The organism is Necropsobacter massiliensis (genome assembly GCF_000827595.2).
GTDB classification, from domain to species: Bacteria; Pseudomonadota; Gammaproteobacteria; order Enterobacterales; family Pasteurellaceae; genus Necropsobacter; species Necropsobacter massiliensis.
This window is the reverse complement of the sequence record NZ_LN776180.1, coordinates 172,368-230,038: the sequence shown is the minus strand read 5'-3', so window position 1 is coordinate 230,038 and position 57,671 is coordinate 172,368. Positions and strand designations below refer to the sequence as shown.

General features: G+C 46.8%; 55 protein-coding genes (1 of these 55 only partly in view). 38 read left to right on the top strand and 17 right to left on the bottom strand.

Annotation, left to right across the window (positions count from 1 at the left end; translation table 11 throughout):
• Positions 1-175: 175 nt before the first annotated feature.
• The 4 genes from lon (at position 176) to tsf (ending at position 6,598) form a co-directional block, all read left to right on the top strand.
• A complete protein-coding gene (lon, locus tag BN3349_RS03745; RefSeq protein ID WP_040976004.1) occupies positions 176-2,593 on the top strand; it encodes an endopeptidase La in 2,418 nt (805 codons plus the stop codon).
• 142 nt (positions 2,594-2,735) lie between these two features.
• Positions 2,736-4,589 carry a peptidylprolyl isomerase gene (gene ppiD / locus BN3349_RS03740; RefSeq protein WP_040976002.1) on the top strand — a complete coding sequence of 618 codons (1,854 nt, stop codon included), beginning with the start codon at positions 2,736-2,738 and terminating at the stop codon, positions 4,587-4,589.
• 287 nt (positions 4,590-4,876) lie between these two features.
• A complete protein-coding gene (gene rpsB / locus BN3349_RS03735) occupies positions 4,877-5,614 on the top strand; it encodes a 30S ribosomal protein S2 (RefSeq protein ID WP_040976001.1) in 738 nt (245 codons plus the stop codon).
• Between the two features lie 135 nt (positions 5,615-5,749).
• Positions 5,750-6,598, top strand: coding sequence for a translation elongation factor Ts (gene tsf, locus BN3349_RS03730; protein WP_040976000.1), 849 nt, complete (start codon positions 5,750-5,752; stop codon positions 6,596-6,598).
• A gap of 49 nt (positions 6,599-6,647) precedes the next feature.
• Here the strand turns inward: tsf and BN3349_RS03725 are convergent, their stop codons facing one another.
• On the bottom strand, positions 6,648-8,177 hold the full coding sequence (locus BN3349_RS03725) for a phosphoethanolamine transferase (protein ID WP_040975999.1): 1,530 nt from the start codon (positions 8,175-8,177) through the stop codon (positions 6,648-6,650).
• Positions 8,178-8,379: 202 nt separating this feature from the next.
• Here BN3349_RS03725 and pyrH point away from each other — a divergent pair, with 202 nt between their 5' ends.
• The 24 genes from pyrH (at position 8,380) to BN3349_RS03600 (ending at position 32,058) form a co-directional block, all read left to right on the top strand.
• The gene (pyrH, locus tag BN3349_RS03720; RefSeq protein WP_040975998.1) at positions 8,380-9,096 is read left to right on the top strand and encodes a UMP kinase; all 717 of its coding nucleotides are present in this window, start codon (positions 8,380-8,382) and stop codon (positions 9,094-9,096) included.
• Positions 9,097-9,149: 53 nt separating this feature from the next.
• The gene (gene frr, locus BN3349_RS03715) at positions 9,150-9,707 is read left to right on the top strand and encodes a ribosome recycling factor (RefSeq protein WP_040975997.1); all 558 of its coding nucleotides are present in this window, start codon (positions 9,150-9,152) and stop codon (positions 9,705-9,707) included.
• A 121-nt stretch (positions 9,708-9,828) separates the two neighbouring features.
• Positions 9,829-11,028 carry a 1-deoxy-D-xylulose-5-phosphate reductoisomerase gene (ispC, locus tag BN3349_RS03710; RefSeq protein WP_040976031.1) on the top strand — a complete coding sequence of 400 codons (1,200 nt, stop codon included), beginning with the start codon at positions 9,829-9,831 and terminating at the stop codon, positions 11,026-11,028.
• A gap of 62 nt (positions 11,029-11,090) precedes the next feature.
• Positions 11,091-11,810, top strand: a complete 720-nt coding sequence (uppS, locus tag BN3349_RS03705) for a polyprenyl diphosphate synthase (RefSeq protein ID WP_040975996.1) — start codon at positions 11,091-11,093, stop codon at positions 11,808-11,810.
• A 13-nt stretch (positions 11,811-11,823) separates the two neighbouring features.
• Positions 11,824-12,684, top strand: a complete 861-nt coding sequence (locus tag BN3349_RS03700) for a phosphatidate cytidylyltransferase (protein WP_040975995.1) — start codon at positions 11,824-11,826, stop codon at positions 12,682-12,684.
• A 12-nt stretch (positions 12,685-12,696) separates the two neighbouring features.
• Positions 12,697-14,028 carry a sigma E protease regulator RseP gene (gene rseP / locus BN3349_RS03695; RefSeq protein ID WP_040975994.1) on the top strand — a complete coding sequence of 444 codons (1,332 nt, stop codon included), beginning with the start codon at positions 12,697-12,699 and terminating at the stop codon, positions 14,026-14,028.
• A 33-nt stretch (positions 14,029-14,061) separates the two neighbouring features.
• Complete coding sequence (gene bamA / locus BN3349_RS03690) at positions 14,062-16,440, top strand: outer membrane protein assembly factor BamA (RefSeq protein ID WP_040975993.1); 2,379 nt, start codon at positions 14,062-14,064, stop codon at positions 16,438-16,440.
• A 97-nt stretch (positions 16,441-16,537) separates the two neighbouring features.
• On the top strand, positions 16,538-17,119 hold the full coding sequence (locus tag BN3349_RS03685; RefSeq protein WP_040975992.1) for an OmpH/Skp family outer membrane protein: 582 nt from the start codon (positions 16,538-16,540) through the stop codon (positions 17,117-17,119).
• A gap of 2 nt (positions 17,120-17,121) precedes the next feature.
• Positions 17,122-18,144, top strand: coding sequence for a UDP-3-O-(3-hydroxymyristoyl)glucosamine N-acyltransferase (gene lpxD / locus BN3349_RS03680; RefSeq protein WP_040975991.1), 1,023 nt, complete (start codon positions 17,122-17,124; stop codon positions 18,142-18,144).
• Between the two features lie 127 nt (positions 18,145-18,271).
• Positions 18,272-18,724 (top strand): 3-hydroxyacyl-ACP dehydratase FabZ, encoded by a 453-nt coding sequence (fabZ, locus tag BN3349_RS03675; protein ID WP_040975990.1) that lies wholly within the window; start codon positions 18,272-18,274, stop codon positions 18,722-18,724.
• Positions 18,725-18,733: 9 nt separating this feature from the next.
• Positions 18,734-19,522 carry an acyl-ACP--UDP-N-acetylglucosamine O-acyltransferase gene (gene lpxA, locus BN3349_RS03670; protein WP_040975989.1) on the top strand — a complete coding sequence of 263 codons (789 nt, stop codon included), beginning with the start codon at positions 18,734-18,736 and terminating at the stop codon, positions 19,520-19,522.
• Positions 19,523-19,596: 74 nt separating this feature from the next.
• Positions 19,597-20,763 (top strand): lipid-A-disaccharide synthase, encoded by a 1,167-nt coding sequence (gene lpxB / locus BN3349_RS03665; RefSeq protein WP_040975988.1) that lies wholly within the window; start codon positions 19,597-19,599, stop codon positions 20,761-20,763.
• 3 nt (positions 20,764-20,766) lie between these two features.
• The gene (rnhB, locus tag BN3349_RS03660) at positions 20,767-21,360 is read left to right on the top strand and encodes a ribonuclease HII (RefSeq protein ID WP_040975987.1); all 594 of its coding nucleotides are present in this window, start codon (positions 20,767-20,769) and stop codon (positions 21,358-21,360) included.
• 50 nt (positions 21,361-21,410) lie between these two features.
• Positions 21,411-23,270 (top strand): SLC13 family permease, encoded by a 1,860-nt coding sequence (locus tag BN3349_RS03655; protein ID WP_370738130.1) that lies wholly within the window; start codon positions 21,411-21,413, stop codon positions 23,268-23,270.
• A gap of 76 nt (positions 23,271-23,346) precedes the next feature.
• Positions 23,347-23,925 carry a molybdopterin adenylyltransferase gene (gene mog, locus BN3349_RS03650; RefSeq protein ID WP_040975986.1) on the top strand — a complete coding sequence of 193 codons (579 nt, stop codon included), beginning with the start codon at positions 23,347-23,349 and terminating at the stop codon, positions 23,923-23,925.
• Positions 23,926-23,973: 48 nt separating this feature from the next.
• Entirely contained in the window at positions 23,974-24,312 is a 339-nt protein-coding gene (glnB, locus tag BN3349_RS03645) for a nitrogen regulatory protein P-II (RefSeq protein WP_040975985.1), read from the top strand.
• Positions 24,313-24,315: 3 nt separating this feature from the next.
• Positions 24,316-25,383, top strand: a complete 1,068-nt coding sequence (locus BN3349_RS03640) for an AI-2E family transporter (protein WP_040975984.1) — start codon at positions 24,316-24,318, stop codon at positions 25,381-25,383.
• A 245-nt stretch (positions 25,384-25,628) separates the two neighbouring features.
• Positions 25,629-26,747: a dual-specificity RNA methyltransferase RlmN gene (gene rlmN, locus BN3349_RS03630; protein ID WP_040975983.1), complete on the top strand. Its 1,119-nt coding sequence runs from the start codon at positions 25,629-25,631 to the stop codon at positions 26,745-26,747.
• A 30-nt stretch (positions 26,748-26,777) separates the two neighbouring features.
• A complete protein-coding gene (pilW, locus tag BN3349_RS03625; protein ID WP_040975982.1) occupies positions 26,778-27,329 on the top strand; it encodes a type IV pilus biogenesis/stability protein PilW in 552 nt (183 codons plus the stop codon).
• A gap of 141 nt (positions 27,330-27,470) precedes the next feature.
• Positions 27,471-28,499 carry a RodZ domain-containing protein gene (locus BN3349_RS03620; RefSeq protein WP_040975981.1) on the top strand — a complete coding sequence of 343 codons (1,029 nt, stop codon included), beginning with the start codon at positions 27,471-27,473 and terminating at the stop codon, positions 28,497-28,499.
• A 16-nt stretch (positions 28,500-28,515) separates the two neighbouring features.
• Positions 28,516-29,619, top strand: coding sequence for a flavodoxin-dependent (E)-4-hydroxy-3-methylbut-2-enyl-diphosphate synthase (gene ispG, locus BN3349_RS03615; RefSeq protein WP_032109434.1), 1,104 nt, complete (start codon positions 28,516-28,518; stop codon positions 29,617-29,619).
• A 10-nt stretch (positions 29,620-29,629) separates the two neighbouring features.
• Positions 29,630-30,904: a histidine--tRNA ligase gene (hisS, locus tag BN3349_RS03610; RefSeq protein ID WP_040975980.1), complete on the top strand. Its 1,275-nt coding sequence runs from the start codon at positions 29,630-29,632 to the stop codon at positions 30,902-30,904.
• Positions 30,905-30,917: 13 nt separating this feature from the next.
• Complete coding sequence (locus BN3349_RS03605) at positions 30,918-31,532, top strand: YfgM family protein (protein WP_040975978.1); 615 nt, start codon at positions 30,918-30,920, stop codon at positions 31,530-31,532.
• Between the two features lie 85 nt (positions 31,533-31,617).
• On the top strand, positions 31,618-32,058 hold the full coding sequence (locus BN3349_RS03600) for a methyltransferase family protein (RefSeq protein ID WP_245853735.1): 441 nt from the start codon (positions 31,618-31,620) through the stop codon (positions 32,056-32,058).
• Positions 32,059-32,064: 6 nt separating this feature from the next.
• On the opposite strand, the gene BN3349_RS03595 is transcribed toward BN3349_RS03600, so the two are convergent.
• The 6 genes from BN3349_RS03595 to BN3349_RS03570 form a co-directional block, all read right to left on the bottom strand.
• On the bottom strand, positions 32,065-32,943 hold the full coding sequence (locus tag BN3349_RS03595) for a DMT family transporter (protein WP_040975975.1): 879 nt from the start codon (positions 32,941-32,943) through the stop codon (positions 32,065-32,067).
• An 86-nt stretch (positions 32,944-33,029) separates the two neighbouring features.
• Complete coding sequence (gene uxuA / locus BN3349_RS03590) at positions 33,030-34,211, bottom strand: mannonate dehydratase (RefSeq protein ID WP_040975973.1); 1,182 nt, start codon at positions 34,209-34,211, stop codon at positions 33,030-33,032.
• 23 nt (positions 34,212-34,234) lie between these two features.
• Positions 34,235-34,984: an FCD domain-containing protein gene (locus tag BN3349_RS03585; protein ID WP_040975972.1), complete on the bottom strand. Its 750-nt coding sequence runs from the start codon at positions 34,982-34,984 to the stop codon at positions 34,235-34,237.
• 3 nt (positions 34,985-34,987) lie between these two features.
• On the bottom strand, positions 34,988-37,381 hold the full coding sequence (locus BN3349_RS03580) for a glycoside hydrolase family 31 protein (protein ID WP_040975971.1): 2,394 nt from the start codon (positions 37,379-37,381) through the stop codon (positions 34,988-34,990).
• Positions 37,382-37,397: 16 nt separating this feature from the next.
• Entirely contained in the window at positions 37,398-38,699 is a 1,302-nt protein-coding gene (locus BN3349_RS03575; protein WP_040975970.1) for a TRAP transporter large permease, read from the bottom strand.
• 21 nt (positions 38,700-38,720) lie between these two features.
• Complete coding sequence (locus BN3349_RS03570) at positions 38,721-39,209, bottom strand: TRAP transporter small permease (RefSeq protein ID WP_040975969.1); 489 nt, start codon at positions 39,207-39,209, stop codon at positions 38,721-38,723.
• A gap of 234 nt (positions 39,210-39,443) precedes the next feature.
• Here BN3349_RS03570 and BN3349_RS03565 point away from each other — a divergent pair, with 234 nt between their 5' ends.
• Genes BN3349_RS03565 through BN3349_RS03545 form a run of 5 tightly spaced genes read left to right on the top strand, consistent with a single transcriptional unit; the run spans position 39,444 to position 44,350 of the window.
• Entirely contained in the window at positions 39,444-40,433 is a 990-nt protein-coding gene (locus BN3349_RS03565; protein ID WP_040975967.1) for a TRAP transporter substrate-binding protein, read from the top strand.
• A gap of 54 nt (positions 40,434-40,487) precedes the next feature.
• The gene (locus BN3349_RS03560; protein ID WP_040975966.1) at positions 40,488-41,333 is read left to right on the top strand and encodes an SDR family oxidoreductase; all 846 of its coding nucleotides are present in this window, start codon (positions 40,488-40,490) and stop codon (positions 41,331-41,333) included.
• A 12-nt stretch (positions 41,334-41,345) separates the two neighbouring features.
• A complete protein-coding gene (gene uxaC / locus BN3349_RS03555; RefSeq protein WP_040975964.1) occupies positions 41,346-42,746 on the top strand; it encodes a glucuronate isomerase in 1,401 nt (466 codons plus the stop codon).
• Between the two features lie 9 nt (positions 42,747-42,755).
• A complete protein-coding gene (locus BN3349_RS03550) occupies positions 42,756-43,706 on the top strand; it encodes a sugar kinase (protein WP_082024874.1) in 951 nt (316 codons plus the stop codon).
• Positions 43,703-44,350, top strand: coding sequence for a bifunctional 4-hydroxy-2-oxoglutarate aldolase/2-dehydro-3-deoxy-phosphogluconate aldolase (locus BN3349_RS03545; protein WP_040975962.1), 648 nt, complete (start codon positions 43,703-43,705; stop codon positions 44,348-44,350). Before BN3349_RS03550 ends, BN3349_RS03545 begins: the two co-directional genes overlap by 4 nt.
• A 22-nt stretch (positions 44,351-44,372) precedes the next feature.
• Here BN3349_RS03545 and rimI read toward each other — a convergent pair whose 3' ends face one another.
• Both rimI and BN3349_RS03535 read right to left on the bottom strand, forming a co-directional pair.
• On the bottom strand, positions 44,373-44,819 hold the full coding sequence (gene rimI / locus BN3349_RS03540) for a ribosomal protein S18-alanine N-acetyltransferase (RefSeq protein ID WP_040975960.1): 447 nt from the start codon (positions 44,817-44,819) through the stop codon (positions 44,373-44,375).
• 2 nt (positions 44,820-44,821) lie between these two features.
• Entirely contained in the window at positions 44,822-45,235 is a 414-nt protein-coding gene (locus BN3349_RS03535; RefSeq protein ID WP_040975959.1) for a DNA polymerase III subunit psi, read from the bottom strand.
• Positions 45,236-45,297: 62 nt separating this feature from the next.
• On the opposite strand from BN3349_RS03535, the gene rsmC reads away from it, so the two are divergent.
• Positions 45,298-46,284, top strand: coding sequence for a 16S rRNA (guanine(1207)-N(2))-methyltransferase RsmC (gene rsmC / locus BN3349_RS03530; RefSeq protein ID WP_040975958.1), 987 nt, complete (start codon positions 45,298-45,300; stop codon positions 46,282-46,284).
• A 59-nt stretch (positions 46,285-46,343) separates the two neighbouring features.
• Here rsmC and BN3349_RS03525 read toward each other — a convergent pair whose 3' ends face one another.
• A complete protein-coding gene (locus BN3349_RS03525) occupies positions 46,344-46,679 on the bottom strand; it encodes a DUF496 family protein (RefSeq protein ID WP_032093574.1) in 336 nt (111 codons plus the stop codon).
• 205 nt (positions 46,680-46,884) lie between these two features.
• Between BN3349_RS03525 and serC the strand changes: the two genes are divergently transcribed.
• The 3 genes from serC (at position 46,885) to aroA (ending at position 50,500) form a co-directional block, all read left to right on the top strand.
• Positions 46,885-47,967 (top strand): 3-phosphoserine/phosphohydroxythreonine transaminase, encoded by a 1,083-nt coding sequence (gene serC / locus BN3349_RS03520; RefSeq protein ID WP_040975957.1) that lies wholly within the window; start codon positions 46,885-46,887, stop codon positions 47,965-47,967.
• 64 nt (positions 47,968-48,031) lie between these two features.
• Complete coding sequence (gene hisC / locus BN3349_RS03515) at positions 48,032-49,132, top strand: histidinol-phosphate transaminase (protein WP_040975956.1); 1,101 nt, start codon at positions 48,032-48,034, stop codon at positions 49,130-49,132.
• A 75-nt stretch (positions 49,133-49,207) separates the two neighbouring features.
• Entirely contained in the window at positions 49,208-50,500 is a 1,293-nt protein-coding gene (gene aroA, locus BN3349_RS03510) for a 3-phosphoshikimate 1-carboxyvinyltransferase (RefSeq protein WP_040975955.1), read from the top strand.
• Between the two features lie 298 nt (positions 50,501-50,798).
• On the opposite strand, the gene recN is transcribed toward aroA, so the two are convergent.
• Complete coding sequence (gene recN, locus BN3349_RS03505) at positions 50,799-52,475, bottom strand: DNA repair protein RecN (protein WP_040975954.1); 1,677 nt, start codon at positions 52,473-52,475, stop codon at positions 50,799-50,801.
• 76 nt (positions 52,476-52,551) lie between these two features.
• The gene (locus tag BN3349_RS03500; protein WP_040975953.1) at positions 52,552-53,469 is read right to left on the bottom strand and encodes an NAD(+) kinase; all 918 of its coding nucleotides are present in this window, start codon (positions 53,467-53,469) and stop codon (positions 52,552-52,554) included.
• Positions 53,470-53,630: 161 nt separating this feature from the next.
• Between BN3349_RS03500 and grpE the strand changes: the two genes are divergently transcribed.
• Positions 53,631-54,233 carry a nucleotide exchange factor GrpE gene (grpE, locus tag BN3349_RS03495; protein WP_040975951.1) on the top strand — a complete coding sequence of 201 codons (603 nt, stop codon included), beginning with the start codon at positions 53,631-53,633 and terminating at the stop codon, positions 54,231-54,233.
• A gap of 46 nt (positions 54,234-54,279) precedes the next feature.
• On the opposite strand, the gene tadA is transcribed toward grpE, so the two are convergent.
• The 5 genes in view from tadA to BN3349_RS03470 are tightly spaced (at most 26 nt apart) and all read right to left on the bottom strand, a layout consistent with a single transcriptional unit that may run on beyond the window.
• The gene (gene tadA / locus BN3349_RS03490) at positions 54,280-54,750 is read right to left on the bottom strand and encodes a tRNA adenosine(34) deaminase TadA (protein WP_048736516.1); all 471 of its coding nucleotides are present in this window, start codon (positions 54,748-54,750) and stop codon (positions 54,280-54,282) included.
• A 26-nt stretch (positions 54,751-54,776) separates the two neighbouring features.
• Complete coding sequence (locus BN3349_RS03485) at positions 54,777-55,586, bottom strand: tetratricopeptide repeat protein (RefSeq protein ID WP_040975947.1); 810 nt, start codon at positions 55,584-55,586, stop codon at positions 54,777-54,779.
• Between the two features lie 3 nt (positions 55,587-55,589).
• Complete coding sequence (locus tag BN3349_RS03480) at positions 55,590-56,441, bottom strand: thymidylate synthase (RefSeq protein ID WP_040975946.1); 852 nt, start codon at positions 56,439-56,441, stop codon at positions 55,590-55,592.
• Between the two features lie 4 nt (positions 56,442-56,445).
• A complete protein-coding gene (lgt, locus tag BN3349_RS03475; protein ID WP_040975945.1) occupies positions 56,446-57,249 on the bottom strand; it encodes a prolipoprotein diacylglyceryl transferase in 804 nt (267 codons plus the stop codon).
• A gap of 13 nt (positions 57,250-57,262) precedes the next feature.
• On the bottom strand, positions 57,263-57,671 hold the 3' portion of the coding sequence (locus BN3349_RS03470; protein ID WP_040975944.1) for a sulfite exporter TauE/SafE family protein. 380 nt of this gene lie beyond the right edge of the window; only the last 409 of its 789 coding nucleotides appear in the window; its start codon lies beyond the right edge, outside the window; it ends in the stop codon at positions 57,263-57,265.

Sequence of the window (57,671 nt, the reverse complement as noted above, 5' to 3'; positions counted from 1 at the left end):
ATCTTGCTGTGAGCAGCGAAAAATAAAAGACATTTCTTATAAAAAAGTATTGTTGTCGGCATACACAACAGCATAATCGCGGTAAAAAACGACCGCACTTTTGACAAGCCTTGATCTTTATCAAACCGCCCCAATATCAGAGCGTAATCCCGCATTTTGACATAAGAGAGTAGATATGAACGCAAAACGAACTAAACAACAGATTATCCCGGTTCTGCCGTTGCGTGACGTGGTAGTGTTTCCTTATATGGTGATGCCGCTGTTCGTCGGCAGAGCGAAGTCTATCCGCAGCCTTGACCAAGCGATGGAAAGCGGCAAGCAATTATTGCTGGTTTCGCAAAAACAGGCGGATCTGGAAGAACCGACCGTAGACGATGTCTATGACGTCGGGACTATCGCCAATATCATTCAGCTGCTGAAATTGCCGGATGGTACGGTGAAAGTGCTGGTTGAAGGGCAGCAGCGGGCAAAAATCTGGCATTTGGAGGATAACGGCGAGTTTTTCGCTGCCACTGTTGATCCGATCGAGACCCAATTCGGCGATGAGAAAGAGCTTGAAGTAGTAAAAAACGCAGTATTAAGTGAATTTGAAAAATATGCCAATCTGAATAAAAAATTGCAACCGGATGTGCTGTCGGCGCTACAGCGCATCGGTGATGCCGAGCGTTTAAGCGATACTATGGCTGCTCACATGCCGGTTTCCGTGCGCCAGAAGCAAGAAGTGCTGGAGCTGGCCAATGTGGAGGCGCGTCTGGAATACTTGCTCGGCTTAATGGAAAGCGAAGCGGATTTATTGCAGGTGGAAAAACGCATTCGCGGCAGAGTGAAAAAACAGATGGAAAAAAGCCAGCGCGATTATTATCTGAATGAACAAATGAAAGCCATTCAGAAAGAACTCGGTGAGGGTGAAAACGCCATTGACGAAGTGGAACAGTTGCGGCAGAAAATCGAAGAAGCGAAAATGCCGCAGGAAGCGCGCGAAAAAACACTGGCGGAACTGCAAAAGTTGAAGATGATGTCACCGATGTCCGCCGAGGCAACCGTGGTGCGCAGCTATATCGACTGGATGCTACAATTGCCTTGGTATAAGCGCAGTAAAGTGAAAAAAGACATTGCCAAAGCACAGGAAATCTTGGATGCCGACCATTATGGTTTGGAGAGAGTGAAAGAGCGTATTCTGGAATATTTAGCGGTACAAAGCCGTTTAAATCAGATCAAAGGACCGATTTTGTGTCTGGTCGGTCCGCCGGGAGTGGGAAAAACTTCACTGGGACAGTCTATTGCTAATGCCACCGGACGTAAATATGTGCGTATGGCGCTCGGCGGCGTGCGGGATGAAGCGGAAATTCGCGGGCACCGTAAAACCTATATCGGTTCTCTGCCGGGTAAACTGATTCAAAAAATGGCGAAAGCTGGCGTGAAAAATCCGCTGTTTTTGCTCGACGAGATCGATAAAATGACTTCCGATATGCGCGGTGATCCCGCCTCAGCTTTGCTTGAAGTGCTTGATCCGGAACAGAATTCGCATTTTAATGATCATTATTTGGAAGTAGATTATGACTTGTCGGACGTGATGTTTGTAGCGACCTCCAATTCAATGCACATTCCGGGACCACTGTTGGATCGTATGGAAGTCATTCGCCTGTCCGGCTATACGGAAGATGAAAAACTGAATATCGCCACCCGTCACTTACTGGCGAAACAGATCGCGCGCAACGGTTTGAAAGCCGGCGAGCTGACGATTGAAGACAATGCGATTATTGACATTATTCGCTATTACACCCGTGAAGCGGGGGTGCGTAATCTGGAACGCGAGATTTCAAAAATCTGTCGTAAGGCGGTGAAAAAACTGCTGCTTGACCCTACCTTGAAATCCATTACCGTCAACGCGGATAATCTGCATGACTATCTTGGCGTGAAACGTTTTGAGTTCGGGCGTGCCGATACGCAAAATCGAGTAGGAGAAGTTACTGGTCTGGCGTGGACTGAGGTAGGCGGCGATTTGCTGACCATTGAGACCGCATCTGTGCTCGGCAAAGGTAAGCTGACGTTCACCGGTTCGCTCGGCGATGTGATGAAAGAGTCCATTCAGGCGGCGATGACCGTAGTTCGCGCACGGGCGGAAAAATTGGGGATTGCCTCGGATTTTTATGAAAAACGCGATATTCATATTCACGTGCCGGACGGCGCAACACCGAAAGACGGTCCGAGTGCTGGGATCGCCATGTGTACCGCATTGGTTTCCTGTCTGACCGGCAATCCGGTTAAATCGGAAGTGGCGATGACCGGTGAGATCAGTCTGCGCGGTAAAGTTCTGCCGATTGGTGGTCTAAAAGAAAAACTGCTGGCGGCGCATCGCGGCGGTATTAAAACCGTGATTATTCCGAAAGAAAACGTAAAAGATCTGGAAGAGATTCCGGATAATGCGAAGAATAATCTGACTATTCATGCGGTGGAAAATATCGACGAAGTGCTGACTATCGCACTGGAGAATCCGCCAGAAGGCGTTGAGTTCGTCAAGCTCACCCCGGTGAATAAAGTCAAACCCCGCCGAGGTCGCAAAACGGCACCGCGCTTAAGTGCGGTCAATTAATTCGCCGTTTTTAGGTTTTACAGCATATAACGTTTAATAAGCCGGATTGTTCGATCCGGCTTATTTTATCGTGCCAATAACCTGAGTTTCGATTATAATCTGTCAGATTTCATTTAAATATAACATTTATAGGATAACTTCAATGTTAATGGAAAAACTCAACGGTGCGTCAAACAGCATCCTGTGGAAAATTGTGTTTAGTCTTATCGGAGTTTCGTTCGTATTGAGCGGTGTTGCCGGTTATGTGTTTACTCAGGTGGACAGTTCGGCGGCGAAAGTGAACGGACAGGAAATTTCCCAGCAAACTTTTTTGCAGCAATATAATGATGAATATCAGAAAATGAGTCAGCAGTTGGGCGCGCAGTTTGCCGCAGTGGCGGATTCGCCGGAATTTACCAACGGACTGAGACAGACGATTTTAAACCGGCTGATTGATCAGGAATTGCTACGTCAGTATGCCACGGAATTAAAACTGGATGCGGCCGACAGCCAGATTACGCAGGCAATCGTCACCACCCCGGCATTTCAGAGCGAAGGCAAATTCGATAACCGCCTGTATCAGCAAATGCTGGCAGCAAACGGGCTTAACGGCGATACCTATGCGCAATACGTGCGGGAAGGATTACGCTTTGAACAACTGCAAAGCGGCTTAGTCGGTTCGGATTTTATTGTACCGGCGCAGGCGGACAGTCTGGCGAAGTTGTTTTTTCAGCAGCGTGACGTTCGTTTCGCGGTTTTTCCCTTAGCGGATGAAGTGGCGAAACAACAGGTAACAGAACAGGAAATCAAATCCTATTATGAATCGAACCGCGCCGCATTTGCCGTACCGGAATCGGTTAAAGTGCAGTTCATTGATTTGACCCGTGCGGTTGCGGAAAAAAGCGTCAAGGTCGGCGATGTGGAAGTGGCACAGTATTATCAGGATAACAAAGCGCAGTATATGACCCAGCGTTTGGCGCATATTCAATTGCCGACTGAACAGGAAGCTAAAACGGTTTATGATAGCTTACAAAAAGGCGAAGATTTCGCTGCGCTAGCGAAACTGTATTCGGCGGATAAAATTTCTGGCGCACAGGGCGGCGATCTGGATTGGGTAGTCGCCGGCATGATGCCTCCGGCATTCGAAGAGGCAGCGGCTAAACTGGAAGTCGGTCAGTACAGCCAGCCGGTAAAAGTGGATAACGCCTATCATATTATTAAACTTGAAGACGAAAAAGTGCGCCCGCTGGAGCAGGTGAAAGATGATATTGCAGCGAAAATCCGTAATGATCTGGCGGTGAACGAGTTTTATGCGCTGGAAAAACGCGTGAATGAGAAAGCCTTTGAAAATCCGGAAAATTTAAATGCGGCGGCACAAGCGGCGAATGTGAAAGTAGAAGAAACCGGTTATTTTTCTCGTAAGGATATTCCGGCGGAGCTGAATTATTCCAATTTGGTATCGGCGATGTTTGATTCCGATATCGCTCAGGGCGGGGCGAATTCCGAAGCTATCAATGTGGGGGATCAGCATTCCATTGTAGTGCGGGTAGTAGAACACAAACCGGAAGGGGTGAAAACACTGGAGGAAGCGCGGGCGGACATCGCCAGCTACCTGAAACAGCAAAAAGCGGAGAAAATTGTACTTGCCGAAGCGGAGAAAACCGTACAGGCATTGTCTGCCGACAGCACAGCGGCATTGCCTGAACAGGTGAGATTCGGTGAAGCGGAAAAATGGGTATATGCCGAAAATAAAGACCCAGCATTAAACAATGTGATTTTCTCCATGACGAAACCGTCCGACAAACCAGTGTATGCGGCGACGAAAACCGCAGATAACCATGTCGTGGTGATTGAATTAAGTCGGGTTCAGGACGGCAAACTGAATGCTGAACAATTGCAGCAGTTCCATCGTCAGTTAGAGCAAGTGCGTCAAACGGAATTACAGTCATCATTGTTAGCGGCTTTACGCAGCAAAGCCAAGATTGAAATTAACGAGGACTTCATGCGGCAGGAATAATATTTCGCCACACTTTATTGCAAATATACTCTCGTTTTGATGCGGGAGTATTTTTTTAGCTAAAAATCGCGGTGCGACAGCTGATATTTTGTATTTTCGCTAAAATTCGCTAGTTTTTGACCGCACTTTATGGTATAAAGCACGCCGTTGTTTTGAGTTTCTCAAAATAATCGTTAAATAAACATGTTATTTTAAATCACACACATATCGTTCAGGTAAATCGGGGTGCCAAACGGTCGATTTACTGGGTATGTGGAGGCTAAACCCCAAACAAAAGGAAAATTATCATGGCACAAGTTTCAATGCGCGAAATGCTACAGGCAGGCGTTCACTTCGGTCACCAAACCCGTTACTGGAATCCAAAAATGAAACCATTCATTTTCGGACCACGCAACGGCGTTCATATCATCAATCTGGAAAAAACCGTTCCGATGTTCAACGACGCACTGGCCGAGTTAACCCGTATTGCAAGCAACAACGGTAAAATTCTGTTCGTCGGTACCAAACGTGCGGCGACCGAAGCGGTTCAGGCAGCGGCATTAGACTGTCAGCAGTACTATGTCAATCACCGCTGGTTAGGTGGTATGCTGACTAACTGGAAAACCGTTCGTCAGTCCATTAAACGCTTGAAAGATTTAGAAACTCAGTCTCAGGACGGCACTTTCGAAAAATTAACCAAGAAAGAAGCGTTAATGCGCAGCCGTGAGATGGAAAAACTTGAATTAAGCCTGGGCGGTATCAAAGATATGGCGGGTTTGCCGGATGCGGTTTTCGTTATCGGTGCGGATCATGAACATATCGCGATCAAAGAAGCGAACAATCTGGGTATTCCGGTATTTGCCATCGTTGATACCAACTCTGATCCTGACGGTATTGATTTCGTCGTTCCGGGTAATGATGATGCGGCGCGTGCAATTCAGTTGTACCTTTCCGCAGCGGCGGCAGCAGTGAAAGAAGGTCGCGGTCAGGAAGCGGTAACGGAAGAAAATTTCGTTGAAGCCGAAAAAGCTGAAGCGGCGGAATAATTCAGGTGAGTAAGGCGCAAGCCCTTATTAATCACAACGATTAATTGGTTGGCAGGGGGCTTTCGGTTCCCTGCTTTTTTCATATAAAAGTGCGGTAAAAAATCGTACTAAATTGTGTGAACAGAGGATTTTAACATGGCTGAAATTACAGCATCATTAGTAAAAGAACTTCGTGATCGTACCGGTGCAGGTATGATGGAATGTAAAAAAGCATTAGTTGAAGCGAATGGCGATATCGAATTGGCCATCGACAACATGCGTAAATCTGGTCAGGCTAAAGCGGCGAAAAAAGCAGGTCGCGTAGCGGCTGAAGGTGTAATTATCGCACGTGTTGAAAATGGTCGCGGCGTATTGGTAGAAATGAACTGTGAAACCGATTTCGTCGCCAAAGATGCCGGTTTCCAAGCATTAGCTAATGAAATTGCGGATTATGCGTTGGCGCATCCGGGCATTAAAATTGAAGAATTACAGGCACAGTTTGAAGAGCAGCGCGCCGCATTAGTGGCGAAAATCGGCGAAAATATGACTATTCGTCGTGTGGCTGAAATTGCCGGTGATGTGATTGGCTCATACCTGCACGGTGCGAAAATCGGTGTGTTGGTGGCAGCCTCCAATGCGGATGATGAATTGGTTAAACATGTTGCGATGCACGTAGCGGCAAGCCGTCCGGATTATGTCAATCCAAGCGATGTGCCGGCCGATGTGGTTGAACATGAGCGCAACATTCAAGTGGATATTGCAATGCAGTCCGGTAAACCGCGTGAAATCGCAGAAAAAATGGTTGAAGGTCGCATGAAAAAATTCACCGGTGAAGTGTCTCTGACTGGTCAGCCGTTTGTTATGGACCCGTCTAAATCTGTCGGTGATTTATTGAAAGAAAAAGGTGCGCAGGTTAGCGGATTCTTACGCTTTGAAGTGGGCGAAGGGATCGAAAAAGTGGAAAGCGATTTTGCTGCCGAAGTAGCGGCTATGTCAAAAGCGTAATCGCTCGCCTCAATACACTGAAAAGCAAGTCGGACGACTTGCTTTTTTGTTATCTTTTTGACCGCGGTATGTGGACAGCCGGATCATCGGGCGCGTGAATAGTTTCGATGATATGTTTTAAGCCATAATCGTCCGTATCGGGTTGATCATCAAATAAATTCGCGGCTTTATTCAGTTGTGGATTATCAATGCCAATCCAGTTGGCAATGCCATCTGTAAAATTCAAACCGGATTTAAATACGTTGCTAACCTTTCGGTGTGTATCGTCGCTGGAAATTTTGAACAACGGAATATCGTAGTGACGTTTGCTTTTGCCGCTGCTGTTATGAATAACAATGCTGTCCGCACTAACATGCTGCGCTAGTCCGTGATCGGAAAAATAGAGCATGGAAAAAGTGCGGTGATTTTTTTGTTCGTTTTCACGCAGGCTGGTGTAAACCCGTCGTAGCAGTTCGTCGGTTTTTTTAATGGAAGAAATATAACAGTTTACGTTGAAATATTTTTGGCTGATCTGGTTGTCGGCAAAGATTTTAGGATAGTCTTCCAGCCGATCGCAACTAATCGGGTGTGAACCGTACAGGTGTAGCACGATAAAACGTTTGCCCGGATAAGGCTGGTTAATCGTTTGTGTAAATTTCGGCAGCAATGCAAAGTCGCTGACATTGGTATTCAGCGAATCACCACTTTTCAGAAAAAAGCGTTCGTCCGCCTTTTTGGCGATGGCAGAAACCGGCGTGTCGAATTGTCCGAGATAGCCCTGATTGGACAGCCAATAGGTTCTGATGCCGGCGGATTTGACCAGATCAATTAGGTTCAGGGCGTAATTACCCTCCCAGTTTTGCGTATCGGGCTTGGTCAGCATCAGTTTTAATGAAGCGATAGTATTGGTGCCGCCGGCGGTCAATCCATCCACTAAAATGCCGTTGGCAGAAGACATAAACGGCGTATTTTCTATTGGATAACCATACGCGTGATGATAATCTTTGCGTGCGCTTTCACCGATAATCAGCACATAATCGTCATAACGGGACGCGGCATTTAACTGCGAGCCGCCCCATTGACTGTCGAGGCTGAGATTGTTCAGCATATCCAGTTCAAGAGCAACTTTTAGACCGGCGTGATAAATATCTTGCAACGGTCTAAAGGGAATATTGTCAAACAGAGCAAAGATGATTACGGCAGCAAGAAATAGCTTATTTTTGTGCAAATAAAGGCGGAATTTCTGTGTACAGTAACGAAACAACAGCACGAAACCGATAATCAGAAACGGCAGTAAATAGTTAAACAGCGGCAGCTGGGCGAGGAATTCCCGTCCTTCCATCAGATCGGTGGCGAATACCGACGCGATATATTGGTAAGAGGGCGCGCCGAAAGTCAGCCCGACCGGCGAATAGAGGGCATAAACCGACAGTAAAGGTAGCAGAACGAAATAAAATAATGTTTTCGAGGCATTAAGAATAATAATCAGCGAAGAGAATAATAAAATATCGCGTAAAGAGGGTTCGGGAAAATACCCGGAGCCAATTAACGCCAGCCGAACGGCAAGATATAGCGATATCAGCGCAATAATTGCCATCATTAACTGGATTGAATTCGGTATTCGGGGATATTTGTTTGAGGTGGACGACACGATAGATTCCTTGCTGAGTGTCTGATTTTTTGCGTATTTTACTGAATTTCACAAGGCGCTTCCACGGCTATTTTTGGCTGTGGCTATTTTCAGTGAGCGGATGTTGCTCTATAATAAGCGGAATTTTATGTCCAAGTTCTGTGAGGAAACAATGAGCAAACCTGTGTATAAACGTATTTTACTCAAACTCAGCGGAGAAGCCCTGCAAGGCGCTGAAGGATTCGGCATTGATCCGTCGATTTTAGATCGAATGGCGATTGAGATTAAAGAATTGCTGGCAATGGGCGTAGAAGTCGGTGTGGTGCTGGGCGGCGGCAATTTGTTCCGCGGGGCGAAACTGGCAAAAGCCGGTATGAACCGCGTGGTCGGTGACCATATGGGGATGTTGGCGACGGTGATGAACGGACTGGCAATGCGTGATGCGTTGCACCGTGCGGACGTCAATGCCAAACTGATGTCGGCTTTCCAGTTAAACGGGATTTGTGATACTTATAACTGGTCCGAAGCGATCAAAATGCTGCGTGAGAAACGGGTAGTCATTTTTTCTGGCGGTACCGGCAGCCCGTTTTTCACGACCGATTCCGCCGCCTGTTTGCGCGGTATCGAAATTGAAGCGGACGTTGTACTGAAAGCCACCAAAGTGGCGGGTGTGTATGATTGCGATCCGACCAAAAACCCGCAGGCGGTATTGTTTGACAAATTAACTTACGCGCAGGTAATTGAAAAAGAATTGCAGGTAATGGACTTGGCGGCATTTACTCTGGCGCGCGATCACGGTATGCCGATTCGCGTGTTTAACATGGGTAAACCGGGGGCTCTGCGTAATGTGATTTTAGGTGAAAAAGAAGGTACCTTAATCTGCGATTAAGTTGCCAAGTGATGTTTATTGATTGATTATTCTCATTTTATAAAGGAATTGCTGTGATTAACGAAATTAAAAAAGATACGCAGGCGCGTATGGAAAAAAGTCTTGAAACTTTCAAAGGACATATTGCTAAAGTCAGAACCGGTCGCGCTCAGCCAAGTTTGCTGGACGGCATTCAAGTGGAATATTACGGTGCGGCGACACCGTTGCGCCAGTTAGCTAATGTGGTGGCGGAAGATGCGCGTACGCTGGCGGTGACGGTGTTTGACCGTAGCCTGATTAGCGCGGTGGAAAAAGCGATCTTAACCTCGGATTTAGGTTTGAACCCAGCATCAGCCGGTACCACAATCCGCGTACCGTTACCGCCATTGACGGAAGAACGTCGCCGTGATCTGATTAAAATCGTTAGAGGCGAGGCGGAACAGGGCAAAATTGCGGTGCGTAATGTGCGTCGCGACGCTAATGATCAAATCAAAGCCTTACTGAAAGAGAAAGAAATCAGCGAAGATGAAGAACGCAAAGCACAGGATGAAATCCAGAAAATCACCGACACTTTCGTGAAAAAAGTGGATGACGTGCTGGCGGAAAAAGAAAAAGAACTGATGGATTTCTAATTTTCCTCGTTTTCGGCAAAGGACGCGCTCAGCGTCCTTTTTACTATTTTTAGCGGCGGGCGGCACGTCCGGCAAGCGGCATAAAAACTAATAATCACCTTAAAAGTGCGGTCAAAATATGATGCAAAATACACAAAATATTGTCATTCTCGGGTCAACCGGTTCAATCGGGCGCAGTACTCTGTCGGTTATCGAACATAATCCGGAACGCTATCGCGCCTTTGCACTGGCAGGCGGGCGCAATGTCGATTTAATGTTGCAGCAATGTGTGAAATTCCGACCGCACTTCGCCGCACTGAATGATGGACAAGCTGCGCAGGATTTGCGTGAAAAATTGACCGCACTTGGTTTGCAAACCCGCGTATTATCCGGGCCGCAGGCGATTTGTGAACTGGCGGCGCATCCCGAGGCGGATCAGGTGATGGCTGCGATTGTCGGCGCAGCGGGATTGCTGCCTACGCTGGCGGCGGTGAAAGCGGGCAAGCGGGTGCTGCTGGCAAACAAAGAGGCGCTGGTCACTTGCGGTCGGCTGTTTATTGATGAAGTGAAAAAAAACCATGCGCAGTTGTTGCCGGTGGACAGCGAGCATAATGCCATTTTTCAGTCTCTGCCGCCGCAGGCACAGCAGCAGATTGGCTTTTGTCCGCTACGCGAGTTAGGCATTGATAAAATTGTGCTGACCGGTTCGGGCGGTCCTTTTCGTTACACGGATTTAACTCAATTCGACAGCATTACGCCGGAGCAGGCGGTGGCACATCCGAATTGGTCGATGGGCAGAAAAATCTCGGTGGATTCCGCCACAATGATGAACAAAGGACTGGAATATATTGAGGCGCGCTGGTTGTTTAATGCTACGGCGGAGGAAATGGAGGTGATTATTCACCCGCAATCCATCATTCATTCCATGGTGCGTTATGCTGACGGCTCGGTGATCGCACAAATGGGCAACCCAGATATGCGCACGCCGATTGCGCAAACCATGGCGTATCCGAACCGCACTGTTGCCGGCGTTGATGCCTTGGATTTCTATCAGCTGAGCGGGCTGACTTTTATGCCGCCGGATTATCGGCGCTATCCTTGCCTGAAATTGGCGATTGATGCCTTTGCCGCTGGGCAATACGCCACCACCGCAGTCAATGCCGCAAATGAAATTGCCGTAGAAGCGTTTTTAAACCGTCGTATTCGCTTTACGGATATTGCCAGCGTTAATGCCGCCGTGATGGACAAAATCACACCGCAACCGATTGACAATATTGATGATGTGCTGCAATTGGATCAAAATGCACGACTTTTGGCAAAACAGATGATTTTGGCTTTTTAACCGCCTTATCCCTGTGGTATAGTGGCGGGCAAAATCGCACTTGATAAACCAAGTAAATTAAAATGATAGAACTTGATCCGAATAATATTCCTCAACATGTCGCCATTATTATGGACGGTAACGGTCGTTGGGCGAAACAGAAAGGGAAAATGCGCATTTTCGGGCATAAAAACGGTGTTTCCGCCGTGCGCGAAGCGGTGACCTATGCGCGCAAAATCGGGGTCAAAGTGTTAACCCTGTATGCGTTTAGCAGTGAAAACTGGAATCGCCCGGCGCAAGAAGTCAATGCCCTGATGACATTGTTTATGCAGGCGTTGGAAAAAGAAGTCAAAAAACTGCATAAAAACGATATTCGTTTGAAAATTGTCGGCGATACGGCACGTTTTAGCGCCGGGTTGCGGGAGAAAATTGCCGATGCGGAACATTTAACTGAAAAAAACACCGCACTTACCCTGAATATTGCCGCAAATTACGGCGGCTGCTGGGATATTGTGCAGGCAGCACAGAAAATCGCAACGCAGGTACAGAACAGATGTCTGACCGTCGATGAAATTAATGAAGCGGTTTTTCAGCGTTATCTGGTGACCGAAGAGCAGCCGATGGTGGATTTGTTAATTCGCACTAGCGGCGAGCAGCGGATCAGCAACTTTTTATTGTGGCAGATAGCCTATGCGGAGCTGTATTTTTCCGATGTGTTGTGGCCGGATTTTAATCAACAAGAATTTAACCGGGCTGTTGCGGCTTATCAGCAGCGTAACCGTCGTTTCGGCGGCACCGAATAAGGGGAACCATACTGTGCTTAAACAACGCGTGTTATCGGCGATTGTATTAATCGCCATTGTATTTGCCGTTCTATTTTTGTTTTCACCGTTTTATTTTGCGTTGGCAGTGGCTGCGGTGGTGACGCTGGGCATTTGGGAGTGGACGCAGTTTGCCCGAGTGAAGATCGGTTTCTGGCGGTTATTGATTAGCGGGCTTGCCGGCGCGTTTTTATTTCTCTGGATGTTCGGCGAAGCAGATTATCTTAATGTCGGGCGCGTCTTTACCGGTTATGCGCAACCGTTATTGTTGCTGTCTGTACTCTGGTGGCTGGTAGCGCTAGGATTTGTGCTGAGTTATCCGAACAGTGCGAAAATTTGGGGCAAATCGGCTCTGTTGCAGTTCGTATTTGCGTTGCTGACATTAATTCCTTTTTTGGTCGGCGTGTTGCGCTTGCGTTTGGATGAATATATTACCAATCCTTATCACGGCGTGATGCTGTTGTTATATGTCTTTGTTTTGGTGTGGGCGGCGGATTCCGGTGCGTATTTCGCCGGTCGTCGCTTCGGCAAGCATAAACTGGCGCCGAAAGTTTCGCCGAATAAAAGCTGGCAGGGCGTGCTCGGCGGGCTGATTACCGCGGCGTTGCTGGCGGCGGTGTTTATCGGCTTGACGCCGAATAATCTGTTTTCCATGGCTACCGCGCCGTTTATTGTGCTGTCGGTGTTCACTGTTGCGGTATCGATTCTCGGTGATTTAACCGAAAGCATGTTTAAACGCGAAAGCGGAATCAAAGACAGCAGCAATCTGATCCCCGGTCACGGTGGCATTTTAGATCGCATTGACAGTTTGACTGCGGCGGTACCGTTTTTCACCTATTTTTATTTTTACCTGTAGGCGCGGTGTTTCATGTCATTTCTGTGGTCGTTAGTTTCCTTTATTATTGTTATTGGCGTACTGATTTCCGTACACGAATACGGTCATTTTTGGGCGGCAAGAAAGTGCGGTATAAAAGTACATCGTTTTTCTATCGGGTTCGGTAAAGTGCTTTGGTCGCGGGTTGATAAGCAGGGAACCGAATTTGCGCTGTCGGCGATTCCGCTCGGCGGTTATGTCAAAATGCTGGATGAACGCAATGAAGAAGTGCCGGCTCATCTGCAATCTCAATCCTTTAACGGCAAGCCCGTATTGCAGCGAGCATTCGTTATCGCAGCGGGACCGGTGGCCAATTTTATTTTCGCCGTGCTGGCTTACTGGCTGGTGTATGCGGTGGGGATCCCGAGTGTAAAACCGGTGATTGCGGAGATCCGATCGGATTCCATCGCCGCTCGTGCCGATATCCAGCCCGATAGCCAGATTCTTGCCGTTGACGGCACCGCCACGCCCGATTGGGAAACCGTCAATATGTTGCTGGCTACTAAGACCGGCAGTGCAAAGGTTGACATTACGGTATCGCCTTTCGGTTCGAATATTGAACGGCATAAAGTATTAAACTTGAGCGATTGGCGTTTTGATCCGGAAAAAGAAAGCGCTTTCGGTGCGTTGGGGATTGTGCCGGTGCGAACTAAAGTCGAGATGACCTTGTCTAAGGTTGCGGAAAATTCACCGGCCGAAAAAGCAGGGCTGCTCATCGGCGATAAGCTGTATCACGCGCAGGGCCTACCGCTTGAGTGGCAGGATTTTATTGATCTTGTTGCGAAGGGAGAACCGATTGCGCTAAAAGTTGAGCGTAACGGCGAGCGGCTGACGAAAACCTTGATACCTGAGCTGAACGGAAAGGGCAAATGGTATGTCGGCGTGTCCCCGACCGTGCATCCCATTGCCGATGCCTATCGCAGTGAATTAAAATACGGTATTTTTGAAGCATTGCAAAAAGGTGTCGAAAAGACGGTTCAGCTCTCCGTACTGACGGTAAAAGTGATCGGCAAATTATTCAGCGGCGATCTTTCTCTGAATAATTTAAGTGGTCCGATTTCTATTGCCAAGGGCGCCGGCATGTCTTCCGAAATCGGTTTGGTTTATTACTTAAGTTTTATGGCGCTGATCAGTGTCAATTTGGGTATTATGAATTTGTTTCCGTTGCCGGTATTGGATGGTGGGCATTTGTTGTTTCTGGCGGCGGAAGCGGTGAAAGGCAAGCCGCTGTCGGAACGGGTACAGAATTTTGCGTATAAAATCGGTGCGCTTTTATTGTTAATGCTGACAGCTTTTGCGCTGTTTAACGATATTTTACGTTTATAATAATTTATTTCTTTTTACAGGATCAAAGTCACAATGAAAAAACTTTTAATTGCAAGTTTACTTTTCGGATCAACAACGGTTGTTGCCGCGCCTTTTGTTGTGCAGGATATTCGGGTTGACGGCGTACAATCCGGAGCGGAAGCCAATGTGCTGGCGGGCTTGCCGGTGCGTGTTGGACAACGGGCGACGGACAGCGATATTGCCAATGTGGTGAGAACGCTGTTTTTACGCGGTTATGAAGATGTGCGCGCGGTGCGCGAAGGCAATACACTGGTGATCTCGGTACAGCAAAAGCCGATTATTGCCGATGTGGTGTTAGACGGCAATGAATCCATTCCCGATGAAGCGCTGAAAGAAAATCTGAATGCGAACGGTTTTGCCGCCGGCGATGTCCTGAACCGGGAAAAACTGGAGGCGTTTCGTCAGAGTCTGCTGGAACATTATAAAAGCGTCGGTCGCTATAACGCCAAAGTGGAGACGCTGGTCAATACGCTGCCGAATAACCGGGCGGAAGTGAAAATTCAGATCAAAGAAAATGACGTTGCGTTATTAAAAGGAGTGACTTTCGAGGGCAATAATGCGTTCAGCAGCAGTAAATTACAGGAACAAATGGAATTGCAGCCCGATGCTTGGTGGAAATTATTCGGTAATAAATTCGACGGCACCCAATTTGGCAAGGATCTGGAAACCCTTCGTTCGTATTATTTGGATAACGGTTATGCTAAATTCCAGATTGCCGATGCGGATGTACAATTGAATGACGAACAAACCGAAGCGCGAGTGCTGATTAAAGTGAATGAAGGTGATAAATACACCGTGAAAAGCGCGCGTATTATCGGTAATGTTGGCGGTATGTCGGAACGTTTATCGCCGTTGTTGCAAAACATCCATGTGAATGACACTTTCCGTCGCAGCGATGTGAGCGCTGTTGAAGAAGGGATCAAATCCGTTCTGGGCGAGCAGGGCTATGCCAGCGCGCAGGTGAACGTCAGTCCGGAATTTGATGATGTCAATAAAACCGTAGCGCTAACCTTTATCGTTGATGCGGGACGCCGTTATTCTGTGCGTCAGATCCGTTTCGAAGGCAATACGATCAGCGCTGACAGCACCCTGCGTCAGGAAATGCGCCAGCAAGAAGGCACTTGGCTGTCTTCTAAGCTGGTGGAGCTGGGTAAAGTGCGGTTGGAACGTACCGGGTTTTTTGAAACCGTGGATTCCAGAACGGAAAACGTGAACGGTACGGATGATGAACTGGATGTGATTTATAAGGTAAAAGAACGTAATACCGGCAGCATCAATTTTGGTATCGGTTACGGTACCGAAAGCGGTCTGAGTTATCAGGCGAGTATCAAACAAGACAACTTCCTCGGCATGGGTTCCACCATCAGTTTGGGCGGTTCGCGCAACGATTACGGTACCAGCGTGAATTTGGGCTATACCGAACCCTATTTCACTAAAGACGGTGTTAGCTTAGGCGGTAATATCTTCTTTGAAGATTATGATAACTCGAAAAGCAGCACGTCGGCGTCATACAGCCGTACCACTTACGGCATCAACGGTACCCTCGGTTTCCCGGTTAATGAAAATAACTCTTATTATATCGGCTTGGGTTATGTCTATAACAAATTAAAAGATATCGTGCCGGAATTCACCCGTAATCTGTATCGGCAGTCCATGAATTACGACGGTTGGAAATTTAAAGCCCATGATTTCGAATTGTCTTTCGGCTGGAATTATAACAATTTGAACCGCGGCTATTTCCCAACATCCGGGGTGAAAGCCTCGCTGGGTGGTAAAGTCACCATTCCGGGGTCCGATAATAAATACTATAAACTGAGTGCCGACGTACAGGGTTTCTACCCGCTTGACCGCGATCAAACTTGGGTGATGTCTGCCCGTGCCGGCGCCTCTTATGCCAACGGTTTCGGCGGCAAACGCCTGCCGTTTTATCAGAACTATACCGCCGGCGGCATCGGCAGCTTACGCGGTTTTGCTTATGGCGCGGTCGGTCCGCAGGCGATTTATTGGAAAGAGAGCAGCTGTAAAGGCGGCGCCGACGGTTATTGTTATGTGAATAACGATATTATCGGCGGGAATGCGATGGTCACCGCCAGCGCGGAACTGATTGTGCCGACACCATTTGTGGCGGATAAAAATCAGCGTTCGGTGAGAACCTCGCTGTTTGTAGATGCCGCCAGCGTCTGGAATACCAAATGGAAATCCGACGGCAAATCACTGTATCCGAATTTGCCGGATTACGGCGATCCTTCTCGAGTGAGAGCGGCTGCCGGTATAGCGTTCCAATGGCAATCGCCGATTGGACCGTTAGTGTTCTCTTATGCCAAACCGATTAAGAAATATGACGGCGATGAAATTGAACAGTTCCAGTTCAGTATCGGCGGCACTTTCTAAACGGAACTTATTTTATATCGCATAGTCTAAATGAGAGTCTGTACCGCGCCAAGCGGTACAGAATTAGTTAACAAATCGTTATTTTAAGGAAAATAAAATGAAAAAAGCAGTAAAATTGACCGCACTTTCTTTGGCGTTAGCATTCAGCACCGCGGCGATGGCCGAAGATAATATCGCATTTATCAATGTGGATTATTTATTTGCCAACCATCCAGCACGTAAAATTGAATTACAGAAATTAGATGATGAATTTAAAGCGCCGGCCGAAAAACTGCAAGCGGTAGAAAAATCATTGCAGGAAAAGAAAGCCGCATTCGAAAAAGAAATTGACGGTAAAGTGAAAGCGTTGGAAAAAGATGCGCCGAAACTACGTCAAGCCGATATTAAAAAACGTCAGGACGAAATTTCCAAATTGGCGGCAAAACGTGACGGTGAATTTAAAGCTTTAGTAGATGAGCATCAGAAAAACGTCGCCAAATTCCGTGAAGACGGTCAGAAAAAAGAAATGGCAATTCAGCAAAAATTGTTGAGCGATATCCAAACCGCAGCGACTGAAGTGGCGAAAGCGAAAAACTATACCGCAGTGCTTGATGAAAAAGCGGCGATTTATACCGCAGACGGTAAAAATATTACTGAAGAAGTGCTTAAAGCGATTCCAGCTCCGGCACAGGCTAAATAATAATGCGCGCATATTCTCTTAAGGAATTGGCGGAACAAATCGGCGCTACCATTCGTGGTAACGCCGATGTCGTTGTTGACAGCATTGCGCCGCTGGATAAGGCTGGCGAAAGACAACTGACGTTTATTTCCAATGTGAAATTCCGCGCGCTGTTATCTCAATCGCAGGCGGGTATTTTGATTGTCAGCGAAAACGACGTCGCCTTTTGTGCCGAACACAGCAATCTGCTGATTGTGAAAGACCCTTATGTGGCGTATGCCGTTTTAGCGCAATATATGGACACGACTCCAAAAGCCGCAACGGACATTGCGCCGAGCGCGGTGATTTCACCCGCCGCAAGACTGGGTAAAAATGTCTGCGTGGGCGCCAACGCGGTGATTGAAGATGGCGTCGTGCTGGAAGACGATGTGGTTATCGGTGCGGGTTGTTTTATCGGCAAACATGCCAGAATCGGCAGCGGTACGCAGCTTTGGGCGAATGTCAGCGTGTATCATGATGTGCAAATCGGGCAGCATTGTCTGATTCAATCCGGTGCGGTGATCGGCAGTGATGGTTTCGGTTATGCCAATGATCGCGGACGTTGGATTAAAATCCCGCAGACCGGCACGGTAATTATTGGCAATCATGTGGAAATCGGCGCCTGTACCTGTATCGATCGCGGTGCGCTGGACGCTACCGTGATTGAAGATAACGTGATTATTGATAACCTGTGTCAAATCGCGCATAACGTGCATATCGGAACGGGAACCGCAGTCGCCGGCGGCGTGATTATGGCGGGCAGCCTAAAAGTCGGTCGTTATTGTCTGATCGGCGGCGCCAGCGTGATCAACGGACACATGGAAATCTGCGATAAAGTCACGGTGACAGGCATGGGCATGGTGATGCGTCCGATTACCGAACCGGGGGTGTATTCTTCCGGTATTCCATTGCAGCCGAATAAAGCATGGCGCAAAACCGCGGCGTTAACGCTGGATATCGATAAAATGAATAAACGGCTCAAAGCGCTGGAGAAAAAACTGAGCTGACGGAAAAAACCTTCTAGTTTGTCAACGGAAGGTTTTTTGTTTCCGTGCTATCTTTTGTATTAATGCCCTAATTATCGTATAATTCACCCGATTTATTCTCTCATTATTTTTTAAGAAAGGTGCTAGTGTGACAACTGAAAATACTGCAAGCAGAATTATTGAAGCAAAAGAGATTATGACATTGCTTCCGCATCGTTACCCGTTCTTATTGGTTGACCGTGTAATGGATTTTGAAGAAGGGAAATGGCTTAAAGCAGTAAAAAATATAAGTGTGAACGAGCCTTGTTTTACCGGGCATTTTCCGGCGGAACCGATTTTACCCGGTGTGTTGATCCTCGAGGCGCTGGCGCAAGCAATGGGCATTTTAGCGTTTAAAACTCATGAACTGAAAGGCGGCGAGTTATTCTATTTTGCCGGTATCGATGAAGCGCGCTTTAAACGCCCCGTATTACCGGGCGATCAAATGGAGTTGAATGTCACAGTGATTAAAGAGCGTCGTGGCGTGACCGCATTTACCGGCGTTGCGACGGTAAACGGCGAAGTTGCCTGTGAAGCGAAATTAATGTGTGCCCGCAGATAAGGAGCGATTATGATCCACCCAAGTGCGAAAATTCATCCCACTTCCATTGTAGAAGATGGGGCTAAAATCGGTGAAAATGTGGTCATCGGACCTTTCTGTATTATCGGCCCGGAGGTTGAAATCGGCAAGGGAACGATACTGCATTCTCATGTCGTTGTGAAAGGCGTGACCAAAATCGGTGAAGACAATCAGATTTTTCAGTTCGCCAGTATTGGTGAAGTCAATCAGGATTTGAAATATCAGGGCGAACCGACCAAAACCTTTATCGGCAACCGTAACCGTATTCGCGAAAGTGTCACCATTCATCGCGGTACCGTACAGGGCGGCGGGGTTACCCGTGTAGGCGATGACAATCTGTTTATGATTAATGCGCATATCGCCCATGATTGCCAAATTAAAAACCGCTGTATTCTAGCGAATAACGCAACACTGGCAGGTCATGTAGAACTGGACGATTTTGTGGTTGTCGGCGGCATGTCGGCGATCCACCAATTTGTTATCATCGGTGCGCATGTTATGCTGGGCGGTGGTTCCATGGTAAGCCAGGACGTGCCGCCTTACGTGATGGCGCAGGGCAATCACGCACAGCCTTTCGGCGTGAATATTGAAGGGCTGAAACGTCGCGGTTTTGATAAACCGGCGCTGCATGCGATCCGTAATGTTTATAAGTTGATTTACCGCAGCGGAAAAACGTTAGAGGAAGCCATGCCACAGATTGAACAATATGCGCAGACTGAGGCCTCGATCAGTTTCTTTCTGGATTTCTTTAAACGCTCGACCCGCGGTATTATCCGTTAAGGCTGTAAAAACGTTTAATTTTTTGACCGCACTTTTGTCATATGAAGTGCGGTTATTTTTTATGGAATTTAGCTATGCAACAAGCAAATAAGCAACCGTTAATCGCGCTTGTCGCCGGTGAGGTTTCCGGTGACATTCTCGGTGCAGGTTTGATCCGTAGCCTGAAGCTTCGCTATCCGAATGCGCGTTTTATCGGTATTGCCGGTCGGCAAATGCAGGAAGCGGGCTGTCAAACGCTGGTGGATATGGAGGAGATCGCCGTTATGGGATTGGCGGAAGTGGTGAAGCATTTGCCCCGCTTGCTGAAAATCCGCCGAATGGTGATTGAGACGATGTTGGCGCGCAAACCCGATATTTTTATCGGTATCGACGCGCCGGATTTTAATCTGGATATTGAGTTGAAGCTGAAAGCACAAGGCATTCGCACCGTGCATTATGTTAGCCCGTCGGTATGGGCATGGCGTCAGCAACGGATTCATAAGATCGCAAAAGCCACCAATCTGGTGCTGGCGTTTCTGCCGTTTGAAAAAGCCTTTTACGACCGCTTTAACGTGCCCTGCCGTTTTATCGGGCATACCATGGCAGATGCGATTGCGCTGAAGCCGAATCGTGCCGAAGCCTGTCAGGCTTTGGGGTTGGATCCGCAGCAACGTTATGTTGCGATACTGGTCGGCAGCCGTCGTGCCGAAGTGGAATTTCTGAGCGAACCGTTTTTGCGTGCGGCACAATTGCTTAAACAGCAATATTCGGAGCTACGCTTTTTAGTGCCGCTGATTAACGATAAACGCCGTCGCCAGTTTGAACGGATTAAAGCGCAGCTGGCGCCGACGCTGGAGGTTATGTTGCTGGACGGCAACGCGCGCCAAGCGATGATTGCGGCTGAAGCGACAATGTTGGCATCCGGCACCGCGGCGCTGGAATGTATGCTGTGCAAATCGCCGATGGTGGTGGGTTATCGCATGAAGCCGCTAACCTATTTTCTGGCAAAACGGCTGGTGAAAAGCAAGTATATTTCTCTGCCGAATCTGTTGGCGGATGAAATGCTGGTGCCCGAGTTGATCCAGCAGGATTGCAGTGCGGAAAAATTAGCGGCAGCGCTGTCGCCTTATCTGGAAAGCACGGAAAGTGCGGTGCAAAAACGGCAGCATTTGATCGAGCGCTTTACCGCACTGCATCGGTTAATTCAGTGCGATGCCGATAAACAAGCGGCACAGGCCGTAATTGATTTATTAGAGACATAGAATATGGCAGCATTTATTTATCCCGCTTATGATTTCATCGCCGGCGTCGATGAAGTAGGGCGCGGACCGTTAGTCGGCGCGGTGGTGACCGCGGCGGTTATTTTAGATCCGCATCGACCGATTGCAGGATTATCCGACAGTAAAACGCTGTCGGAGAAAAAACGCTTGCTGTTGGAGGTCGAAATCAAACAAAACGCGCTGGCATGGGCGTTAGGGCGTGCTGAGCCGGAGGAAATCGATCGCTTGAATATTTTGCAGGCGACCATGCTTGCCATGCAACGGGCGGTAAAACGGCTGAAAATTCAACCGCACTTTGTGCTGGTGGACGGCAACCGCGCGCCGCAATTTGATATGCCAGCGCAGGCGGTGGTGAAAGGCGATAGTCTGGTGGCGGAAATCAGTGCCGCCTCAATTTTGGCGAAGGTAGCAAGAGATCGAGAAATGCAGGAGCTGGATCGATTATATCCGCAGTATGCCTTTGCCCGCCATAAAGGGTATCCGACCAAACTGCATTTAGAAAAATTGGCGCAATTCGGTCCTTTAGCGCAGCATCGGCGCAGTTTTTCTCCTGTTAGAAAACTGTTGGAACACGTATAATCAAACACGGAACGCAATTTTAAGTTAAAAAGGAGGACAGCGTGACAGAACTGTTGGCACAGTGGCGGGAGACGGTATTTTCAGACCCTTTATTCTGGGTGGTGACATTTCTTGTCGTTGCGATAGTTTTATTTGTACGCAATAAAATCCGCATGGACGTGATCGCCTTATTGGTGATGCTGGCGTTTAGTCTGAGCGGTATTTTAACCGTACAGGAAGTTTTGGCGGGGTTCAGTGATCCCAATATTATTCTGATTGCGTTGCTGTTTATTGTCGGGGAAGGATTGGTGCGTACCGGGATTGCCTATCAGGTCAGCGAATGGCTGTTGCGAATGTCGAAAAACAGCGAAACCCGCGTACTGGTTTTATTGATGCTGGCGGTGGCGGGCTTGGGCGCATTTATGAGCTCCACTGGGGTGGTGGCGATTTTTATTCCGGTGGTGTTGGTGATTTGCCAGAAAATGAATATTTCGGCACGGCGTTTAATGATGCCGCTCAGTTTCGCCGGGCTTATCAGCGGCATGATGACGTTAATTGCCACGCCGCCGAATTTGGTGGTGAATGCGGAATTAATCCGGGCGGCGGGCGAGCGTTTGAGTTTCTTTTCGTTTACCCCGATCGGTTTGGTGGTGCTGATCATCGGCATTGTATATATGCTGATCGCACGCAACTGGTTAGGCGGTGCCGAGGATGAGCGCAACCAATCTGCCGGTCGGCGTTCTATCCGTGAGTTGATCGATGAATATAACCTGCAAGAACGGACTAAGCGTTTTGTTGTGCGAGCCGGTTCGGATTTTATCGGTCAGCCGCTGGAAGAGCTGCACCTGCGTTCCAATTATGCGTTAAACGTGTTGGCGATTGAGCGCTGGAAGCGTTTTCGCCCGGTTTTTTTATCTTCTTCGTTAGGAAAAGAAGAAATCAAAGAAAAAGATATTTTATTAATTGATATAGGTAATCCCGAGCTGGATTTGGACGAATTCTGTCGTCAGCATGAGCTGGAACCGGCAGAAATTCGTGGCTATGATTTCAGTCAGCAATCGAAATCCATGGGCATGGTCGAAGTTACCCCGATTCCCGACAGCGATTATCTGACGCGCAGCGTAGCAGAAGTGCGGTTTCGTTCCCGTTACGGATTAAATGTGGTGGGGATCAAACGCAATAACGAAATTTTAACCGGCAATTTAGTAGAAGAACCGTTAAAAGCCGGCGATTTGCTGCTGGTGATCGGGTCATGGAAATTGATCCGAGATATGCGCAATAAGACTAAAAGTTTCTTTGTGCTGGATTATCCGGCGGAAATTGAGCGGGCGGTACCGGCGCAAAGTCAGGCGCCGCACGCCTTATTTTCCATTTTTGTGATGGTGGTATTGATGGTCAGCGGCATTGTGCCGAATGTGGTGGCGGCACTGATCGCTTGTTTGCTGCTGGCGAAATTTCGTTGCGTGGATGCCAAAAGTGCCTACGGTTCGATCCATTGGTCGAGTTTGATTTTGATTGTCGGTATGATGCCTTTTTCCATTGCATTACAGAAAACTGGCGGGATCGCCCTAATTGTGGATTTTATGATCAATACCGTCGGTGAAATGGGGAAACACTGGATTCTCATCAGCTTGTTTATGTTATCGGCGGTTATCGGATTGTTTATTTCCAATACTGCAACGGCGATTCTAATGGCACCGATTGCAATCACTATGGCGCAGCATCTGAATCTTTCGCCGGTGCCTTTTGCGATGACCGTTGCGGTTGCCGCTTCCGCCGCTTTTATGACACCGATTTCCTCACCGGTCAATACCATGGTGCTGGGGCCGGCAAATTATAAATTCAGTGATTTCGTCAAGGTCGGCGTACCGTTTACGATTTTAGTGATGTTGGTCACTATTTTCCTCGTACCGGTATTATTCCCGTTTTGATGTCGCGGCATGTATGGGTAACGATTGCAAGCATAACACTGACAATGAAGTTTAGGTTGAAGAAATAAGGAAAAATATGACCGCACTTTTAAAAATCGGCTTAGTCTCCGTCTCTGATCGCGCCTCGCAAGGCGTTTATCAGGATCAGGGCATTCCTGAGTTACAAACTTGGCTGGAACAGGCGCTGAGCGCCCCGTTTATGCTGGAAACCCGCCTGATTCCCGACGAACAGGCTATTATTGAACAAACCTTATGCGAGTTGGTGGATGTGCATCATTGTCATTTGGTACTGACCACTGGCGGCACCGGGCCGGCTAAACGCGATGTGACGCCGGATGCCACTTTGGCGGTGGCGGACCGTGAAATGCCAGGTTTTGGCGAACAAATGCGTCAGGTCAGCCTGCATTTTGTGCCGACCGCGATATTATCCCGTCAAGTCGGCGTCATTCGTAAAAACAGCTTGATTTTGAATTTGCCGGGACAGCCGAAAGCGATTAGAGAAACACTGGAAGGCGTGAAGGATGCAGACGGCAAAGTGCTGGTTCGCGGCATATTTGCCGCTGTGCCCTATTGTCTACAGTTGATCGACGGCATCTATATTGACACCAACGCTGCAGTGATTGAAAGTTTCAGACCGAAATCTGCCAGACGTTAACCGCAGCGGCAAGCGCAAAAGTGCGGTAAAAAATTGAGGAGTTTTATGATGAAAAAAATCGAAGCCATAATCAAACCGTTCAAACTGGACGATGTTCGGGAAGCATTGTCGGATATCGGCATTACCGGCATGACCGTAACCGAAGTGCGCGGTTTTGGACGCCAGAAAGGGCATACTGAATTATATCGCGGTGCGGAATATATGGTGGATTTTCTGCCGAAAGTTAAAATGGAAATAGTGGTTCCCGATGAGTTGGCGGAGCAATGTATTGAAGCGATTATTGATACCGCGCAAACTGGCAAAATCGGTGACGGCAAGATTTTTGTTTACGATGTGGAACGGGTGATCCGGATTCGTACCGGCGAAGAAAATGAGGAAGCGATTTAAGCGATGGAAAAAACACATTCAACCTTACTGCGATTGCTGGTCGGCATTGCCGCGTTGGTGATTATTTTAGCTGGCGTAAAGTCTGCCAGTGAAATTGCCGTGCCGTTTCTACTGTCATTGTTTATTGCCATTATCTGTTCACCGATCATCAATTTCATGACCGCGCGCAAAATGCCGCACTGGTTAGCAATCGGTGTGTTGTTTGTGATGATTTTAGTCATCTTCTTCTTTCTGATCGGCTTAATTAACAGTACGGCGCAGGAATTTACTCGTTCCATACCGCAGTATCAGCACTTGTTATCGCAACGCCTTAGTGATATTACCGCGCTGGCAGGACGTTTTCATTTGTCTTTCGGGATCTCCCGTGAACAGGTCATGGAAAACTTTGATCCGAGTGTGATCATGAATTTTGTCAGTAACTTTTTATTGAGTTTTTCCGGCGTGGTCACCAACGTATTCATCCTGTTTTTGGTGGTTGTGTTTATGCTGCTGGAAGCCCCGATGGCAAAACGCAAACTGGCATTAGTGTTCAGCCAAGACAATCAGGATGTTCAGCACGATGTATATATCGACCGCATTTTACAAGGCGTGATCACTTATTTAGGGGTCAAAACTGTTGTCAGCCTAATCACCGGAATTCTGGTGTTTGTGCTGTTGAAAATTATGGGAGTGCAATATGCCGTGCTGTGGGCGACGTTAAGTTTTCTTCTGAATTATATTCCGAATATCGGCTCGATCATTGCCGCTGTCCCGATTATCGTACAGGCGTTTTTGCTGAACGGTTTTGTGACCGGTTTTAGCGTTTCCGCCGGTGTGATTGCGATCAACATGGTGATGGGCAATATGGTGGAACCGAAAATGATGGGGCGCACGCTGGGGCTTTCCACGCTGGTGGTGTTTTTGTCCCTGTTATTCTGGGGTTGGCTACTCGGCACGGTCGGCATGTTTTTATCGGTGCCGCTAACGATGGTATTGAAAATTGCGTTGGAGGCCAGCCCGACTACGATTAAATATGCGTTACTGTTGGGTGATGTCAAGCAGTTTTCGGTACAAAACAAGCCAGCGGAATAAGATAAAACGCGGTTTTGCGACAGCGGAATAATGTCGAATGTCGCGCAGATTAGCGCAGAATAACGAAAAAATCGAAAAATACACCGCACTTTTTATGCTTCCTGCGATCGGGATCGCAAAAAAGTGCGGTGCTTTTTTCTTTTGTTTTGCATGGCGGCGCAAAATTGCTAGATTAATCGCACTGAAATCAGTACAATCGCTGCCTGTTTTTTAGATTGCCGCAAGGTGTAATAACGAGGCACAGTATGTCAGAAAAAATCAATTTAATGAATTTAACCCGCCGCCAGATGCGCGAGTTTTTTAAAGAACTGGGCGAAAAGCCGTTCCGCGCCGATCAATTGGTGAAATGGATTTACCATTTCGGCGAAGACAACTTTGATAATATGACCAATATTAACAAACCGTTGCGTGAGAAACTGAAAGCGGTGGCGGAGATTAAAGCGCCGCAAGTGGCGGTGGAACAACGCTCGGCAGACGGCACGATTAAATGGGCGATGCAGGTGGGCGATCAGCAGGTGGAAACCGTGTATATTCCGGAGGCGGATCGCGCGACGCTGTGTGTGTCGTCACAGGTGGGTTGCGCGCTGGCATGTACCTTTTGTTCTACCGCCCAGCAAGGCTTTAACCGCAATCTGACTGTATCCGAAATTATCGGACAGGTTTGGCGGGCGTCGAAAATTATCGGCAATTTCGGCGTGACCGGTGTACGACCGATTACCAATGTGGTGATGATGGGCATGGGCGAACCGCTGCTGAATGTAGCGAATGTAGTGCCAGCGATGGAAATTATGCTGGACGATTTCGCCTATGGGCTGTCCAAACGCCGCGTGACTTTATCCACATCCGGTGTGGTACCGGCGCTGGATAAACTGCATGAAATGATTGATGTGGCGCTAGCGATTTCTCTGCACGCCCCGAATGATGAGCTGCGTGATGAGATCGTGCCGCTTAATAAAAAATACAATATTAATATGCTGATCGAGGCGGTTAACCGTTATTTGAGCGTGTCCAACGCCAACCACGGTAAAGTTACGATTGAATATGTGATGTTGGATCATGTGAATGACGGTATCGAGCATGCCCATCAGCTGGCGGCCGTGCTAAAAAATACCCCTTGTAAAATCAATCTGATTCCATGGAACCCATTTCCACAGGCGCCTTATGCCAAAAGTTCCAATACGCGTATCGACCGTTTCCAAAAAACGCTGATGGAATACGGTTTTACCGTGATTGTACGCAAAACCCGCGGTGACGATATTGACGCGGCGTGCGGTCAGCTGGCGGGCGATGTGATTGATAGAACCAAAAGAACGGCGCAGAAAAAACGTTTCGGGCAGGCAATTAGCGCAGTGCAGGTGCACTAGCCTGTCATCGCAGAATAGGAGAGCATCACGATGTCGGCATTAAAGTTGTTATTTCCCGTTGTTTTCGCTCTGATATTGTCGGCTTGTACCGTTCGGTCGGACACGCCAGCAGATTTTGACACGCAGCAGGCGGCAAAAGCACGCGTCGAATTGGGACTGGGCTATCTGAACCGGCAGAATCCCGTTCAGGCGAAACTGAATTTTGATAAAGCCTTGTCTTATGCGCCAGATTATTATCTGGTGCATGCCGCATTGGCGTATTTTTATCAATTGCAAGGTGATGCAGTGCAAGCGGAAAACGCCTATGCCAGTGCGCTTAAATTGGATAAAAAACAAGGCGATGTGTATAACAATTACGGCGCTTTTTTATGTGCGCAGGGGCGATTTGACAGCGCCTATGAGCAGTTTCAGCATGCCTTGAACACGCCGAATTATTATCATCAGGCGGACACTTACGAGAATATCGCATTGTGCGCTTTATCGGAAAATAACACCGCACTTTTTCAGCGTTATTTGGATTTATTACACAAACTGTCGCCAGCGCGGGCACAGGCGCTGCGCGTTTTAGCACACAAAAAATAGCGCCGGTTAGGTGTTTCGTTTGACAGATTCGCGCACCGTTTTTATTGGCGATCCTGACAATAACTGTTGCAAAATACGCCTTGCGACTTTAAACTTTACCTCTTGAATTTTAACTGAAATCAGATACCAAGAAGAACCGATATGACCGCGCCAACTCACAGTCAGGAACACCCGGAGTTAACTTTAGGCGAACGTTTTCGCCGGGCAAGAGAGGAGCTAAACCTTTCTTTGGAAGATGTCTCCGGAAAAATTAATTTACGCCCTTCCATTTTACAACGTCTTGAAAACAATGAATTTACGCATAAATCGATCCCGTCCACCTTTATGAAAGGTTATGTGAAAAATTATGCTAAATTTCTGCGTGTGCCGGAAGCATATTGGCTGAGCGTCGTGACCTCGCTGAGCGAAACCACGCATAACGATTTAGGTAAAAATGCGCGTGCGACCCGTGCCGTCAACCAGTATTCCTCGCATAATCATTGGATCGGTTATATTACGGTGATTGTGATCTTGATTTTAGCCGGCATGACGGCAATGTGGTGGTGGGAAAACTATCAGAAATCCAACGCCGAGCGCGATCATCTGGTGCAGCATTATGTGGAGAATACTGCCGCTGCACCGGTCGGTGAAATAGCGGATTCCGGTAGTGCGATCAGTCTCGGTGCTGATAAACAGGAAGCGCAAACCGTCAACGCACCGAGCGTGGCAGCGCCGGTCTCTGCCGAGCCGGTTGCAGTGCCGGCGACGAATGTTGCGGATACAGACGCTAATGCGAATGCGCTTTCCTCGGCGGTGGAAGCGCCATCAAGCAATCATGCGACCTCGGTCCAGACCCTGCAATCGGAAATGAATAAAATCAACGGAATAGGCACACCTGAAGGACAGGAAAATGCCGCTCAAAGTGCGGTGCAAAATTCCGATGTTTCTGCTCAACCGGCAGGCGAGCTGCAAATTGAAGTCACTGGACCTAATTGCTGGATCAGTGTTAAAGACAGTAATCGTAAGGTGTTGGCTCAGAAAGAATATAAACAGGGCGAGCTGCTGAGCTTTAATCAAGGTGCGCCTTATTCGCTGATTATCGGGGCACCGGGCAATGTAAAAATTACCTATAAAGGCGAGGTCTATCCGCTGACCGTTGACGGGCGCGTTGCGAAGTTTAAATTGCAGTAAAACAGAGAGTAAAAGAATGTTAGCCAAACCGGATATTAAACGTCGCGAATCGACAAAAATTTATGTGGGCAATGTGGCGGTCGGCGGGGATGCGCCGATTGCGGTACAATCCATGACCAATACCCGCACAACCGATGTGGAAGCGACGGTGGCGCAGATCAAATCACTGGAGCGGGTCGGCGCCGATATCGTGCGCGTTTCGGTGCCGACGATGGATGCGGCGGAGGCCTTTAAGCTGATTAAACGACAGGTAAATGTGCCTTTAGTCGCCGATATTCATTTTGATTACCGTATTGCGCTGAAAGTGGCGGAATATGGTGTAGATTGTTTGCGTATTAATCCGGGTAATATTGGGCGGGAAGACCGGATTCGCGCGGTGGTGGACTGTGCCAAGGATAATAATATTCCGATTCGTATCGGCGTGAATGCCGGTTCGCTGGAGAAGGATTTACAGGAAAAATATGGCGAACCAACACCGCAGGCGTTATTGGAAAGTGCGTTGCGCCATGTGGAGATTTTAGATCGCCTCAACTTTGATCAATTTAAAGTCAGCGTTAAGGCTTCCGACGTGTTTTTGGCGGTGGAAAGCTACCGCTTGCTGGCAAAAGCGATTAAACAGCCGCTGCATTTGGGGATTACCGAAGCGGGCGGTGCACGTGCTGGCGCGGTGAAATCCGCAATTGGCCTGGGTATGCTGCTGGCGGAAGGCATTGGCGATACGCTGCGAGTTTCTTTGGCAGCAGATCCGGTGGAAGAAATCAAAGTTGGTTTTGATATTCTGAAATCCTTACGTATTCGCTCGCGCGGGATTAATTTTATTGCCTGCCCGACTTGTTCTCGTCAGGAATTTGATGTTATCGGCACGGTAAATGCGTTGGAACAGCGTCTGGAAGATATTATTACGCCGATGGATGTGTCGATTATCGGCTGTGTAGTTAACGGACCGGGTGAGGCATTGGTATCCGATTTAGGGGTAACTGGTGGTAATAAGAAAAGCGGTTATTATCTTGACGGCGAACGTCAGCGAGAACGGTTTGACAACGACGATCTGATTAATCAGTTAGAAGCGAAAATTCGTGCCAAAGTCGCACAGCAGGATCCGAAAAACAGAATTATTTAAGGAAGATATTGTGGCAAAAACCATTCAAGCAATTCGGGGGATGAACGACTGTTCCCCGACGGAAAGCCCGTTATGGCAATGGGTTGAGAGCAACATTCGCAGCGTGTTGGCGAGCTACGGCTATTCAGAGGTGCGGATGCCGATTGTAGAAAGCACGCCGTTGTTCGCGCGAGCTATCGGTGAAGTGACCGATGTGGTATCCAAAGAAATGTACACATTTTGGGATAATGACGAACAGTTGACGTTACGCCCGGAAGGTACTGCCGGTTGCGTGCGAGCAGCGATTGAACACGGTTGGATTTATAATAATGAACAGCGCCTGTGGTATCTCGGTCCGATGTTTCGCCATGAACGTCCGCAAAAAGGGCGTTATCGCCAGTTTCATCAGGCGGGAGTGGAAATTTTTGGCATTCCAAACCCGGAGGTCGATGCGGAATTAATTCTGCTTACCGCTCGTCTTTGGAAAGCGCTCGGCATTGAGCGGCACGTTTCACTGCAACTGAACTCTATCGGATCGCTGGCAGCGCGGGCGAATTACCGTTCGGCGTTAGTCGAATTTCTGGAAAATCACACCGCACTGATGAGCGAAGAGGAAAAAGAACGACTGGTGAAAAATCCGTTGCGGATTTTGGATACTAAAAATCAAGCTCTGCAAGCAGTATTAAATGATGCACCGAAATTACTGGATTATTTAGACGAAGAAAGCCGTGCACATTTTCAGCAGCTGTGTAGTTTGCTGGATGCCATGGGAATTCGCTACGACATTAATCCGAAATTAGTGCGCGGGCTGGATTATTACAATAAAACCGTGTTTGAATGGGTGACCGATGCGCTGGGCGCACAGGGCACGGTCTGTGGTGGCGGGCGTTATGACGGCTTGGTCGAACAGCTGGGCGGTCATGCGACACAGGGCGTAGGTTTTGCCATGGGATTGGAGCGGTTGGTATTGCTGGTGCAGGAAGTCAATGCTAATATTGCGCTGCCTGCGGCGGTGGATATTTATGTGGTGTATGCGGGTGAACATACCACTTTACCGGCATTTCAACTGGCGGAAAAATTGCGTACGGAATTACCGCACTTACGCATTATGACCCATTGCAGCGGCGGGAATTTCAAAAAACAATTTAAACGCGCGGATAAAATCGGGGCTAAATTGGCTTTGGTTATCGGCGAAAGCGAAGCTCAGCATCAGCAGGTTATCGTGAAAGATTTATTAGGTGGCGCAGAACAGCAGACGTTTTCACAGACAGAGGTGAGCGCTTATCTGAATACTGTATTTAAATAAGAAAGGAGTTGACATGGCTTATACCGTTGAAGAAGAACAGGAGCTCAATGAGCTGAAAAACTGGTGGCGAGAAAATTATAAATCCATTATTGTGATTGTGGTGCTAACCTTTGCTGGCGTCTTCGGTTGGCGTTACTGGCAGGATCACCAAATCAGCAAGATGCAACGAATTTCGGCGCAATATGATCAATTAATTTACTCTGCACAACAAGAAGGTGGCGCGCAAAATACCAAACTGGCGCAGTTTGTGAAAGAAAACGGTAAAACCAGTTATGCAGTTTTTGCCTTGCTGGATGCCGCGGGCGCCGCAGTGAACAAACAGGATTTTACGCAAGCTGAAGATTTGTTGAAACAAGCTGTCAGTGCTTCTAGCGATGATATTTTACTTTCGCTTAGTAGCTTGCGTTTGGCTGCGGTTCAACTTCAGCAACAGCAGTTTGATGCGGCGCTAGAAAGTCTGAAACAAGTGAAAGGACAAGGCTGGGAAAACCGCAAGAATTTAATGAGCGGTGATATTCTATTAGCCAAAGGTGATAAGGCGGGCGCCAAAGCGCACTTTGAACAAGCCTTGCAAAACGCCGGTCCGTTAGAGGCTCAGCTGATTCAAGTGCGGTTAAATAATTTATAGTTTTTATGACGACACAAGGCTTGGGAAGATTCTCAGGCCTTTTTTCTTTCGACATCGTGTTTAACCGAACAGAGGTAAAATGACAATGAAACGCTTGACTGTTCCGCCGCCGCTGCTGTTTATTGGTTGCGCCGGGTTGATGTGGTATTTACCGCCTGTTTATGAATTTAGTGCAAATAGATATGTGATAGGTTTTATTCTGTTAATTGCCGCAGGGATAGCGGCGGGTGGGTTATACCAGTTTTATCGGGCAAACACCACTGCCAGCCCGTTGAATCTGGATAACACGTCGGTTTTGGTGGTGACCGGTGTGTACGCTTTCAGTCGTAATCCTATGTATTTGAGCCTGCTGCTCGCTTTAATTGCTTGGTTTTTATGGCTGGGTGCCGTCAGTGCGATAATCGGACCGTTGCTTTTTATCGGGCTGATGAATTATTTGCAGATAAAACCGGAAGAGATCATGTTAGCCAAACTGTTCGGTGCAGCATATCAGGCATATTGCGCCAAAGTTCGTCGCTGGTTGTAAAGACGCTTATGATTTCTTTCCCGCTCGCAGTCGCGGTAGGCGATAGAGCATTAAGGCCAGCAGAATGCATACGCAGCCTGCAAGCTTATACAGAGTTAATTCTTCGTTTAAAATCATGATGCTTAATATCAATGTCCAGACAGGTTCTAAGATCATAATGATCGCACCGTTGGCGACATCACAGTATTTTTGCCCTAGGGTTTGCAGCAACATACGCAGATTGGTTGCGATGAGTACGCTGGCGCAAAACCACAGCCAGCCTTGCGGGGAAATGGGCTGCGACCAGTTTTCAAAACACAGGGAATATAGCCCGCAGCAAATGCCGACGATGCCGATTTGAATGGTTGTTAGCGACAGCACGGGAATATTCCGAGCGTATTTGTTGTTCAGAATAAAATAAACTGCGGCGGATAACGATGAGAACAGAAAGATCAGACTGCCTAAAGACAGACTTAAACCGCCCGCTTTATAAGACAACATATACAGCCCCATGGCGGCGAGCGGCAGAGATAATCGGAACGATTTGTGTGGTGCCTGTTTGAAAAACAGCCACGATAGTAACGGCGCGATCAACATGGATAAACTGACCAGAAATGCGCCTTCGCCGAAGTGATCGCTGTTTACCAAGCCGAACAGCCATAATGTCAGGTAAAAAACGTAGCAAAATCCCACCGCACTTGCCCGTATTATCTGCGCTGTTGATAATTGCTTTAATTGCGGATAGGCAAAGGGCAGAAATAATAGCGCGGCAAGGGAAAAGCGTAATCCGATAAATCCGAGCGGGGGAAATTCCACTATTGAATATTTGGAAAAAAACCAGCCGGAAGCGGCAATTAGAGTGACGATAAATAACAGTATTTCGCCGCGATATTGTGCAAGAACCATAGTTTTTCTTTTCGGTAATGGCGGGAGAATGTAAGCTTTATTTATACTCGCTAAAGCTTACATTAACCGATTGCCAACAGAGGTTATTATTCAAAAAACACTTTTTTCAATGCAAGCTCCAAGCCACGAAATTCTGCCAGACCTTTAAGACGACCGATCGCGGAATAGCCCGGGTTGGTTTTTTTATGTAAATCATCAAGCATCTGGTGTCCATGATCTGGACGCATTGGAATCAAACGCTGATCGCCGTTGGCTTTACGACGATATTCTTCCGTTAATAACGCTTTCGTTACATTAAACATATCCACATCGCCCGCTAAATGTGCGGCTTCATGGAAGCTCAACGGATTCTCTTCACGGCAGGTGGAGCGAAGATGAGCGAAATAAATACGATCAGCAAATTTTTCCGTCATGTTGACGAGATCATTGTCGGAACGAACGCCGTAAGAACCGGTACACATCGTAAAACCGTTTGCCGGCAGCGGTTCGGTTTCAACGAACCACTGCATGTCTTCAATCGTGGAAACCACTCGCGGCAAGCCTAGAATCGGGCGCGGCGGATCGTCCGGATGGACTGCCATTCGGATACCGACTTGTTGAGCCACGGGGATGATTTGATTAAGAAAATAAGCCAAATGAGTACGGAATTTTTCGGTCGAAATATCTTTATAACGATCAAGCTGCCCTTGAAACTCTGCCAATGTATAGCCCTCTTCCGCCCCCGGCAAACCGGCGATAATGTTTTGTGTCAGCTGCTCAATATCCTGTGGGCGCATGTTGTCGAAATAGCGCTTGGCCGCTAGCTGTTCTTCCTGCGTATAGGATTGTTCCGCATTCGGACGTTGCAAAATATAGAGCTCAAAAGCAGCGAACGCAATCTGATCAAAACGCAATGCTTTGGAACCGTCTGGCATTTGGTATGCCAAATCGGTCCGAGTCCAGTCCAACACCGGCATAAAATTGTAGCACACGGTATCAATTCCACACTGCGCAAGGTTACGCAAGGTCTGTTTATAATTTTCGATCCAAGTCTGATATTGTCCGGTTTGAGTTTTAATTTCCTCATGCACCGGCACACTTTCCACCACCGACCAACTAAGTCCTGCCTGTTCAATTCCCGCTTTACGTTTTTGAATTTCCTCAATACTCCAAACCTGCCCGTTCGGAATATGATGAAGTGCGGTCACAATACCGGTCGCACCGGCCTGTTTGATATCGGATAATGACACGGGATCATTCGGCCCGTACCAACGCCAAGTTTGTTCCATAGAAAACTCCTTGTATTTTTAGTTTAAAGCCCCACGGCAACAGGATTTACATTAAATAAAAAGCCGTCGAAATCCGGGTGTTCTACATCAGATAATTCAAAAAGTTTTTGCTTAACATTTTCTAAATGCTGCCACATCGCTTTTTTGGCTAATGCAGGATTTTTACGTTGAATGCTGTTTAGAATCAATTCATGATCTTTTAACCATAATTTGCGATACTCCCGATCGGCGATATGCGAATGCAGACCTTGCCACATAGAATTTTGCCGATATTTCCATAAACCTTTCTGCGTTTGAATCAGCACTTCATTTTGGGTAATTTCAGCGATGGCACAATGAAATTCTTCATCAGCGGAATAATCGCTGTCATTTTCTTCCAGTGTTATTCGTTCATTACGCAGAATTTCTTTTAACCTCTGAATATCGTTGCGGTTTGCCTGTATCGCGGCAAATTCGGCGATACTACTTTCTATGAGTTGTCGAGCTTGTAATAATTCAAATGGTCCGACATCTTCATAAAATGGTTCACTTTCTGTATGGCGTACAGGTAAGTTGATTACGTAAACACCTGAACCTTTTCGAACAGAGACTAGATTTTCCAGCTCAAGCATAATGATTGCCTCACGGACAACAGTACGGCTTACATCCATTTTTTCTGCAAGATCTCGCTCGGGCGGTAACCTTTCTCCAATTTTATAAACGCCGTCAATCAGTTCTTGTCGTAGTATAGAACCGATTTTTTTATAAGAGCGTAATTCCGCATTTTCTGTCATTTGTTAAACCTCATCAGGTATTTTGTTAATATTTAGCGGACTTCCTTGACTAACTATCTTTCCATTTATAACAAGTTTTCTATTTTCGCGATCAGGAAGTTTTATGAATATATTTTTATAAGCGGGAAGCCAGTTCCCTGATTTATAAATATTTAATGTAATGGTATCCGAATCACAGATTAATTTTATCGTTAATTTAAGATATTCACCATTGAGATATGCGAAACTCTCGCCGTCGTCGTCGAAAATAGTCGTTTCGCTAACACCGCAATTTTTGAATGGATAAACCATTAAGGTTCTGACCGTATCTTTTTTCACACAACTATATGCGGTTCTGTCACTTATTGGAATAACGGCACCAGATTTAACAAATAGCGGAATTTTATTTAGAGGTGCATCGGCAGTAATTGTTTGACCGCCGGCATACCATTGATAAGTATAGAAATCAAACCAGCCAACATGATTTTGTGGTAGATATACTTTTCTGCTGCGTTGTTTATCTTCAACAATAGAGGCGACCAACAATTCTTTGCCTAAAAGGTAGTCATCACATTCTGCAAAGGTATTTGGATCCTGTTCATGATCCAAAAATGTTGGGCGAAGCATCGGTTCAAACTCATGATGTGCCTGCCAGAAAATATTGTAAAGATAAGGCATTAGACGGTAACGTAATTTTATCGTATCGCGAATGATTTCAGTAACTTCGGGATACATCCAAGGTTCGTTGACTGTCTTATCATCATTCCAAGAATGAATTGTGAAACGCGGATGCATTATGCCATTTTGTACCCAGCGTACGAATAATTCCGCGTCAGGTTTATTGCCAGAAAATCCGCCAACATCATGACCGATATTATAAAGACCGGACAAACTCATACCTAATCCCATTTTGATATTGTATTTTAATGTATTCCAACTTGTTCGATTATCACCGGACCAAGTTTGTACATAGCGGGCCATGCCAGGGCTACCTGAACGTGAGATCAGATAAGGACGTAGGTGAGGGGCAAACTCCCGTTGTGCTTCATAGGAAGATTTCATCATCAGTAACGGCTGCAACGGGCGAATTAGCTTAATCGGCATACCTTTGCCAAAATAGCAGCATTTGGCATAGTCATCCCAAATTTCAAATTCATTATTATCATTCCAAGTAGAATCAATACCGTATTCTAATAATTGTTTTGTGACATTATTTTTCCACCAATGCACGGTATCTGGATTAGTGAAGTCTAAATGAGAACCTTCATCGTCCCAGAACATTGAACGTTCTGGATTTTCCGACTCGGAGTCTTTAATAAATAAATTCAGTTTTGCTACCTCGTTGTAACGAGGATGATCCTGTAGTAAACAAGGTTTAATATTAGCGGCCAGTTTCATTCCTACTTGATGAAAATTTGCGCTCATTTTCTGTGGTTGGGGGACTTTGTCATAATTCCAGTTGAATACATAGCGTTTACCATTAATTGACGTATAACCGGATGATAATTGGAATGAATCACAGGGAATATCATGTGTATTACAAAGTTCGACAAATTTTTTCAATTGTTCCTGTGCATCTGGCGCATCAGTGTAACTCATGGTTGAACCGCTGTAACCGAGGCTCCATCTCGGACCTAAACAAGTACCGCCGGTCAGTTTAGTGTATTTTTTGGTGACGTCTAATATTTGTGGACCCAGAATCATATAATAATCAAGGTCACCGTCCTCGGTTTTATAGTTGCGGTAATAAGCGTGGTAATTATCAATTTCACTACCCAAAATAAACCAGCAAGGTGCGAGATTATCGTAGTATAAACCATAACTGATTTTCGCGCCGTGAGTAATATAAAATGGAATATGTTTGTACAGCGGATCCATATATTCAGCATTGTAGCCCATGGCATCAATGTTCCGCATTTCAAATCGACGTCCATGTCGGTTCATATTCCCTGTTTTTTCTCCTAAACCATAATAATGGTCTTTTGTGTCTCGTTGTAAAAAATGGGAGATTTTAGTGTTGGATATCCCGAATAAGTATGCTCCGGTTTTTCTATCTGTCACAAAGGTCTTCCATTCACCGTCTTTTTTGTATTGCCATTCTAAATAAAGTGGTTGATGAACAATAACTTTCAAAAGTGCGGTAGAAATTTCCAACGTTTTTTCTGTTTGTTTGAATTTATAATCAGGGAGTGTAAAACCATGTGACGACCATTTATTCCGTCCTTGCCATCCAATATCCTGTTGATCCGGTGCAATTGCCCAAGTATGCGGAACTTTAAATTCATGATTTCGGGTAAATGCGATACGAAAAATATCTTCTTCCAATACAAATATATGCAGAGTGATATCGCGCTCGCATTGAATATCAATACGGTTACCTTGTTTTTTCAGAAATGTCGCTGATATTAATGTTTTCATGTCGTAACCTCCTGAATTAATAGCCTAGCAACCATTGAGGCAGTAATAAGCTCAGCTGTGGAATAAAAGTCACCATTAATAAGGTGATTATTAGCACCGAGTAAAACGGAAGTAATGGTTTAATAACCTGATCGATTTTTACGCCGGCAACGGAACAGCCGATAAATAATGTACTGCCAACAGGAGGCGTGCAAATGCCGATAGATAAATTAAATGTCATTAAAATACCGAAATGCACCGGATCCATTCCGAGTTCTAAAGCTATCGGTAAGAAAATCGGTGTGAAGATCAGTAATGCCGGGGTCATATCCATAAATGTGCCGATAATCAGCAGAATTAAATTGATAATCAGTAGGATAATAATTGGATTCTCTGATACTGTTAACAGTGCGTCACTAATGGTGTATGGAATATCGGCATTAGCCATTGCCCATGACATCCCCATTGATGTGCCAATCAACAATAATACAATGGATGTGGTAATCATGGCTTCCAAAATAATGGAAGGTAATTGTCTGAGCGGAATTTCTCGATAAATTCCCACTGATAAGATCAAGGTGTAAACTACCGCGATAGCGGATGCTTCCGTTGCAGTGAAAATTCCGATAATAATACCGCCGATGATGACGACAACTAATCCTAAGCTTGGTAAAGCGTCCAGTGTTTTGTGTATAATTTCTTTCGATGTTGGTTTAGCAGATATCGGATATCCCCGCTTTTTAGCGATAAATCCTGCGACCAGCATAATGCCTAACCCCATCAGAATGCCGGGAATGTATCCGGCTAGAAATAATGCGCCGATAGAGGTCCCGCCGGAAATTAGAGAATAAACAATAAATGTGTTGCTTGGCGGAATTAGCAATCCGGTTGGTGACGAAGTAATGTTTACCGCTGCGGAAAATGCCGGATCATAACCTTCTTTCTTTTGTAGAGGTCCCATGGTACTGCCAACAGCGGCTGTAGCTGCGACGGCAGAACCGGAAATCGAGCCAAACATCATGTTTGCTAACACATTAACATGAGCAAGTGAACCAGGTAAACGTCCGCCCAATACTTTGGCAAATTCGACTAAGCGTAATGCGATACCGCCACGGTTCATTATGTTACCTGCCAAAATAAAAAACGGAATAGCGAGCAACGAAAAGCTATCCAGTCCGGAGGCCATTTTTTGTGAGATGACTGCAATTGCAGAATCAAACGGAATAGACATCATAATCGTTAATAGTGACGATATCCCGATTGCAAATGAAATTGGTGTGCCAATTGCTAATAATATAAAAAAACTACTGCAAAGGATGAGAATTGTTGACCATTCCATAATGTTTCACCTTTTTAATTGTTAAGCTAATAATTGGCGGCATTCACTGATAAGATCTCTGAGTAGAAAGACCAGCATGAAGAAACCACTAATCGGGATGGCAAGATACACAAGTCCCATTTCTACGCCTAGCACTGGTGAAATTTGCCCTGCATTCATAATATCAAGAACTAACCGTCCTCCGCCGTAACACATAATGATAAGGGTAAAAGCTAAACCGATGAGGCTGATAATGAGTTGCAAAGCTGCATGCTTTTTAGGAGAGCTTTCTAATTTAGTCAGGAGTAAATCAATCGCTAAATGTTTTTTCTGACCTAAGCCGTATGCTGCACCGATTAAACCGACCCAGATAAATAGGAAGCGGGCTAATTCATCCGTGACTGTACTTGGATCATTTAATACATAACGTGAGAATACTTGCCAGACCACACATAAAACAAGGGCGGAACATAAGACGACACAGAAAGTCGCCAATATTCGATCCAGTATTGATATGAATTTGTTTGTCATACTATCTCCTGTTATCACAAAATAGATTTAATTGGTAAACCAAATATAGCGTTTTTAATTTTTTTATACAGGTTTAATTACAGGAAATGTGATTGTTATCACAAAATTAATTAAATATATTGGTGCAATTTTTGTGATTGGTTTAGTATCTTTGCGGTGGATACGAAAATAATCCAAACCAGTATGCGATATAGTCGTTTGTACTTTTGTTAAAACAATAGGGAGAACATAATTATGTTTATTAAGAAAAAGGCATTGTCCTTGATTATCAGCGGATTATTAGTCGCCTCGGTTTCATTTAGTGTATCGGCTAAAACGGTATTAAAGCTCAGTCATAATAACGATAAAACGCATCCAGTACATATTTCAATGCAGTATATGGCCGATGAGGTAAAGAAAGCCTCCAATGGCGATATCGTGATTCGGATTTACCCGAACAGCCAGTTAGGTAATCAGCGCGAATCCATGGAACTATTGCAGGCCGGTTCTTTGGATATGGCAAAATCGAATGCCAGCGAATTAGAAGCTTTCGAGCCAACCTTTGCGGCATTTAATGTGCCCTATTTATTTAAGAACAGCGAACATTATTATCAAGTTTTACAGGATGAAAATATCGGACAAAAGATTTTGAACAATTCCGCTGGTAAAGGATTTATTGGATTAACATATTATGATGCGGGCGCGCGCAGTTTTTATGCTAAAAAGCCGATTAAAACGCCTGCTGATTTGAAGGGTATGAAAATTCGTGTGCAACCGAGCCCAAGTGCATTAGAAATGGTGAAATTATTAGGCGCTTCGCCAACACCGCTGGCCTTCGGTGAATTATATACTGCATTACAGCAGGGAGTTGTTGATGGGGCCGAAAATAACCAGACTGCGTTGACTTTAATGCGTCATGGCGAAGTTGCTAAATTCTTTAGTGAAGACGAACATACTATTATTCCAGATGTTTTGGTGATTAGCGAAAAAACATGGGCAAAATTAACACCGGAGCAACACAAAATTATGAAAGATGCTGCCGATAAATCAATGCTCTATCATAAAGATTTGTGGGTTGAAATGACCGCTAAAGAAGTGAAAGAAGCTAAAGAAAAAATGGGTGTGGAATTTATCACGGTAGATAAGCAGCCTTTTATTGATGCGGTTAAACCGATGCATGATAAAGCACAAAATGATCCGGTCATTGGTCAATATATTAATAAAATTGATGCATTGGGTAAGTAGCTAAATCGCCGGGATATGGGTACATATCCTATTTTTTGCAATGGAGGAATAAACATGAATATTGCCAAAAAACATAATTTCAAAGACAAGTTAGTGGTGATTACCGGCGCAGGAGGCGTATTATGTGCTTTTTTTGCCAAGGAAATCGCAAAAACCGGGGCGAAAGTAGCGTTATTGGATATTAATTTTGACGCTGCAGCCAAGTTTGCCGAAGAGATTGTTCAACAGGGCTATATCGCCAAAGCGTATCAAACTGATGTGTTGGATCTACACAGTATTCAGATGGCGAGGGATGCTATCGAACAGGATTTCGGCACTTGCGATATTTTAATTAACGGCGCGGGCGGGAATAGTCCGAAAGCGACAACAGATAATGAATTCCATGAATTTAATCTAAGTGAAACGACGAAATCGTTTTTTGAACTGGACAAAAGCGGTATTGAATTCGTGTTTAATCTGAATTATCTGGGAACGTTATTGCCGACGCAAGTTTTTGCAAAAGATATGATTGGCAAAAAGGGCGCAAACATTATTAATATTTCCAGCATGAATGCCTACACGCCACTTACTAAAATTCCTGCTTATTCAGGGGCGAAAGCGGCGATCAGTAATTTCACTCAATGGTTGGCTGTGTATTTTTCTCACGTAGGCATCCGTTGCAATGCCATTGCGCCGGGTTTTTTAGTGGGCAATCAAAACCGAGCGTTATTGTTTGATCAAAACGGCAATCCAACGCCGCGCGCGCATAAAATCTTAACTAACACTCCGATGGGCCGATTTGGCGAAGCGCATGAATTACTGGGCGGAGTTTTATTCTTAATGGACGAAGAATACGCAAGTTTTATTAACGGCGTGGTGCTACCGATTGATGGTGGTTTTTCAGCTTACAGCGGTGTATGAGGAGAGCAAATAATGAAACAATTTATGTGCGAAGATTTTCTACTTTCTAATGAAATCTCGCGGCGGTTGTATCATGACTATGCCGAAGCGCAGCCTATTTTTGATTATCATTGCCATCTCAGCCCGAAAGATATTGCTGAAAACCGTCGCTTTACCGATTTGGCGGAAATTTGGTTGGAAGGCGATCATTATAAATGGCGAGCGTTGCGTTCTGCTGGTGTGGAAGAGTATTTTATTACCGGTAAAGCCGATAATTACGAAAAATATCAAGTGTGGGCGAGAACTGTGCCTTTATGTATCGGTAATCCGATCTATCATTGGACGCATCTGGAATTACGCCGTCCGTTTGGGATTCATGAACTGTTTAATGAAAAAAGTGCGGTCAAAATTTGGCATGAATGCAATGAAATGTTGCAGCAACCGGAATTTTCGGCGCGCGGCATTATGCAACAAATGAATGTAAAATTTGCAGGTACGACGGATGATCCAGTGGATAGTTTGGACTATCACAACGCAATTGCTGAAGACAAGACGTTTGATATTGAAGTGGCGCCAAGTTGGCGCCCTGATCGCGTCGTAAAAATTGATTTACCGCAGTTTAACGAATACATTGCTCAGCTTGAACAAGCGGCGGATATGGAAATCAATAATTTTGACGGGTTAAAAAAAGCATTAGCTAAACGCTTAGCGCATTTTGATGCGCACGGCTGTAAATCCGCCGATCATGGGATGGAAATCGTGCGTTTTGCTCCCGTTCCTGATGAAAAAGCGCTTGATACAATTTTACAAATGCGTCGCAACAATCAGCCATTAACGGAATTACAAATCGCGCAATATTCGACCGCACTTCTTGTTTGGTTGGCACAAGAGTATTGTAAACGTCACTGGGTAATGCAAATGCACATCGGTGCGTTGCGCAATAATAATACCCGCATGTTCCGGCTCCTTGGACCTGACTGCGGGTTTGATTCTATCGGCGATCGCACGTTTGCCGAACCGCTGTCCCGCTTGTTGGATGCGATGGATGAAACAGAGCAATTGCCTAAAACCATTTTGTATTGTTTGAATCCGCGTGATAACGAAATGATTGCCAGTATGATTGGTAATTTTCAAACCGGCGGTATTGCCGGAAAAATTCAGTTTGGCTCCGGTTGGTGGTTCAATGATCAAAAAGATGGTATGGAACGCCAATTACAACAGCTTTCGCAACTCGGTTTGTTAAGCCAGTTTGTAGGCATGTTGACGGATTCACGTAGTTTCTTATCTTATACGCGCCACGAATATTTCCGCCGTATTTTATGCGAAATGCTGGGGCAATGGGTAGTGAATGGCGAAGCGCCGAATGATATTGAATTATTGGGAAATATGGTAAGTAATATCTGTTACCGTAATGCCAAAAACTATTTTAAATAAGGTGATTTGATGAAAAAACTCGCCCTACTCGGTGAATGTATGATCGAGCTTAATGGGGAGCCGTTCGGGGCTATGCGCCAGAGTTATGGTGGTGATACGCTCAATACGGCGACTTATGTCGCTCGGGTAAGTTCGTCGGATAAGATTGAAGTATATTATGTATCGGCTCTTGGTACGGATAAACTGAGTCAGGCTATGGCTGAGCATTGGCGGGCGGACGGGATTAAGACGGATTGGGTGTTATGCGATCCTATGCGTCAGCCGGGATTGTATTTGATTCAGTTGGACCAACACGGTGAACGCACATTTTTATATTGGCGCAGCCAGTCTGCCGCACGGTATTTGTTACAACATCGTGATTATCCTCGCGTGTTGTCCGAGCTGGCGCAGGTTGATGCTATTTATTTCAGCGGCATCAGTTTGGCAATCTTGCCGGAAAACGACCGCACTTTGTTTATCCAACAGCTTAACGCTTTACGTAATAACGGGGTCGAGATTATTTTCGACAGTAATTATCGTCCGCAATTATGGCAGAACCCGTCGCAGGCGCAGCGATATTATGCGACGCTGTTGCCGTTGGTTGATGTGGCATTGGTGACTTTTGATGATGAACGGCTGCTGTGGGGCGATCAGGATGTGCAGGACTGTCTTCGTCGTTTAGCTGCACATGGCATTAATAAAATCGTGCTGAAACAAGGAAAGTGCGGTGCAATTTTATACCAAAACGGTCAACAGGTTAGCGTGCCGACAATACCGGCGACACAAGTTGTGGATACCACATCTGCTGGCGATGCCTTTAACGCCGGTTTTTTAAACGGCTATTTGCAACAAAAAGATTTGATTAGCTGTTGCCGACAGGGGAACCAGCTGGCGGGCATTGTGATTCAGCACAAAGGCGCGATTATTCCTTCTGCGGCTACAGTCCATTTAATTGAGCAATTTAATGAGGATCGCAAATGACTGATACAACAGCACAATTGATTGAAAAACTTAGACAAATCAAAGTGGTTCCGGTGATTGCGCTGGATAACGCGCAGGATATTGTGCCGCTGGCGCAGGTGCTGGCAGATAATGGCTTGCCGGTGGTGGAAATTACGTTTCGTTCCGCCGCAGCAGCACAAGCGATAGGTTTGTTGCGCGCTCATCAGCCCGATATGCTGATTGCGGCGGGCACGGTGCTGACTGCCGAGCAGGTTGTGCAAGCGAAAAATGCCGGCGCTGATTTTGTGGTTACGCCGGGATTGAACCCGAAAATCCTACGGCTTTGTCAGGATCTGCATTTTCCGATTACACCTGGTGTGAATAACCCGATGTCCATTGAAGCGGCGCTGGAGATGGGATTAACGGCGGTAAAATTCTTCCCGGCAGAGGCCAGCGGCGGGGTAAAAATGATTAAGGCGTTGCTCGGTCCGTATGCACAATTGCAGATTATGCCGACCGGCGGTATCGGCATACATAATATTTGTGATTATCTGGCGATACCGAATGTGGTTGCTTGCGGTGGTTCTTGGTTTGTGGATAAATCTCTGATTCAGGCGAAAAACTGGGCGGAAATTGGGCGCTTGACAAAAGCGGTCGTACAGCAAGTGCGCGAATGCCGATAATGCGCGAAAATCCACCGCACTTTTATAAGTATAGCGCCATAATAATGGCGTCTTCCCGCCCGCCCGCCGCGGTGGGATAGTAGTTTTTGCGGCTATCCGCTTGATTGAATCCGCATTGTTCATAGAGCCGTTGTGCGCCGATATTGGACTGGCGCACTTCCAACCACAGCGTGCGAATGCCTTGTTCACGCAGTTTTTCAATTAGTTGATTTAGCAGATATTTTCCCAAACCCTGGGCCTGAAAGGGCGGATCGATGGCGATATTGAACAAGGTCGCTTCGTCCAACACGGTCTGGCAAATGGCGAAACCGAGAATTTCGCCGTCATCACCTTGAATTTTCAGATTGAGATAGCGCGCGCCTTGATTATTTTTTAGCGTACCGAATGACCAAGGCACGACATGTGCCGCCTGTTCAATGGCAAATAAGCGGGGAAAATCCTGTTCTTCAATATGAGTAATATACGGCATAATTAATCGGCTTGTTGTTGAATTTGTCGCCATAGCTGACGCTTCGCCTGCGGGTCTTGCCGTAAGCTTTGCCAGTCCGGCGATTGCCATTGCGCCATCGCCTGTTTGCAGTAGGCTAAAGTGCGGTCGATTTTTTGCGGATTATTGCTTAATAACCAGTAACAGACCGGATGCTGAATCTTCATTAGTGGCGCGAAATCGAAATTAATACATAAACAATCTTGCGCGCCAATTTCCAGACTGCGCAAAATATCCTGTAGCAGCTGTTGGGTGGCGGGAATTGCCTGTTCGGCAATAATAATCAAACGGATATGTTGCGCGACAGCAAGATTGACCGCGCCTTTTAAGGCATCGGGACGATTCAGCTGCCATTGAGTAATGCCCATTTCCTGTAAGAGAAGATCGCGTCTGTTCATCAATATCTGATTTCCTTTATAATAGGCGCCAATTTTAACCAATAACGCAGAGGATTGATAGGGTGATTTCTCTCGAAAGTCAGGTGCTGGAACGTCATTTGGCGTTTTTTCAGGATAAAGCGGTTTTATTTGCCGGTGGCATTAAGGATCATTTTCCGCAGCAGATTCAAAAGATAGCGAAATCCGTTCGCATTTGGTCGTGTTATTTTGATTATGCTCGAACCAATAGTGCGGTGGATTTTTCTGCCGTTTTTAACGGCGATACAGAGTTAGTCGTTTATTATTGGACGAAAAATAAGCAGGAGGTCGCTTTTCAGTTGATGCAGTTGCTGGCTAATGCGTGGTCAGGGCAGGAGTTGTTGATTGTCGGCGAAAACCGCAGCGGTGTTCGTTCGGCGGAAAATTTGCTGGCACCTTACGGGGAGATCGCAAAAATTGACGGCGCTCGCCGTTGCGGGCTATACCATTTTTCTCTGAAAAACCGACCGCACTTTCAGCTTGATGAATACTGGAAAACTTATCGCCCGCTGAATTCATTCACCGTTTATAGCCTGCCGGGTGTATTCAGCGCCCATGAACTTGATGCCGGTACGGCGTTGCTGTTATCTACCCTTGACGCGCCCATTAACGGCAAGGTGCTGGATTTGGGCTGTGGTGCGGGTGTGATCGGCAGTTATATCAAACAACGCAACCCGCAAGCCGCGATTACCATGACGGATATTCACGCAATGGCGCTGGTCTCCGCTGAACGCACGTTGGCGGAAAATCGGTTGCAGGGCAAGGTGATGGCAAGCGATGTGTTTTCTCACATTGACGGCAAATTCGACATAATTCTTTCTAATCCGCCGTTTCATGATGGTATTGATACCGCTTACCGTGCGGTGGAAACTTTGATTCGACAGGCAAAACAGCATCTAACCGCCGGCGGAGAACTGCGGATTGTGGCAAATGCGTTCCTGCCTTATCCGAATTTGCTGGACGAATATTTCGGCACTCATCAAGTGCTGGCGAAAACGGGAAAATTTAAGGTATATTCGGTGAGAAATTAAGAAAGTGCGGTGAAAATTCTTTTATTTTTCACCGCACTTTTGACTGTTTTGAACATCGGTTATTTTTTCAATAACTCGGCATGGGCTTTTTTCTGCCCTTTCATTTTGCCGCTGATTTCGCGCCGCTGTTTAGACAGCTCCGCGTTGCGGATAGTGTAATCATCCACTCGGGTTTCATAGTCGTCACGCATATTTTCAATAATGGCGCGCACATCTTCAATGCTCATATCGTCACGGATATATTGGTTCAGGTTGTCCAATAACAGTACGCGTTTCTGGTTGTCGCGAATTTTACGATTGTTATCGTCGATATCGCGCAATAATTTATTTTTTAAACGATACATACGCACATACTCTAACACTTCTTGGAACGATTGTTTATTCACGTTTTCCATAATTGATACTCTCTGCCTTTAATTAAATATAAACCCCGATTAATGTAGTCTTTTTTAGGCTTTTCGTCAAAGTATTCGCACGCTTTTTCCGGCTAAACGCAAAAAATTTGCTGAATTTCATAAAAGTCGTTGCTTACGCTATCCTGAGGTGATAAAAATATTGAATTATTCTGTTATTTCTCAATTATCTCTCAGGAAGTGAAACATGTCTCAAGTCTTTAATTTCAGCGCCGGACCGGCAATGATGCCGCCGGCAGTATTGCAACAGGCTCAACGGGAATTACTCAACTGGCAGGAACAGCATACCTCGGTCATGGAGGTCAGTCACCGCGGCAAGTTGTTTATGGAACTGATCACGCAGGCGGAAGAGGATATTCGCCGGCTTTACCATATTCCGGAAAATTATAAAGTCCTGTTTTTGCAAGGCGGCGCTCGCGGTCAGTTTGCCGCCGTTCCGATGAATTTGTGTAATGAAAAAGGCAAAGCGCTGTATTTAACCAGCGGTCACTGGTCGGCGACGGCGGCGAAAGAAGCGCGCCTGTTCTGTGAGGTTGATGAAATTAATCTTTTAACCGAAGGTGAAACGCTACAAGTAGGAACGCTGGATTTCAGTGATATTGCGCAGCAATACGATTATGTGCATTATTGCCCGAACGAGACTATCAGCGGCGTTGAGATTTTTGACCTGCCGAATGTGGGTGAGACGGTATTGGTCGCTGATATGTCATCCAATATTTTGTCACGTGAAATCGACGTTAGTAAATTCGGTCTGATTTATGCCGGCGCGCAGAAAAATTTAGGACCGGCGGGGATCACCATCGTGATTGTGCGTGAAGATTTACTCGGTAAGGCGCGCACCGCCACACCGTCCATCTGGAATTATGCAGTGCAGACGAAAAGCGATTCGATGATCAATACACCGCCGACTTTTGCGTGGTATTTATGTTCACTAGTGTTTAAACATTTGCTTGCCACCGGCGGGGTGCCAGCAATGGAACGGCGTAATAAAGCCAAAGCTGAATTGCTGTATGCCTATTTAGATCAGAGCGATTTTTATCGCAACCATGTGGCGCCGGCGAATCGTTCTTTAATGAACGTTACCTTTACCACCGGCAATGACGAATTAAATGCGAAATTTGTCGCCGAAGCCACCGCCGCAGGCTTGCAGGCGCTGAAAGGTCATAAAGTATTGGGCGGTATGCGGGCGTCTATTTACAATGCGATGCCGATTGAGGGCGTCGAAGCTTTGATTGCCTTTATGCGCCAGTTTGCCGCGCAAAACCGTTAATATCACAGGTAAGGGCAGGTGAAAGCCCTTATCTTTTTCTGTTACAACCGATAAAAAGAAACCTATGCAATTTATCAATATCGCAAACAAAGGGGTCAAATCCCTTTCCCCTTATCAGGCGGGTAAGCCGATTGAAGAGCTTGAACGTGAGCTCGGTATCCGTAATATCATTAAACTGGCGTCGAATGAAAACCCTTTCGGCTTTCCGCAAAGCGCCAAGCAGGCCATTGAGCGACGGCTCAATGATCTGACCCGTTATCCCGATGCCAACGGTTTTGAACTGAAAGCCGCCATTGCCGAAAAATTCGGTCTGCATGCCGATCAGATCACCCTCGGCAACGGTTCCAATGATTTAATTGAATTGTTCGCTCACACGTTTGCCAGCGAACATGATGAAATTATTTATTCGCAATATGCGTTTATCGTTTATCCGTTGATTACCAAAGCCATTGGCGCAACTGCACGTGAAATTGCGGCGAAAAACTGGGGGCACGATTTGGACGGCTTTTTGGCGGCGATTAACGATAACACCAAGCTGATTTATATCGCCAATCCGAACAACCCGACCGGGAATTTTTTAACGCAGGCGGAAATAAACCGCTTTTTGGCGCAGGTACCGGCACATGTGATCGTGGTGTTGGACGAAGCCTATACCGAATTTACTGCGCCGGATGAGCGTGTGGATTCTTTTGCGCTGGTGGAGCGGTATCCGAATTTGATTGTTTCTCGTTCGTTATCCAAAGCTTACGGTCTGGCGGGGCTGCGTATCGGCTATGCGGTGTCTCATCCGGAAATTGCCGACTTGTTAAACCGCGTGCGGCAGCCGTTCAATTGTAACGCTTTGGCATTGGTTGCCGCCGTTGCGGTGTTAAATGATGACGAATTTGTGCAAAAAGCCGCAGCAAATAACTGTGCCGAGATGAAACGTTACGAAGATTTTTGCCGGCAGCACCAACTGGCGTATATCCCCTCGAAAGGGAATTTCATTACGCTTGATTTTAAACGTCCCGCCGCGCCGATTTACGATGCGCTGTTGCGCGAAGGCGTGATCGTGCGCCCGATAGCCGGCTATGGCATGCCGAATCATCTGCGTGTCAGTATCGGTTTACCGCAAGAAAATGACCGATTTTTCACCGCACTTTTGAAAGTGCTGAATCTGGCATAAACGCAGTTATCAACGTATAGTGTTCAAACTTGGGGCGAGAGTTATCGCCCAGTCATTATGGATAGTGAAACAATCATGGATAAAATCACCCTTAATCCTATTGCTCGTGTGGATGGCGATATTCATTTGCCCGGTTCGAAAAGCCTTTCCAACCGAGCCTTATTGCTGGCGGCGCTTGCCAGAGGAACAACCAAAGTCACCAATTTGCTGGACAGCGACGACACCCGCCATATGCTGAATGCGTTAAAAGCCTTAGGGATTCAATATCAATTGTCGGACGATAGAACACAGTGTGATGTTCAGGGGGCAGGCGGCGCTTTTCAATGTCATGATGGCTTGGCACTGTTTTTAGGCAACGCGGGAACGGCAATGCGTCCGCTGACGGCGGCATTGTGCCTGAAAGGGGCGATGGAGGCGGAAGTGGTGCTGACCGGCGAAGCGCGCATGAAAGAGCGCCCAATAGCGCATTTGGTGGATGCGCTGCGACAGGCGGGGGCCGATATTCAGTATCTAGAAAATGAGGGATACCCGCCGCTGGCGATTCGTAACAGCGGTCTGTCGGGCGGAAAAGTGCGCATTGACGGTTCGATTTCTTCCCAGTTTTTAACCGCACTTTTAATTTCCGCGCCGCTTGCTGCGCAGGATATGGAGATAGAAATTATCGGCGAACTGGTTTCTAAGCCTTATATTGATATCACATTAGCGATGATGCGAGATTTCGGTGTGGCGGTGCGGCATGATAATTATCGCACTTTCTTTGTGCCGGGCGGACAGAGTTATATTGCGCCGCATACTTATCTGGTGGAAGGCGATGCGTCGTCTGCCTCCTATTTCCTTGCTGCCGGCGCGATTAAGGGCAGAGTGAAAGTCAGCGGTATCGGGCAACATTCCATTCAGGGTGATCGGCTGTTTGCCGATGTATTGGCAAAAATGGGCGCTAAGATCACTTGGGGCGATGATTTTATTCAGGCGGAAAAAGGCGAGTTGCACGGCATTGACATGGATATGAATCATATTCCCGATGCAGCGATGACGATTGCCACAACCGCATTATTTGCCACGGGCGAAACCGTGATCCGCAATATTTACAATTGGCGGGTGAAAGAAACGGATCGTCTGGCGGCAATGGCGACTGAACTGCGTAAAGTCGGCGCAGAGGTGGAAGAAGGCGAGGATTTCATCCGGATTCAACCGTTGCCCGCAGAGCAGTTTCGTCATGCGGAAATTGCGACCTATAACGATCACCGTATGGCGATGTGTTTTGCCTTAGTGGCGTTGTCGAATACGCCGGTTACTATTTTAGATCCGCAATGTACGGCAAAAACATTCCCGACATTTTTTGATGAGCTTAGTAAAATCGTGGCATAAAATCTAATATGCTCCGGCAATAGCATGAATTTTCACTTGATATTTGACAGGTTACCCTTGTGCTATTGCCGCTCCGGCGCGATATAAGATCTCATTTTTTCATTTCATCGCGCCCTCAGTTCCAGCTGAGCCATTCTCTTTGTGGCAATTGATGTAACTTAGTCTCTTCGTGTTTTCTATTTCGCTATTTCGCTTATTTTCCCCTATTTTTTATTTTTCCTGTGCTCCTGATTTTTTTCTTCCGCGTATATGCTAAATGCGATAATGCTTAAATGTGCTAGCCGGCGCATTATATTTTTCAGCCGACTGCATCCAGCATATCACGCGCATTGGCAAGGGCGCTGTCGGTAAGTTTGCTGCCACCCAACAGTTTTGCCAGTGCGTTTACTCGTTGCGAGGCGGAAAGTGCGGTCATTTTTGTTTCGGTTTTGCCGTCGATAGTTTGTTTTTCTACCCAAAAGTGACGGTGACCGCAACAGGCGACTTGCGGTAAGTGCGTGATACACAGCACCTGACATTTTTGTCCCAGTTGGCGCAACAGTTTGCCCACCACGCTTGCAGTAGCGCCGCTGATACCGGTGTCCACTTCATCAAACACCAGTGTTGATACGGAAGATTTATCCGAAGTCAGTACTTGTAAAGCCAGTGCGATGCGGGATAATTCGCCGCCGGACGCCACTTTCGCCAATGGCTGTGCAGATTGCCCCAGATTGGCGCGCAGCATAAATGTTAGGTTATCCGTGCCGTTCGCGCTAATACGATTTTCTGCTGTGTCAAACTGAATGGAAAATTGCGCGTTTTCCATGGCGAGCTGTTTGATTGATTCGGTCACTACCGTCGCCAGTTTTTCCGCACCTTGTCGACGGCTGTTGCTGAGTGCCGTTGCTGCATCTATCATTGTACGGTAGGCGAGCTGTTCTTGCCGGTGCAATTCTGCTTCGCTGTGTGAAAAATCCGTCAGTTGATTTAATTCCTGCTTTAAGGTTTGATGGCGTTTCACCAGTTGTTCCGCAGATATGTTATGTTTGCGCGCAAGTTGCAGCGCTTGGCTCATGCGCTGTTCCACTTGTTGTAATAAAGCGGGATCCTGCTCAATATTGGCGGATAAATGCTGCACTTCTGAAGTGGCTTCCTGAATTTGGATCAGCGCCTCCTGTAACATGCTTTGTACATCGGCATAACGCGGATCCAATTCACACAGCTCGTCAATATATTGATTGGCCCGATGCAGCAACGCATCAATACTGACGCTGTCATTTTCGCTTAACAGTTGCAGCGCTGATTGGCAAAGCGAGTTGAGCGTATCGCTGTTGGATAGACGTTTATGTTCTTCTTCCAGTTCTTGATATTCGCCTTCTTTCAACGCGAACTGATCCAGCTCCTCGACCTGATATTGTAGCAGTTGTTTTTTGGCTTCATTTTCTGCGCAGTGTTGGTGGAAAGCGGTGATTTGTGCTTGTAAATGTTTCCAAGTGCGGTAACTTTCACGCATGTTTGTTAATAATTGCGGGTGGGCGCAGAAATTATCCACCAGTTGCAGTTGGTCATCGCTTTTCAACAGACGTTGTGAGCTGTGTTGCCCGTTAATTTGTACCAGATATTGACCGACGGCTTTCAGCTGTGCAGCAGAAACCGGCGTGCTGTTAATAAAGGCTTTTGAACGTCCGTCGGCATTGATAATACGGCGCAGAATACAGCTTTCGGGATTATCTTGATCCTGTAATTCCTGTTCTTGCAACCATTGCGATGCGGGGTGTTGGGCGGGGAGTTGGAAGGTGGCGCAAATATCCGCGCGTTGCTGTCCTTCGCGCAGCATACCGCTTTCCGTGCGTTGTCCGAGACATAAGCCCAGCGCATCAAGCGCAATAGATTTACCGGCGCCGGTTTCACCGGTAATCACCGACATTCCCGCAGATAACTCTACATCCAGATGATGAACGATAGCAAAATTGTTGACGGTAAGTTGAGTGAGCATGACAAAATCCTCTTTACTGTATATTTGTCAGTTTATAACTGTTTTTATATACAGTAAAGTTTTTTTTGCCAGCATTTTAGGCGGAATTTCTCAACCAGCCTAATTTTGAGCTTAACACTTTGTAATAATTGTAACTTTTTAAGTGTAGTAGGCGCAGCTTGTGTTCACTTTTATACACATGCACCACATCGTCCGGGGTGAAAGAAAGTGCAATCTGGCTGTCGCAGCCGACTTCTAGCTGTGAGGTATTGTCTTCGGCGAAACGAATGGAAATTCTTTGGTCACCGTCAATCACCAACGGGCGGGAAGACAGCGTATGCGGGAACATTGGCACCAATGACAGTGCGTTTAGCTGCGGCATCAGAATCGGGCCGCCAGCGGATAACGAATAGGCGGTGGAGCCGGTTGGGGTCGAGATAATTAAGCCATCGGAACGCTGAGAAAAAGCCAATTTATGGTTAATATAGACGTGAAAATCAATCATATGGGCGATTTTTGCCGGATGGATAACCGCTTCATTGACGGCGTAGCTACGGGCGATGATGTTGCCTTCGCGCTCGACTGCGGCTTCCAGTATAAACCGTTCTTCTACAAAGAATTCGCCGTGTTTCAAACAGGCTTCCAGTTGCGCATAGGCGTTTTTCGGATCAATATCAGTCAGAAAGCCCAAATTGCCGCGATTGATACCGATCAGGGCGATGTCATATTTCGCCAGAATTCGGGCGCGCCCGAGCATATTGCCGTCGCCGCCGATGACGATCGCCAGTTGGGCTAGCCGTCCGATCTCATCAAGTTCCGCCAGATGATGAAAAGGCAGACCGAGACGTTCGCCGATGGCTTTTTCGACCAACACGTTATAACCTCGTTCCGACAACCACTGGAACAGGTTCTTGTGCATTTGCAAATTGATGTCTTTACGCGGCTTTCCCACTAAACCGATAGTATGAAAGGAAATATGCAATTCGTTGTTGTCAATTAAATTACCGTTGGACATAGTGGTTCCATTTGTGCCAAAAAATAACCGCACTTGAATTCATAAAATTAATGCCTATATTACACATAAAGTTTTTTACTTGCCAGCGCAGCGCGGGGCAAGTGTTAATTTTTATGTTTTTTGTTACAATAGACGACACCTTTTGATGAATGGAGCAGAGCATGTCAGAACAGGAAAAGAAAGTAGAAAATCCACAAGCGGAAAATCAAACGGAAAACCCAACGCAAGAGCAGGCGCAGGAACCGCAACAGCCGATTGAAGAACATGCAGAAGAACAGGATGCACTGGAAGAAGCGATTGCACGGGTGCAGGAATTGGAAGAACAATTAGCGGAAACCGCCAAAAAAGAACAGGATATTTTATTACGCACCCGCGCGGAAATGGATAATATTCGCCGCCGCGCCGAACAAGATGTGGAGAAAGCCCATAAATTCGCACTGGAGAAATTCTCAAAAGACTTGCTGGAAACCATTGATAATTTGGAACGTGCGTTGGCCACACCGGCAACTCTTGAAGATGACGGCATTAAGGCATTAGTTGACGGTGTTGAGCTGACCTTGAAAGGGTTATTGGCAACAGTTGCGCGTTTTGGTGTTGAACCAGTCGGCGTGGTTGGTGAAACCTTTAATCCGGATCTGCATCAGGCGATTTCCATGCAGCCAACGGAAGGTTTTGAAAGTAACCAGATTACTACTGTATTACAGAAGGGCTATTTACTGAATGGGCGTGTTATCCGCCCGGCGATGGTGATGGTTGCCGCATAACTGTCGGATTAATCCAATCCGTAGCAGCGGCATTTTGCCTTTATTATTAATCCGCCGCCGGTTGTTTGGCGGATTTTTTTTGTTCACGTCTTTTGCGGAAAAATTCGCTTAGTTTGCGGCTGCATTCCGCTTCCAGCACTCCGCCGGTAATTTCCGGTACGTGATTCATTTTATAGTCATCGAAAAAGTGGAAACGGGAACCTACGGCACCGGTTTTATAATCCGCCGCACCGAATACCAAACGCTTAATCCGACTGTGCAAAATCGCGCCGGCGCACATTGTGCAAGGTTCAAGAGTTACATAAAGGGTTGTGTTCAATAAACGGTAGTTGCGCACTTTTTGTCCCGCATTACGTAGGGCGACAATTTCCGCATGAGCGGTGGGATCGGAACTGACAATGGATAAATTCCAACCTTCACCGAGGATCTCGCCTCGCTCGTCAACCAGTACCGCGCCGACCGGAATTTCACCCAATGCCTCCGCTTTATCCGCTAAAGCCAGTGCATAACGCATCATTTTCTGATCAAAATCCGACCGCACTTTTAGATCCCTTTCTGGTTCAGATCTTTGTAATAATCACAACCGCGTTGATCGCCGTTGTCACAGGCATCGCCGTATAAGGCTTTGGCTTTTTTCAGATCCTGCAGCACGCCTTTTCCCTGTTCGTATAATACGCCGAGATTCAATTGCGCTGGCGCGTGTTGGTGAGCGACCGCTTTGTTGTACCAGTCGGCTGCGGTCTGATAATTCTGGGTTACGCCGACGCCGTTTTGATAGATTAAACCTAAGCTGAATTGCGCCGGTGCATGTTGTTGTGCGGCGGCTTGTTCAAACCAATGTTTGGCTTTGTGCAGATCCTGCGCAATATTGTTCAGCCCTTTGTAATACATCATTGCCAGATCGAACTGGGCTTGGGCATAACCTTGTTCCGCCGCGGTTTCCAGCCATGTATGCGCGATATTCATATCCTGCCGCAGCCCTTGTCCGTTCAGATACATATAGGCAAGGCGATATTGTGCTGGCGCGGCGTGCTGTTCTGCGGCGCGTTTATACAGTTTTACGGCGGTATGATAGCTTTGTTCCACGCCCAAACCTTTTTCATACAAATAACCCAGATTAAACAAACCCATCGGCAGGTTTTGCTGTGCGGCTTTGTCATACCAAAAGGCGGCATTGCTATAATCCTGCTTTTGTTCATACTGCTCGCCCAGATAGATCTGCGCCTCGGCATTGCCCTGTTCGGCGCCCTGCTGCAATTGCGCCGGTTCGGTTGCCGTGCTGTAATTGTCGGCGCAAGCTAACTGTGCGTTCAGCATCAGCGCGCTCAGTAGAAAAGGTATAACGGCTTTCATGTTTTACACCGAAAACGGATATTTAATGGCATCGTGGCACTGATAGCCGACCACTTTGAAATCATCCAACGTCACCCAAGTTTCCAGATCTTCCAGGGTTTGTATTGCTGGGTTAATTTCCAGTCGCGGCAGCGGAAAGGGTTCACGTTGCAGCTGTACATCGCGCATTAACTCAAGCTGATCTTCATAAATATGCGCATTGACGATTTTGTGGAACGCCTGCCCCGGTTTTTTGCCGGTAATTTGCGCCATTAACGCTAGAAAGGTGAATACCTGAATCTGGTTAAAGTTTAGTCCCAGCGGCACATCACAGGAGCGTTGGTAACTGGTTAAATACAGTGTATCGCCCAGTAGCGAAAAGGTGTGCGTGTGCATGCAGGGGCGCAGGCAACCGAGATCAATTTCCCCCGGGTTGTAAAAAGTCATGATTTCACCGCGATCATCAATACCGTTGCGCAGATGATCAACGATTTTGCGCAGCTGATCGACGGATTCGCCGTTCGGTTTGCGCCAAGCGCGCCCCTGCACACCGTAAACCCGCCCCATATCATCGGTGCCTTTACGCTGCGGATTATGCAACCACGCAAGGTTTTCGTTGGCGTTGGCATCCCATGTTTTGGTGCCCAGTTTACGGAAATCGGCGGCATTGTCATAACCGCGCAGATAACCCAGAAATTCGGCGATGGCGGCTTTCCAGTAACTTTTCCGAGTGGTGATCAGTGGAAACTGATTTTGCGCCACATCATAGGTGAGATCCGCATCGATCACAGTCAGACAGCGTTTCCCGGTACGTTGGTTTGCAACCCAACAGCCTTTATCAATGATACGTTGGCATAACTCTAAATATTGACGCATAAACTTATCCTTTTTTGACCGCACTTTGATAGGCAACGGCGATAATTATTAAACCGATAATAATCATCGGCGTGGACAGAATCTGCCCCATGGAAATCTGTTGTCCGAAAAATAGCCCTAACTGAGCGTCCGGTTCGCGGAAGAATTCAACGATAAAACGGAACAAACCGTAAAAGGTTAAAAACAAACCGGCGACGGCTCCTGTCGGGCGCGGTTTTTTAATGAATTGATTAAGGATAAAAAACAATACCAAGCCTTCCAATACCGCTTCATACAATTGCGACGGGTGGCGCGGCAGATAACCGCCGGAGGGAAATAACACCGCCCAAGGCACATCGGTAACCCGTCCCCACAGTTCGTCGTTGATAAAATTCCCGAGACGCCCCATACCTAAACCGAACGGAATCAGCGGAGCGACGAAATCCGCCGTTGCCCAGAAGCTGCGTTTTTGCAGTTTGGCGGTGATGTACATAGCGAGAATGACGCCAATTAAACCGCCGTGGAAAGACATGCCGCCTTCCCACACGCGGAACAGATAAAGCGGATCCTGGAGGAAATAGTCGAACTGATAGAACATCACATAACCGATACGTCCGCCGAGAAAAACGCCTAAAAAGCCGTTAAACAGCAGATTATCAACCTGTTCTGTTGTCCAACTGCTGTTCGGTCGATTGGCACGGCGCACCGCCAGCCAGCGGGCAAATACAAAACCGATTAAATACATCATGCCGTACCAACGTAGGCTAACGGGACCGAGTGAGAAGATCACCGGGTCAAATTGTGGGAAAGCTAAAAATTCCGAGTTCATAAGAGTCCTTTGGTTAAATAATCATATCAATGGCGATGGCAATCAACAGCAACGCAAAATAGCGTTTTAAGGTCGGTACCGGTAATCGAGTTGTGGTAGTAGCGCCGAGTTTTGAGGTGAAAAACGATGTTAGCGTAATGCCGATCACCGCCGGCAGGTATACATAACCCAGCGAATAGGGCGGCATGTTGGCGGTATGCCAGCCGCCGACTATAAAACTCAGCATACCGGATAAACCGAGCAACATGCCGCAGAACGCGGATGAGCCGATGGCTTTTTTCATCTCAATACCGCGTGAATTTAAAAAGGGTACGATAAATCCGCCGCCGCCAATGCCGGCTGCGCTGGAGGCGATTCCAATCAGCGCGCCACCGATCACCGATGCAGTAGTCGTCAGCGCTTTATGCGCTGCTTTGGGTTTA

Coding starts and splice junctions, on each gene's coding strand:
- BN3349_RS03525 (WP_032093574.1), bottom strand. CDS start 46,679: ATGGAAAACGTGAATAAACAATCGTTCCAAGAAGTGTTAGAGTATGTG.
- aroA (WP_040975955.1), top strand. CDS start 49,208: ATGGATAAAATCACCCTTAATCCTATTGCTCGTGTGGATGGCGATATT.
- BN3349_RS03605 (WP_040975978.1), top strand. CDS start 30,918: ATGGCTTATACCGTTGAAGAAGAACAGGAGCTCAATGAGCTGAAAAAC.
- BN3349_RS03600 (WP_245853735.1), top strand. CDS start 31,618: ATGAAACGCTTGACTGTTCCGCCGCCGCTGCTGTTTATTGGTTGCGCC.
- tsf (WP_040976000.1), top strand. CDS start 5,750: ATGGCTGAAATTACAGCATCATTAGTAAAAGAACTTCGTGATCGTACC.
- lgt (WP_040975945.1), bottom strand. CDS start 57,249: ATGAACTCGGAATTTTTAGCTTTCCCACAATTTGACCCGGTGATCTTC.
- ppiD (WP_040976002.1), top strand. CDS start 2,736: ATGTTAATGGAAAAACTCAACGGTGCGTCAAACAGCATCCTGTGGAAA.
- BN3349_RS03570 (WP_040975969.1), bottom strand. CDS start 39,209: ATGACAAACAAATTCATATCAATACTGGATCGAATATTGGCGACTTTC.
- lpxA (WP_040975989.1), top strand. CDS start 18,734: ATGATCCACCCAAGTGCGAAAATTCATCCCACTTCCATTGTAGAAGAT.
- BN3349_RS03480 (WP_040975946.1), bottom strand. CDS start 56,441: ATGCGTCAATATTTAGAGTTATGCCAACGTATCATTGATAAAGGCTGT.
- ispG (WP_032109434.1), top strand. CDS start 28,516: ATGTTAGCCAAACCGGATATTAAACGTCGCGAATCGACAAAAATTTAT.
- uppS (WP_040975996.1), top strand. CDS start 11,091: ATGATAGAACTTGATCCGAATAATATTCCTCAACATGTCGCCATTATT.
- grpE (WP_040975951.1), top strand. CDS start 53,631: ATGTCAGAACAGGAAAAGAAAGTAGAAAATCCACAAGCGGAAAATCAA.
- BN3349_RS03620 (WP_040975981.1), top strand. CDS start 27,471: ATGACCGCGCCAACTCACAGTCAGGAACACCCGGAGTTAACTTTAGGC.
- BN3349_RS03685 (WP_040975992.1), top strand. CDS start 16,538: ATGAAAAAAGCAGTAAAATTGACCGCACTTTCTTTGGCGTTAGCATTC.
- BN3349_RS03485 (WP_040975947.1), bottom strand. CDS start 55,586: ATGAAAGCCGTTATACCTTTTCTACTGAGCGCGCTGATGCTGAACGCA.
- serC (WP_040975957.1), top strand. CDS start 46,885: ATGTCTCAAGTCTTTAATTTCAGCGCCGGACCGGCAATGATGCCGCCG.
- BN3349_RS03500 (WP_040975953.1), bottom strand. CDS start 53,469: ATGTCCAACGGTAATTTAATTGACAACAACGAATTGCATATTTCCTTT.
- BN3349_RS03545 (WP_040975962.1), top strand. CDS start 43,703: ATGACTGATACAACAGCACAATTGATTGAAAAACTTAGACAAATCAAA.
- BN3349_RS03550 (WP_082024874.1), top strand. CDS start 42,756: ATGAAAAAACTCGCCCTACTCGGTGAATGTATGATCGAGCTTAATGGG.
- bamA (WP_040975993.1), top strand. CDS start 14,062: ATGAAAAAACTTTTAATTGCAAGTTTACTTTTCGGATCAACAACGGTT.
- BN3349_RS03725 (WP_040975999.1), bottom strand. CDS start 8,177: ATGATGGCAATTATTGCGCTGATATCGCTATATCTTGCCGTTCGGCTG.
- rlmN (WP_040975983.1), top strand. CDS start 25,629: ATGTCAGAAAAAATCAATTTAATGAATTTAACCCGCCGCCAGATGCGC.
- lpxB (WP_040975988.1), top strand. CDS start 19,597: ATGCAACAAGCAAATAAGCAACCGTTAATCGCGCTTGTCGCCGGTGAG.
- BN3349_RS03585 (WP_040975972.1), bottom strand. CDS start 34,984: ATGACAGAAAATGCGGAATTACGCTCTTATAAAAAAATCGGTTCTATA.
- glnB (WP_040975985.1), top strand. CDS start 23,974: ATGAAAAAAATCGAAGCCATAATCAAACCGTTCAAACTGGACGATGTT.
- lpxD (WP_040975991.1), top strand. CDS start 17,122: ATGCGCGCATATTCTCTTAAGGAATTGGCGGAACAAATCGGCGCTACC.
- recN (WP_040975954.1), bottom strand. CDS start 52,475: ATGCTCACTCAACTTACCGTCAACAATTTTGCTATCGTTCATCATCTG.
- BN3349_RS03535 (WP_040975959.1), bottom strand. CDS start 45,235: ATGAACAGACGCGATCTTCTCTTACAGGAAATGGGCATTACTCAATGG.
- uxaC (WP_040975964.1), top strand. CDS start 41,346: ATGAAACAATTTATGTGCGAAGATTTTCTACTTTCTAATGAAATCTCG.
- mog (WP_040975986.1), top strand. CDS start 23,347: ATGACCGCACTTTTAAAAATCGGCTTAGTCTCCGTCTCTGATCGCGCC.
- lon (WP_040976004.1), top strand. CDS start 176: ATGAACGCAAAACGAACTAAACAACAGATTATCCCGGTTCTGCCGTTG.
- ispC (WP_040976031.1), top strand. CDS start 9,829: ATGCAAAATACACAAAATATTGTCATTCTCGGGTCAACCGGTTCAATC.
- uxuA (WP_040975973.1), bottom strand. CDS start 34,211: ATGGAACAAACTTGGCGTTGGTACGGGCCGAATGATCCCGTGTCATTA.
- rnhB (WP_040975987.1), top strand. CDS start 20,767: ATGGCAGCATTTATTTATCCCGCTTATGATTTCATCGCCGGCGTCGAT.
- BN3349_RS03560 (WP_040975966.1), top strand. CDS start 40,488: ATGAATATTGCCAAAAAACATAATTTCAAAGACAAGTTAGTGGTGATT.
- BN3349_RS03595 (WP_040975975.1), bottom strand. CDS start 32,943: ATGGTTCTTGCACAATATCGCGGCGAAATACTGTTATTTATCGTCACT.
- BN3349_RS03640 (WP_040975984.1), top strand. CDS start 24,316: ATGGAAAAAACACATTCAACCTTACTGCGATTGCTGGTCGGCATTGCC.
- pyrH (WP_040975998.1), top strand. CDS start 8,380: ATGAGCAAACCTGTGTATAAACGTATTTTACTCAAACTCAGCGGAGAA.
- pilW (WP_040975982.1), top strand. CDS start 26,778: ATGTCGGCATTAAAGTTGTTATTTCCCGTTGTTTTCGCTCTGATATTG.
- rseP (WP_040975994.1), top strand. CDS start 12,697: ATGTCATTTCTGTGGTCGTTAGTTTCCTTTATTATTGTTATTGGCGTA.
- hisC (WP_040975956.1), top strand. CDS start 48,032: ATGCAATTTATCAATATCGCAAACAAAGGGGTCAAATCCCTTTCCCCT.
- rimI (WP_040975960.1), bottom strand. CDS start 44,819: ATGCCGTATATTACTCATATTGAAGAACAGGATTTTCCCCGCTTATTT.
- rpsB (WP_040976001.1), top strand. CDS start 4,877: ATGGCACAAGTTTCAATGCGCGAAATGCTACAGGCAGGCGTTCACTTC.
- BN3349_RS03580 (WP_040975971.1), bottom strand. CDS start 37,381: ATGAAAACATTAATATCAGCGACATTTCTGAAAAAACAAGGTAACCGT.
- BN3349_RS03565 (WP_040975967.1), top strand. CDS start 39,444: ATGTTTATTAAGAAAAAGGCATTGTCCTTGATTATCAGCGGATTATTA.
- BN3349_RS03575 (WP_040975970.1), bottom strand. CDS start 38,699: ATGGAATGGTCAACAATTCTCATCCTTTGCAGTAGTTTTTTTATATTA.
- tadA (WP_048736516.1), bottom strand. CDS start 54,750: ATGATGCGTTATGCACTGGCTTTAGCGGATAAAGCGGAGGCATTGGGT.